Source organism: Nostoc sp. NMS2, from assembly GCF_017115105.1.
Lineage (GTDB): Bacteria > Cyanobacteriota > Cyanobacteriia > Cyanobacteriales > Nostocaceae > Nostoc.
Window position 1 is genome coordinate 1 of record NZ_JABXKH010000162.1, and the last position, 41,641, is coordinate 41,641.

Annotated in this window: 29 protein-coding genes and 1 CRISPR repeat array; of the genes, 13 read left to right on the plus strand and 16 right to left on the minus strand. The window is 42.9% G+C overall.

Annotated features, from left to right (window positions below; genetic code table 11):
• The first annotated feature begins 234 nt into the window (after positions 1–234).
• Together fabG and chrA are read left to right on the plus strand one after the other, a co-directional pair.
• The gene (gene fabG / locus HWQ36_RS29600) at positions 235–981 is read left to right on the plus strand and encodes a 3-oxoacyl-[acyl-carrier-protein] reductase (protein ID WP_292709499.1); all 747 of its coding nucleotides are present in this window, start codon (positions 235–237) and stop codon (positions 979–981) included.
• A 305-nt stretch (positions 982–1,286) separates the two neighbouring features.
• Positions 1,287–2,507, plus strand: a complete 1,221-nt coding sequence (gene chrA / locus HWQ36_RS29605; RefSeq protein WP_292709501.1) for a chromate efflux transporter — start codon at positions 1,287–1,289, stop codon at positions 2,505–2,507.
• 152 nt (positions 2,508–2,659) lie between these two features.
• On the opposite strand, the gene HWQ36_RS29610 is transcribed toward chrA, so the two are convergent.
• The 7 genes from HWQ36_RS29610 to gatB form a co-directional block, all read right to left on the minus strand.
• On the minus strand, positions 2,660–3,982 hold the full coding sequence (locus HWQ36_RS29610; RefSeq protein WP_292709503.1) for a DUF58 domain-containing protein: 1,323 nt from the start codon (positions 3,980–3,982) through the stop codon (positions 2,660–2,662).
• Between the two features lie 32 nt (positions 3,983–4,014).
• Positions 4,015–4,872 (minus strand): nitrate ABC transporter ATP-binding protein, encoded by an 858-nt coding sequence (locus HWQ36_RS29615; protein WP_292709505.1) that lies wholly within the window; start codon positions 4,870–4,872, stop codon positions 4,015–4,017.
• A gap of 353 nt (positions 4,873–5,225) precedes the next feature.
• Positions 5,226–7,226 (minus strand): nitrate ABC transporter ATP-binding protein, encoded by a 2,001-nt coding sequence (locus tag HWQ36_RS29620; RefSeq protein ID WP_292709507.1) that lies wholly within the window; start codon positions 7,224–7,226, stop codon positions 5,226–5,228.
• Positions 7,227–7,458: 232 nt separating this feature from the next.
• Entirely contained in the window at positions 7,459–8,298 is an 840-nt protein-coding gene (ntrB, locus tag HWQ36_RS29625; RefSeq protein ID WP_292709509.1) for a nitrate ABC transporter permease, read from the minus strand.
• 121 nt (positions 8,299–8,419) lie between these two features.
• Positions 8,420–9,802, minus strand: coding sequence for a CmpA/NrtA family ABC transporter substrate-binding protein (locus HWQ36_RS29630; protein ID WP_292709511.1), 1,383 nt, complete (start codon positions 9,800–9,802; stop codon positions 8,420–8,422).
• 887 nt (positions 9,803–10,689) lie between these two features.
• Positions 10,690–11,952 (minus strand): bifunctional ornithine acetyltransferase/N-acetylglutamate synthase, encoded by a 1,263-nt coding sequence (gene argJ, locus HWQ36_RS29635; protein WP_292709512.1) that lies wholly within the window; start codon positions 11,950–11,952, stop codon positions 10,690–10,692.
• A 768-nt stretch (positions 11,953–12,720) separates the two neighbouring features.
• Positions 12,721–14,220 carry an Asp-tRNA(Asn)/Glu-tRNA(Gln) amidotransferase subunit GatB gene (gene gatB, locus HWQ36_RS29640; protein WP_292709513.1) on the minus strand — a complete coding sequence of 500 codons (1,500 nt, stop codon included), beginning with the start codon at positions 14,218–14,220 and terminating at the stop codon, positions 12,721–12,723.
• A 201-nt stretch (positions 14,221–14,421) separates the two neighbouring features.
• Here gatB and HWQ36_RS29645 point away from each other — a divergent pair, with 201 nt between their 5' ends.
• The 3 genes from HWQ36_RS29645 to HWQ36_RS29655 all read left to right on the plus strand — a co-directional run bounded on the left by HWQ36_RS29645 (position 14,422) and on the right by HWQ36_RS29655 (position 15,764).
• On the plus strand, positions 14,422–14,652 hold the full coding sequence (locus HWQ36_RS29645) for a hypothetical protein (RefSeq protein ID WP_292709514.1): 231 nt from the start codon (positions 14,422–14,424) through the stop codon (positions 14,650–14,652).
• Entirely contained in the window at positions 14,619–14,885 is a 267-nt protein-coding gene (locus HWQ36_RS29650) for a hypothetical protein (RefSeq protein WP_292709515.1), read from the plus strand. The genes HWQ36_RS29645 and HWQ36_RS29650 overlap by 34 nt, the downstream gene beginning before the upstream one ends.
• A gap of 528 nt (positions 14,886–15,413) precedes the next feature.
• Entirely contained in the window at positions 15,414–15,764 is a 351-nt protein-coding gene (locus HWQ36_RS29655) for a hypothetical protein (RefSeq protein ID WP_292709516.1), read from the plus strand.
• Positions 15,765–15,819: 55 nt separating this feature from the next.
• On the opposite strand, the gene HWQ36_RS29660 is transcribed toward HWQ36_RS29655, so the two are convergent.
• On the minus strand, positions 15,820–16,830 hold the full coding sequence (locus tag HWQ36_RS29660; RefSeq protein WP_292709517.1) for a cyanophycin synthetase: 1,011 nt from the start codon (positions 16,828–16,830) through the stop codon (positions 15,820–15,822).
• Between the two features lie 384 nt (positions 16,831–17,214).
• Between HWQ36_RS29660 and HWQ36_RS29665 the strand changes: the two genes are divergently transcribed.
• The 3 genes from HWQ36_RS29665 to HWQ36_RS29675 all read left to right on the plus strand — a co-directional run bounded on the left by HWQ36_RS29665 (position 17,215) and on the right by HWQ36_RS29675 (position 23,061).
• Positions 17,215–17,451 (plus strand): hypothetical protein, encoded by a 237-nt coding sequence (locus tag HWQ36_RS29665; protein ID WP_292709518.1) that lies wholly within the window; start codon positions 17,215–17,217, stop codon positions 17,449–17,451.
• A 712-nt stretch (positions 17,452–18,163) separates the two neighbouring features.
• The gene (locus HWQ36_RS29670) at positions 18,164–22,096 is read left to right on the plus strand and encodes a PAS domain S-box protein (RefSeq protein WP_292709519.1); all 3,933 of its coding nucleotides are present in this window, start codon (positions 18,164–18,166) and stop codon (positions 22,094–22,096) included.
• Positions 22,093–23,061, plus strand: coding sequence for a PleD family two-component system response regulator (locus HWQ36_RS29675; RefSeq protein WP_292709520.1), 969 nt, complete (start codon positions 22,093–22,095; stop codon positions 23,059–23,061). Before HWQ36_RS29670 ends, HWQ36_RS29675 begins: the two co-directional genes overlap by 4 nt.
• Before the next feature lie 148 nt (positions 23,062–23,209).
• Here the strand turns inward: HWQ36_RS29675 and HWQ36_RS29680 are convergent, their stop codons facing one another.
• Positions 23,210–24,208 carry an alpha/beta hydrolase gene (locus HWQ36_RS29680; RefSeq protein WP_292709521.1) on the minus strand — a complete coding sequence of 333 codons (999 nt, stop codon included), beginning with the start codon at positions 24,206–24,208 and terminating at the stop codon, positions 23,210–23,212.
• Between the two features lie 852 nt (positions 24,209–25,060).
• Here HWQ36_RS29680 and HWQ36_RS29685 point away from each other — a divergent pair.
• A complete protein-coding gene (locus HWQ36_RS29685; RefSeq protein WP_292709522.1) occupies positions 25,061–25,306 on the plus strand; it encodes a hypothetical protein in 246 nt (81 codons plus the stop codon).
• Between the two features lie 105 nt (positions 25,307–25,411).
• Here the strand turns inward: HWQ36_RS29685 and HWQ36_RS29690 are convergent, their stop codons facing one another.
• Positions 25,412–25,624: a high light inducible protein gene (locus HWQ36_RS29690; RefSeq protein WP_292709523.1), complete on the minus strand. Its 213-nt coding sequence runs from the start codon at positions 25,622–25,624 to the stop codon at positions 25,412–25,414.
• A 42-nt stretch (positions 25,625–25,666) separates the two neighbouring features.
• Positions 25,667–25,879, minus strand: coding sequence for a high light inducible protein (locus tag HWQ36_RS29695; RefSeq protein ID WP_292709524.1), 213 nt, complete (start codon positions 25,877–25,879; stop codon positions 25,667–25,669).
• A gap of 626 nt (positions 25,880–26,505) precedes the next feature.
• On the opposite strand from HWQ36_RS29695, the gene HWQ36_RS29700 reads away from it, so the two are divergent.
• Positions 26,506–29,622: an MFS transporter gene (locus HWQ36_RS29700; protein ID WP_292709525.1), complete on the plus strand. Its 3,117-nt coding sequence runs from the start codon at positions 26,506–26,508 to the stop codon at positions 29,620–29,622.
• A gap of 226 nt (positions 29,623–29,848) precedes the next feature.
• On the opposite strand, the gene HWQ36_RS29705 is transcribed toward HWQ36_RS29700, so the two are convergent.
• On the minus strand, positions 29,849–30,682 hold the full coding sequence (locus HWQ36_RS29705; protein ID WP_292709531.1) for a dienelactone hydrolase family protein: 834 nt from the start codon (positions 30,680–30,682) through the stop codon (positions 29,849–29,851).
• 485 nt (positions 30,683–31,167) lie between these two features.
• A CRISPR array of direct repeats spans positions 31,168–32,211; the repeat unit is 37 nt; unit sequence ATTGCAATTCATCAAAATCCCTATTAGGGATTGAAAC.
• A 274-nt stretch (positions 32,212–32,485) separates the two neighbouring features.
• A complete protein-coding gene (gene aroA, locus HWQ36_RS29710; RefSeq protein ID WP_292709526.1) occupies positions 32,486–33,766 on the minus strand; it encodes a 3-phosphoshikimate 1-carboxyvinyltransferase in 1,281 nt (426 codons plus the stop codon).
• Between the two features lie 382 nt (positions 33,767–34,148).
• Between aroA and HWQ36_RS29715 the strand changes: the two genes are divergently transcribed.
• Together HWQ36_RS29715 and HWQ36_RS29720 are read left to right on the plus strand one after the other, a co-directional pair.
• Positions 34,149–34,568, plus strand: a complete 420-nt coding sequence (locus HWQ36_RS29715; protein WP_292709527.1) for a hypothetical protein — start codon at positions 34,149–34,151, stop codon at positions 34,566–34,568.
• Between the two features lie 271 nt (positions 34,569–34,839).
• Positions 34,840–35,145 (plus strand): hypothetical protein, encoded by a 306-nt coding sequence (locus HWQ36_RS29720; RefSeq protein ID WP_292709528.1) that lies wholly within the window; start codon positions 34,840–34,842, stop codon positions 35,143–35,145.
• Positions 35,146–35,606: 461 nt separating this feature from the next.
• On the opposite strand, the gene HWQ36_RS29725 is transcribed toward HWQ36_RS29720, so the two are convergent.
• The 3 genes from HWQ36_RS29725 to HWQ36_RS29735 form a co-directional block, all read right to left on the minus strand.
• A complete protein-coding gene (locus tag HWQ36_RS29725) occupies positions 35,607–35,882 on the minus strand; it encodes a cupin domain-containing protein (RefSeq protein WP_292709532.1) in 276 nt (91 codons plus the stop codon).
• Positions 35,883–36,138: 256 nt separating this feature from the next.
• On the minus strand, positions 36,139–39,054 hold the full coding sequence (locus tag HWQ36_RS29730) for a glycerol-3-phosphate acyltransferase (RefSeq protein ID WP_292709529.1): 2,916 nt from the start codon (positions 39,052–39,054) through the stop codon (positions 36,139–36,141).
• Between the two features lie 467 nt (positions 39,055–39,521).
• The gene (locus HWQ36_RS29735; RefSeq protein WP_159402606.1) at positions 39,522–39,698 is read right to left on the minus strand and encodes a hypothetical protein; all 177 of its coding nucleotides are present in this window, start codon (positions 39,696–39,698) and stop codon (positions 39,522–39,524) included.
• Positions 39,699–40,086: 388 nt separating this feature from the next.
• Between HWQ36_RS29735 and gatA the strand changes: the two genes are divergently transcribed.
• Entirely contained in the window at positions 40,087–41,547 is a 1,461-nt protein-coding gene (gatA, locus tag HWQ36_RS29740) for an Asp-tRNA(Asn)/Glu-tRNA(Gln) amidotransferase subunit GatA (protein WP_292709530.1), read from the plus strand.
• Positions 41,548–41,641: the final 94 nt, after the last annotated feature.

The following is a 41,641-nucleotide window of genomic DNA, read 5'->3' on the forward strand; positions in this document are numbered from 1 at the left end:
GAATTAAATCTTACCCTACCTCGGATGGTGTCACTTTGTTTCCAACAAAGATTGCTGATCAGGCAAGTCCTCTTGTCAATAGGCTTTGAGACGCGCTAACCCTGATCTAATTTGCAGGATGACAGCAAGATTGTCACCCTGAAAGAGTGAGATTTTATCTAGACAATATTTCAGATGTTCCCTAAATCACCATAAGATAATTAGCGCGGTATTTCTAAGATTGAGGAACATTAAATGACATTATTACAAGGTAAAGTCGCAATTGTCACAGGTGCATCACGAGGAATTGGCAAAGCGATCGCAGTTGAATTAGCTTCACAAGGAGCGATCGCAGTTGTCAATTATGCCAGTTCGAGTACTGCGGCTGAGGCTGTTGTTACAGAAATTACAGCAGTGGGAGGTGAAGCGATCGCTATCCAAGCAGACGTTTCTAAAGGCGATCAAGTAGATGCACTAGTTAACGCCGTCATGGAAAAGTTTAGCCGTGTGGATATCTTAGTCAATAACGCAGGGATTACGCGCGACACACTGCTTTTGCGTTTAAAGCCAGAAGATTGGCAAGCTGTGATAGACCTTAATCTAACTGGTGTTTTCTTATGTACACGGGCCGTCAGTAAAATCATGCTCAAACAGCGATCGGGGCGAATTATTAACATTACCTCCGTTGCTGGGCAGATGGGCAACCCAGGTCAGTCCAACTACAGCGCCGCCAAAGCAGGTGTAATCGGCTTCACCAAAAGCGTTGCCAAAGAACTGGCTACTCGCGGCATCACCGTTAACGCCGTCGCCCCTGGCTTCATCACCACCGATATGACTAGCAGTCTCAATAATCCTGAAGATATTCTCAAATACATCCCCCTTGGTCGCTTCGGTCAGCCCGAAGAAGTCGCCGGGATGGTGCGCTTCCTCGCCGCCGACCCCGCCGCCAACTACATCACCGGACAAGTTTTTAACGTCGATGGCGGAATGGTAATGGCTTAAATAATTCGTAATAGAGCCTCCGGCACGCTTCGCGAACGTAGTTCGTAATTCGTAATTACGTTTTGTGACGGGGATTTAGCTTAGGTGTTCAATTAGTTCTGCCTGTAGAGGCTATGCTACTTTTACCCCTAAACTTTGTTAAAGGAGGCAGGGAGCAGTTTTCCTCCTGCCTCCTGAAGTTGATTCACAACATAATTCTTTTGTCCAGTGCGTAAGCCCTAATCTTTTAAGATTAGTCTAGAACTGGGTAAAAAACCCGCCACTAAACTAAGTACAGTTATGGTGAGAGTCTACTGGAGGGTTAGATGACTAACTCAGCACCAAGTCGTTTGGGCGAACTCGCCAAACTGTTTTTTAAACTTGGCGTTATCGGCTTTGGGGGCCCGGTTGCCCATATTGCCATGATTGAAGATGAAGTGGTTAAGCGTCGTCAGTGGTTGACAAGGGAGCATTTTCTGGATTTGCTAGGCGCAACTAACCTAATTCCTGGGCCAAATTCCACAGAAATGGCTATTCATATAGGATACATCTATGCAGGTTGGTTGGGGCTGATTGTCTCAGGTGTTTGTTTTATCTTACCTGCGGTTCTAATTACTGGGGGGTTTGCTTGGGTTTATGTTGCCTACGGCACTTTACCTCAAGTAGCTCCCCTCCTTTATGGCATTAAACCGGCTGTTTTAGCAATCATTATTAATGCCCTCTGGGGCTTGGCAAAAAAGGCTGTGAAAACTCGCCAATTGTTGGTGATTGCTTTGGCTGTGGCGTTACTGACATTATTATTCAAATTAAATGAAGTAATTGCCCTATTAGTTGGGGGATTGCTGGGTATGGTTTGGTTACATTCTGGCGATAAAAACGACAAACCAGGAAATAAAGCCAACTTTCTAATTGCTAGTCTCACCACAGGTGCGACTTTAAAGGCATCAACGGTTGTTGCTGCATCGGTAGCTACCGCATCTACTGTAACCAACGTTTCTTTATGGCAGTTGGGTTGGTTTTTTCTCAAAGTCGGTAGTGTTTTGTTTGGTGGTGGATACCTTTTGGTGGCTTTTCTCCAAGGAGGATTAGTTCAAGAATACGGCTGGCTAACACAACAGCAGTTACTAGATGCGATCGCAATTGGTCAATTTACTCCTGGGCCAGTGCTTTCTACGGCTACCTTTATCGGTTATGTCATAGCTGGCATCCCTGGCGCAATTGTGGCCACAATCGGAATTTTTCTACCTTCTTTTGTTTTCGTTGCTGCCTTGAATCCCTTAATTCCCCGCTTACGGGCCTCTTCTTGGACTAGAGCATTTTTGGATGCTGTGAATGTTAGTGCTGTAGCGCTAATGGTTGTTACTGCTCTGCAACTGGGGAAAGCCACTTTAACATTACCACAAGCCCCATTTGTAGATTTTCTCGGCTTGGCGATCGCGATCGTCTCAGCCATTTTAGCTATTCACTTCCGCGTCAATGCTGCATGGCTAGTTTTTGGTAGCGCTTTTATTGGATGGGGCGCTTCACTCTTGGGCTACACTCGTTGAAATTGCATATTTTATCGAACAGAATTTGTCATTTGTCATTAGTAAGGGTTTTAAGCCTATTTACGTTTCGTAATATACTTGGGTTTTTCGCGCCAACTTACTTAGCGATGACGCATTAGTATAGGGGCACAAAGTGCAATTTCGCGTCTCTACTAAAGTTGATTCCGCGCTTTGAGTTGCAGATATCGCTCAACTACCTGATCGGCAATTTGATTTGCTGGTGCATCTAGTACTAATACACCTTTTTGTTTCAATTGAGCAAATGCTACCTGTCTTTGCATTAATAAATCAAGTGCTACGGCACGGGCATAAGCTTCTGTAACATCATCTGTAAAAGTGTGTGCTAAATGGTCAACTTGTGGATCTCGTAGAGTCACACAAAATGGCAGATAGCGAGGCGCTAACTTTGAGAGTGCAGCCAAGAGTTCCGTAGAGGCGGTGACATCAACTAAGTCTGTAATCACGACTACAAGCGCCCTGCGAGTTTGACGCTGCACAACATTTGTCACCGCGCCCAAATAATCAGATTCAAATAATACTGGTTGAATTGGAGTTAGGCGATCGATTAGCTGATTCAAATGATGTTGACCGCGTTCTGGGGGAATCCACGTATGCATCTGGCGGTCAAATACACCAACACCAACGCGATCGCCTCGATGTAACCCCGCCAATGCTAAGGATAAGGTTGCATTCAAACCCCAGTCAAATCGCTGCAAATTTTGCACCTTTGCGGTCATTAAGCGGCCGCGATCGAGCAAGATGAGTAATGTTTGTTCTTGTTCTGGTTCTAAAACCCTCACCAGTGGCGTGGCATTATTGTAAGCCCCAACTCGCCGGGCGGTAGCTTTCCAATCAATAAAGCGCAAATCGTCACCAGTGCGATAGTTCCGCAGTTCGGCAAACTCTGTACCAATACCAGTTTTACGTTGGCGGATTGATCCTGATGATTGCAATGTCAAACGAATTGTGAGCGATCGCAATCCCACCAAATCAGGATAAACTTTCACTGGCAAACTTTGGGGAATTTGCCAATCATCCCAAGCTAATCCCCAAATTCCTAATTGTCGGACTTGAATATTTCCCCAAGGAAACTCGCCGCGCTGTTTTGGGTTGACGGTATAGGTCAATTCTTGACTAGTATTACTGGGAATAATCGCCCGGTGTACGGGTGTTGATACACCAAATCCTGTTGGGTAGTAATCGCAGATTTCAATTAAGGCGTTGGTATTTGGCGATGTTACTTTTAGCATCACCGGATTATCCCGCCCAATGGATAATCGAGATGGTAATTCGCGGGTAATTTGCACGCGAGAACGCCGCACCTGCAAGCCATCTGCAACCATCAATCCAAGAATTATGGCATCAAATAGCACAATGATGGCGATGGTTGCTTTAATGCTGAGAAAAAGGTATAGGATCGGGGCGATGGCTATACCTAAAACCAGCAATAAATAGACTCGTTTGGAAGGAACCATTTTTGAGAGTGAGAAGTTAGGAAAAGATTAGCTTAACCTACATCATCATGGGCAAAGCGGTTAAAGAGGAAATCTAGGGCATAATTACGTAATTGGTAGTATTGTGGATCTTCCATAATACGGGCGCGATCGCGCGGACGAGAAAAAGGAATTTCCATGACTTCGCCTATTTTCGCGTGTGGGCCATTGGTCATCATGACCAATTTATCTGCTAAAAATAGTGCCTCGTCGATATCATGGGTAATCATCAGCACTGTACAACGGTTATCGCCCCAAATTTTCAGCAATTCTTCTTGTAATTCTTCTTTGGTGATAGCATCCAGCGCCCCAAAAGGTTCATCTAAAATTAAGACTTTCGGACGAATCGCTAAAGCACGGGCGATAGAAACCCGTTGTCTCATCCCACCCGACATTTGCATTGGTTTCTTTTCCATTGCATCAGCCAGTCCCACCATTGCTAAATGATCGCGGACGATCGCTCTTTTTTCGGCTTGTGGTTTGTTAGGATAAACGGCGTTAACAGCTAAGTAGATGTTTTCAAAAGCAGTCCGCCACGGTAGCAAGGCATAGCTTTGGAAGACAACCATCCTGTCTGGGCCTGGCTTGGTAATTGGTTCTCCTTCCAGCAACACTTCCCCGGAGGTGGGAAAGTTAAAACCGGATACCATATTTAGGAGTGTCGATTTGCCGCAGCCAGAGTGGCCGATGACGCAAAGAAATTCGCCCTGCTCGACGTTAAGGTTAACGCCGTCGAGTACAGTGAAGGGGCCTTTCTTTGTCGGATAAACTTTGGTAACGTCTTTAATTTCTAAGAAAGGTCTGCGACTGGTGGTTGCATTTGTGAATGGTTTTCCTAATGTGTTTGTAGCTGTTGAGTTGCGGTTTTGCATGGTATTTGGTATTTGGGGATTAAAAAGCTAAATGTACGCGATGTGCAAATGAATATTCTGACCTCTCTCCAAACCTCTCCCCTAAAAGGGGAGAGGCTTTGACTTTTTCCCCTTCCCTACAAGGGAAGGGGGTAGGGGGTTAGGTCTGTCTTTTGTTGGTGATATGAAAAGTCAAATTATTAATGGAGTTCAAAGCCTCATTAATGGAGTTCAAGAAATTTTTAACAACTAAAATTATTTAATCTTGTGGGGTGGGCATCTTGCCCGCCTTTGATTACGGGCACTCGTGTCGCCCACCCCACAAGAAGTAAGATGTCCTACTTCTTCCACTCCCTCTTTCTGTCACGATTTTTTTATGACGCAAGTTTTCTTCTTGGTGCATCAAGAACAACTTCCGCGATTGAAAAATCACATTTAATTTTCAAGCTGTTGAGATAGGCGATGGGATCGTCGGCGTTAAAGGGAGTACCATCAAACAGTTTGATCGGTTGGCGAATATAGCTAATATCTAAACCTAATTCTCGGGCGGCGGTGCTGAAAACACGCACTCGACAAACCCGTTCAACAACTTCTACCCAATTTCTGGGGAAGGGAGTGTCACCCCAACGCGCCAATTGACTCATAATCCAAATTTGTTCGGTGCGGCTGGGGCGGTTAATGGCAGATTCAGAATAAAACTGGTGATGGGCATAGTCGCGCAACGGATGATCTAAGCTACAGACATTATTATCTGGATCTTCGAGTTGAATGTATTCTAAATCGGTACTAACATAATCTCGCCCTGCTAAAATTTGCCGAATTTCTTGAGCATTGTCGGGATTTGCACAATACACGCAAGCTTCTAGCAAAGCTTTAGTCAAAGCAATGTGCGTATTTGGATAAGTTTCTGCCCAATCTTCCCGTACACCAAGAACTTTACCGGGGTGTCCAAACCAAACTTCTAAGTCAGTTGCGATGGTAAAGCCGACACCTTCCACAGCCGCACGGTAGTTCCAAGGTTCACCCACGCAGTAACCATCAATACTTCCGGCTTTTAAGTCGGCTACCATCTGCGCTGGGGGAATGGTCTTCATATCCACATCGCAATCCGGGTCAATTCCACCAGCCGCTAGCCAATAACGCAGCAGCAAGTTGTGCATAGATGCGGGATGCACTACCCCCATTGTGTGCCGTTGTTCGCGGGTGCGAAGCAGGTATCTTTTAAAATCTGATAGGTTTTGCACGCCTTGGTCGTAAAAGTGTTTTGCCAAGGTGATGGCATTACCGTTGCGAGTCATGGTAAGGGCAGTGACAACGGGCAGAGGTTGGTTATTATGTCCTCCCAAGGTTAACCACATTGGCATCCCGGAAGGCATTTGAGCCGCATCCAAATAACCGCCACTCATGCCATCGACGATACCCCGCCAGTTGCTCTCGCGCACGAGGTTAACTTCATCTAAACCATGCTTGGCAAAGAAGCCTTTTTCTTTTGCAACTGCTAAGGGGGCGCAAGCTGTTAGAGGTAAAAAGCCAATTTCTAGGTTAACTTTTTCTAATCCATGACGGGCAACGTCAGCAGTTTTTCTCGCCCGAATTTTCTTAATCCGTTTCTGCTGATTGAGGAAGTAAATCATCTCACTCCGCAAGCTGTAGTAGCTGGGATGTTCTACTACTTCCATCCGCTTGCGGGGTCTGGGAATATCTACTTCTAAGATGTCACCAATTTTAGATTCGGGGCCGTTGGTTAGCATCACGATTCTGTCAGATAACAGCACTGCTTCATCGACATCATGTGTCACCATCACGGCGGTAACTTCATTTGCTTCGCAGATTTGCATGAGTTGTTCTTGCAAATTGCCGCGTGTGAGTGCATCCAATGCACCAAAGGGTTCATCTAGCAAGAGTAATTTGGGACGAATCGCTAAGGCGCGGGCGATCGCAACTCGCTGTTTTTGTCCACCTGATAACATTCCCGGTTGTTTGTCAGCATGGGGACGCAAACCCACCATATCAATATGTTTTTCGATAATATCGTTGCGCTCGTCTGTGGGTAAACCCTTCATTACCGAGTCCACAGCGAGGGCAATATTTTCTCTTACCGTCCGCCAAGGTAATAGCGAATAATTTTGGAACACCACCATCCTGTCTGGCCCAGGTTTGGTAATTTTTTGTCCTTCTAAGGTGACAAGACCCTCAGTTGGCAAATCCAAACCTGCAATCATATTTAAGAGAGTAGATTTGCCGCAACCGGAGTGACCAATCAAAGAAACGAATTCCCCTTTTTTTATTTGGAGGTCGATTCCTTTAAGGGCGATATATTTGCCACCACCAGTTAATTCAAAAACTTTTTCAATTTGATCGACAGCTACAAACATCTTATTTATCCTTTGTCATTTGTCCTTTGTCTTTTGTCACTTGTCCTTGATACGTGGTCATTAGATCGTGTTTTCAAACCTCTCTTTAAACACCATAGTCTTTGAAAATCCCCCCAACCCCCCTTTTTAAGGGGGGCTTTTAGGATTTCTTTTCCCCCTTTTTTAAGGGGATCTTCGAGTTTGAAAACAATCCCTAGTCCTTAGTTTTTTACAAATGACTAATGACCAATGACTATTTTTGCTCTGCTGGTAAAATCTTGTTTTGAAGCCAACCCATCATTTTGTCTAGCACTAAGCCGACAACGCCGATATAAACTAGAGCTAAAATCACTTCGCTGACGTTGTTATTTTGATAGGCATCCCAGATAAAGAAGCCGATTCCGACAATACCGGACATGACAATTTCGGCGGCGATAATCGCTAACCAAGCTAAACCGATCGCAATTCTTAAGCCGGTAAAAATGTAGGGTAATGCCGCCGGAATCAAAATATTAAGGAAATATTCTTTGCGGCTAAGTTGCAGAACTTTGGCGACGTTGTTGTAATCTTGGGGAATTTGGGTAACGCCGACAGCAGTGTTAATTAAGATGGGCCAAATGGCGGTGATGAAAATTACGAATAAGGCGGCTGGTTCGTTTTGTCGTAAAGCTGCTAAAGAAATTGGTACCCAAGCTAGAGGTGGTACAGTCCGCAGTAGTTGAAAGATGGGGTCTAAAGCTTTAGACATGGTTCTATTGACACCAATCAAAACCCCTAAGCCAATACCAACGATCGCAGCTAGGGTATAACTGATAGCAACCCGTTTCAGACTGGCGAGAATCTGCCAAAATAGACCTTTATCAAGACCACCTCGGTCATAAAAGGGCCAGAAAATGAGAACCCAAGTGTCTTGGATAACCTGTATTGGGCCTGGTAATGTGGCTCCTGGAGTCCAAGAGAAGAGTTGCCAAATAGTCAGAAAGATTGCGATCGCGATCGCTGGAGGTATAAGGTCAGGAAATTGCTTTTTCAGACCGGATATAAAGCTATTATTCAATCTAGGACTTACAGGGCGTTTTTGGGCGACTGTCATGATGCTGTGTTCTCCTCAAATTTTACTTCTTTGTCATTTGTCATTTGTCTTTTGTCCTTTGCAAATAACTAATGACCCTTGTACAGACGCGATTAATCGCGTCTGTACTCTTGACCAATGACTAAATATTGACTTTCTTGATTTTGAGACTCTTCAAATATTCTTCTGGCTTTTCGGGGTCAAATTTGATGCCATCAAAAAACTCTTCTACACCACGGGATGTATTTGTGGGAATATCAGCAGCCGCAATCCCAGCTTCTTTGGCAGCTTCTTTCCAAATATCTTCGCGGTTGACTTTGTTGATCAGTTCCTTAGCCTTGGCAGCATTATTATCTAAGTAATCTTTAGGCAAGAATCCCCAACGAACGTTTTCAGTGATGAACCACAAATCATGACTCTTATAGGGGTAGGAAACACTACCTCTTTCATCTTTCCAGTAATAAGCTGCCATTGATTTATCATCAATTTTGCGACCATCACCCATGTCATACTTACCTTGGTATGGATCGGCTAAGATTTCCGGTGAAGAAAGATTAAAATAATTTCGTCCCGCGAGAAGTTGAGCAGCTTCTTTGCGGTTGTCAAAATTATCTAACCATTGCTGTGCTTCCATAATTCCTTTTAAAATTGCTTTGGTAGCCTTGGGATTTTTATCAACCCAGTCGCCTCTGATGGCAAGATATTCTTCAGGATGATTTTTCCAAATTTCTGCGGTTAATGCTGCTACGTAGCCAATCTTGTCTTGCACCAGACGATAAGGCCAGGGGTCGCCTGTACTAAAGGCATCCATTGTTCCTGTTTTCATGTTGGCCACAGTTTGCGCGGCTGGTACTGTGAGCAATTTGACATCTGCATCTGGATCTAAACCGCCTGCTGCTAACCAATAGCGAATCCACAAATCTTGGTTGACGTGGGGAAAGGTGAATGCAGCAGTGAAGGGTGTTGAGGATTTTAATTCCTTGAATAACGACTTAGCGCCAGCGAGTTGTAAACTAATACCTTTGCCTTGATGCTTGTTTGCGATCGCAATTCCATTTCCATGCGTAATCAATTGACATAAGATATACATGGGAATTTTTTGATTCCCCTTGGTGATTAAACCTTCTGTAATTAAATGTGGCATTGGCATCTGCCATTGACCGCCATCTATACCACCACCCGCCGAACCAATTTCCACGTTGTCTCTGGCTGCACCCCAAGAAGCTTGTTTGGAAAGACTAACATCAGTCATGCCATACTTGGCAAAAAATCCTTTTTCTTTAGCAATAATTAAAGGAGCCGCTTCTACAATGGGTATATATCCTAGCTTGACTGTAGTGGTTTCTGGTGTCTGTTCAGGACTAATATTAGCGACCGACTGAGCAGTTGGTTGTGCTTGAGTACTTCCACCAGTGAGGTTGTCAGGGGGATTGCCCAAACAGCCTTTTAGTAATACAGCACTCGCAGATACTCCAGCTGTAAATATAAATTTGCGACGGGAAATTTGATTAAAAAATTCTGTCATAATATCTCCTTTGAAGGTAAATTTTATTTTTTATAGCTATGACAATTTAGGCAAGAAAACAACGTCTTTCTTGCATTGTCTAATGATTAATCAAGCTATATTGGATAATGTAAACGCAGTCATTTCATCAATGACGCGGCTACTTATATAAAAACTCGGCTAATTTATTGGCTCTGCTCTAATGTGATGCAGAGGCATCATTCACCTTGTTGAAATCAGTTTACAGCCTTTGAAGCCAAATTAGTTAACTCGGAGTCTCGAATTATTAAACAAATATTAGATTAGATGTATAAGGAAAAATTTATCTATTTTCCTGAACTATAGTAATAACTTTTAATATATAAACTCTTACTTATGGAGACTATTATATTTACACTATGATTTACTGTTTTCGTTTATTTTGTAACTTACTTCTAGTCGTAATTGGTCATATATAAGTTTTTATTTATGGAGACTATTATATTTAAATTATGATTGATATAGCAATCCTATTTGATTTGCTCTCGACTAAAAAGTTCAGATCCCCGACTTCTTCAAGAAGTCGGGGATCTTTTTGTTCGTAACAACTGCATGGATTGCTATATGATGTCCAAATAATTAGTTATCAAAAAAGAATTCAGGAGTCAGGAGCCAGAATAATGCCTCTGGCATCCGCGAACAGAATTGAATTCTGTGCGAGTGGCAGATGAATAAATCGGTTTAAGACCCCCCTAAATCGTTCGGCATCTCTGAAAGAGAAGATTTAGTGGTCAACTTTCGTAGTGGCGGGTCTGAAGCCCCCACTAATTGATTCTGAATTCTGTTAGCGGTAGCGGGGCGTTTAGCCCATTCAGACTTCTGAATTCTTCTTTGAGCTCGTCTCAACCTAGCAAATAGACGTGAGCAGTTCACGTAGTATATTCGGCGTTAATTCTCACGTAGTCGTAACTCAAATCACAACCCCAAGCTTTACCCACACCATAACCATTGCCAACATTAACGGAGATTAACACCGTATCTTGTTGGAGATAAGCACCCGTCGCTGCTTTTTTCAAATAAGCACTCGCTGCTGCACGATCAAAAGTTAAGGGTTGCCCATTTTCCAACATTAAGAAATCCCCTAACTTAATTTGCAGGTTTTCTTGCTCAAAGGGCACACCTGCACGTCCGGCGGCGGCAGCAATGCGTCCCCAGTTGGGATCTCGTCCAAAGATTGCAGATTTAACTAAAGATGAACCAGCGATGGTTTTGGCTATTTGTCGGGCTGAGAGTTCATCATGGGCCCCTGTTACTTCCACTTCTATTAGACAGGTTGCGCCTTCACCATCACGAGCGATCGCTTTAGCTAAATGTTGACAAACTGCTGTTAACATGCCCTCTAATTTCTCTGCTTCTGCACCCCATTCTGTAATTGCGGGGGTGCGAGATTGACCATTTGCCAAGGCGATTAAGCTGTCGTTGGTACTAGTATCACCATCCACAGTAATAGAATTAAAGCTTCTATCAGCCGCCCTTGCTAACATTTGTTGCCAAAGGGCTGGTGAAACTACAGCATCACAAGTAACAAATGCCAACATAGTTGCCATGTTGGGATGTATCATACCGGAGCCTTTGGCAATGCCGCCAATTCTTACTGGGCGTTGGCGCAGCCCGCCGGAGGCATCGCCTACAGTTGTCTCTAGGGCAATAGATTTTGTTACCAAGTCTGTAGTGATAATCGCCCCGGCTGCGGCATCTGAGCCTGTTTCTGATAGTGCTGCTACTACTTTAGGAATTCCGCTTCGCAAAGCATCCATCTTAATTCTTTGACCGATTACGCCAGTGGAAGCCAATAAGACAGATTCAGACGAGATGTTTAGGGCTTGAGCTATTGCCAGAGCAGACTCTAGAGTATCAAGGTAGCCTTGATTACCTGTTGCGGCATTTGCTTGTCCAGCGTTGCAAAGGATGGCACGAGCGCTATGTTTAACTTGCAAGCGTTGGCGACAATATTCTACACAGGCAGCTTTAACTTGACTGGTGGTGAATACACCAGCTGCGATCGCTTCTACCTCTGAGAATATCAAAGCTAAATCCGGCAACCCCGAAGGTTTCAACCCTGCGGTAATTCCCGCCGCCTGATACCCCCTTGGTGCTGTAACACCACCTGTGATTTTTTGCCAATCTGCCATTATTATTCCTTACAACTATCAGGTTGGATAGGTCAATTTATGCTTTAAAAAAGTACGGAGTGTTGAGTTAAGAGAGACGCGATCGCATCTGTACAGTTAGGAGAGACGCGATCGCGTCTGTACAGTTAGGAGTAGAGACACGATTAATCGCGTCTGTTATTTATTTTCCCTCTGATTCCACTGCTCAGTCTCCAGTTCCTTTGATTGTGAGTTTATTTGCTGATGGCAATAATAATGCACCAGTTGGCGATTAGCATAATTGTTTTTACCTTTCTTATGACGAAAGACAGATACGAAAAAGGAGGGCCACTCAAGTGACTCTCCAGATCATTACGGTGCATCCTTTAATTTCACACCATATCATTTGTTGTCTAAGGGTTAATACTTATCTATTAAGATTCTTTCTAAAATTTTAATGAAGCTGCTCCGTAAATACCACAAACATAAAATAAAAGAGAGCTACTTAGGCAGCTCTCCAGATCATCAGGGTGCATCTACTTACCACACTATATCATTTTAGGTATGCGGGTAGTCACCAGCTTTTATATGAAGATTCTATAAAGAAACACCGAGAAAATACTTACTTGAGGCATGGGGCATTGGCCAAACAGGGCATGATGAAGAGACAAGGGAGACAAGGAAGAGGGGGAAGACAAGGAAGAGACTATTCAATAATTCCCCCTTGTCCCCCTTGTCCCCCTTGTCCCCCTTGTCTCCCTGCTCCCCCATCCCCCTCATCTCACCCACTCTCCCTGCCTTGAAAGACCACTAGACGTTCAGTTTCTTTTCTACCAATTCGTTAATCAGCTTAGGATCAGCACGTTTGGCTGTCTTTTTCAGAACTTGTCCGACAAAGAAACCTTTAAGGTTGGTGTTACCGTTGCGATACTTTTCTAGTTCTTTGGGATTGGCGGCTATGATTTCATCAACGATGGGTTCTAGTACACTAGGATCGGTGATTAACTCAAGACCTGCAAAAGCTTTTTCAGGAGAAATCCCACTGAGCAAATCTGGCAACTTTTCTTTAGCTTGAGCATTGCTAATTTTGCCCGTTTCAATGCGAGTAATGATATCAGCTAAATTGGTAGGAGTCAGCCCGATTTGAGTGATACTGAGTTTTTGCTTATTAAGGTAGGCTGCGATATCTTGAGTAATCCAGTTTGCAGCAGCTTTGGCATTTGCTCCAGATGCAATCGCAGTTTCAAAATATTCGGCTATTGAACGATCTTCTGTCAACACTCGCGCATCATAAGCCGAAAGCCCCAACTCACTTTCATAATGATGGCGTTTTTGGGCTGGTAATTCTGGTAATTCGTTATGCCATTTCTCTAATTCTGCATCTGTTACCTCAATTGGTGCTAAATCTGGTTCAGGGAAGTAACGATAATCGCTAGAACCTTCCTTAATCCGCATACTACTTGTGCGTTGAGCGCCTTCTTCCCACAGCCGAGTTTCTTGAATAATGCTCTCGCCTGCTTCAATGGCGGCGATTTGGCGCTCAATTTCGTAGTCAATCGCTCGTTGAATGGCGCTGAAGGAGTTCATGTTTTTGATTTCTACCTTGGTGCCAAATTCCTTTCGTCCCACCGGACGCACAGAAATGTTGACATCGCAGCGCAGAGATCCTTCTTGCATATTGCCGTCACTCACACCGAGATACCGCACAATCCGGCGTAACTCTTCGGCATATTCAGCAGCTTCTAATCCAGAACGCAAATCCGGTTCAGAGACAATTTCCACTAACGGTATACCTGCGCGATTGTAGTCTACCAGAGAATAGGAAGAACCGGAAAGGCGAGTCTCGTTCCGAGAGGCTTCGCCAACGCTGCCGGCGTGTACCAATTTTCCCGCATCTTCTTCCATGTGCAGACGTGTAATCCCAATGCGTTTACGAGTGGGATTCCCCTCAGCATCTACTAATTCTATTTCTAACCAACCATGTTCTGCGATCGGTAGGTCGTATTGAGAAATTTGGTAATTTTTGGGTAAGTCAGGATAAAAATACTGTTTCCGGTCAAACTTACTATATCTAGCAATTTGACAATTCAGTGCCAAACCAGTTTTGACAGCGTATTCTAATACTTTTTCATTGAGTACAGGTAAGACCCCAGGTAAACCCATACAAACCGGGTCAATGTTAGTATTTGGGTCAGCACCAAATGCCGTAGAGCTATTAGAGAAAATTTTGGTCTTAGTACTCAACTGACAATGGGTTTCTAGACCAATAATCGCTTCATACTCAGTTTTTACAGTTGTAGCAGTCGTCATAATATCACTAATTTCGGCATAATCCTTGTAGTGGTACTATTGTAGCGGCGTATTGAGTTGCCCTGAAGACGGTTATTTGGGTGAGTAATGCTTACTCCGATGAGCTTGAAAAGGAAGGTGTGAACCCCAATGCTTTGTTGGATAGTTCAACAATGGCATTCTCGTGAATGCCAACTAGCCAAGGGATAGGATGCTACCACCTTGGGCAGTCGATTTACAGTCTTGGCAATTAGCGTGTTGATTCGTGGATGTGCCGTACCAGTGGCGTGGAAAGTGGTGAAAGCCAATGAACCAGGAGCTTGGAAACCATACTGGTTAGAACTGTTTGACCACTTAAAAGATTTTATTCCCAAACACATGACAGTGATTGTCACTGCCGACCGAGGATTATATGCTGATTGGTTGTATGCCAAAATTGTCACATTTGGTTAGTCAGTGTTGGTGGTGAGGCTGATGCTAGCAACACTGGTAGTAGTTATGATGAGCTACCAGCAAATCATCTGGCACATAATTTACCGCCTGCTCTCCAACCCACACGCCTTTTGAGTTGTTTGCGTCGTGGTTTCATCAAAGTTATCGTTGCTTTGTTATTGGGTCAGCCTCTCCCTTTTGGTCACTTTTTCCCTCAACCTTGGACTACTAATCTTAACTTCTCTTCTGCCTAAAAAATAAAAACCTGCCCTTGAAAGCATCCCCCAACCCCTTCTCCCATATTTGGGATTCGGGGAGCTAGAATTTCAAAGTCCCTCTCCCATATCTGGGAGAGGGATTTAGGGTGAGGGCGAAAACTACGGTTCTCAACTTAGATGAGGTTTAGATGAATGCTACGTAAAAAGTTTAGATGCTGTTAATACTGATAAATTTGTCAAATTTGGGCTTACTGACAGTGGAATCCTGACTTTATCTGTTAGGGAGGATAAAGCCTTTACAAGTCGTAAGGGAATTAATTAAATAATTATTAAAAATATATACACACCTTGATTAATGCCTGAAACTCTTTAATAATAAATCAAACTATTAAACAAAGATTAGCACTCAAGGCTTGTTGGTGCTAATTTTAAACTGAGGTTTAATACTTATGATACAGATCGAAACTATACTTTTTCTAGATGCTTAAGTTACTTATAAAGTATTATTCTAAACGAATGAACTAAACCTTTCCTGCAAGCAATTTTACAACTGGGAGTACTAGCATGAAATACACTTTTGATATTGTAGGGGTATCTCCACTTTTGCAGTTTTTTAATCACCAACAGCAAAGTGAGCAAAAACCACATCACCAAGGTGTGGAATACTTGGGAATACATACGTGTACACTAGATACGTTTCTAGAATCGGTAGAATCAGTTCCAGCCAAGTGGGGTTGGAATCTAGATCAAGTGGTAGATACCGTGATTCAGTTTTGGTTGAACAACTCAGACAGTATTAGTTATTGGAAAGTACGTTTAAGTAATGCTGGTGAAGATAATTTACTAGTCACAAGATTGGCGGATATAATCGCTTTACAAGCTGAATTTGAATCCCTACTAGATCAGAAATGGTGAAGAGAGAGATAGCTATAGCTAGATAAGGGTAGAATTGCTCCGCCTGAAACCAAAATCAATGCTTTTCTCTGTTAATCTCGTTTTCAAGTATTTTGAGAATTTTGAGATATAAATTTTCTACTCTCTGCGTCTGAACTTCACCAAATGACGCATAATGAGTTAAGCTAGGAGCGCCATTCACTTCAAGGATTGTATAATCTACTATTGGTGAGGTTATATCACTAGCAAGAATATCCACACCTGCTAATCTCAGTTCCATATCTTTTGTAATACTTACTGCTAGTTTTTGAAAATCAGGATGAATGCTTTCTGTAAAGTCTACTGCCTCGCCTCCAGTCGATAAATTTGCATTATCTAAAAGATATACAATATTATTCTTAGGGATCACACTACTAAAATTTAGCTTCCGTCTTCGCAAGTTTTTTTTAATTCTGTAATCTTCAAAATCTATAATTTCTTTTCTACCATTTTTTATAAAACTTTCCTGCTTCTGTTGCATAAGTTCTAAAACATTAGATTGACCATCCCCGGTTACAAATAGGGGAATTCTTTGATATGCCGAAACTACTTCATCATCAAGTACTACAATTCTATAATCATTGCCACTATAAAATCGCTCAACAATGAAACCTGAGACTTTTTGCAAGATTTTCTTGGCTACTTGATAGTATTCTTGCTTATTATGAACCTTGGTAACAAACATTCCTTGACTGAGATTAATCGGCTTGACAATTACAGGAAATCCCAACTCTTTAGCATAATAGAATCCTTCGTCGATATTCCTGATATTAGCTATTTCTTCATATAGTTCTTCACTAAAAAATGTTTTCCCTTCGGTAACTTTGTAACCAAAATTATTCAAAAAAAAGCTGGAAACACTTTTATCTTTCGCTATTGCTGTTGAGCCAGAAGAATTAATACTAAATCTGGTATTCCTAAAAAAAGTTTTATTGCCATTTTTAAAGGTAATCAGTCCCACAAAGGTGCATTCTGGATCTACTAAAACTGCTGCTCCTATTTCCTCTGCTACTTTTTGAATGATTGATGTTACAAATGGTGTTTCCATTATGATAACTATAATTTTACCGGGGGAACGTTAATATTCATTCTCAAATGAATGATTTGATAGTCTCTTTTAAGACATTAGCCTTAATTTTACCACTGATGGTGTTTTTACTTCTGCATATGCAAACAAATCATGCAAACTCAATATTTGGCAAACTTTCTGCTTGAAGATTGTTTTGTGCTGAAAACAGTTGCAAATTAAGGCTTTGAGATTCATAGCTACCTAAAAATTACAACTTAGTTGGTCTAAAATTTAGCGCTAAGTGTTGACAACTTATTAATAATCGAATAACAAGGTGGCAGCAGCATTAAAAAAAGCGTTAGTGCATTCCTACCTAGAAACTAATTAACGCCTTTCATTAAACTTCATACGGATAACATCATTATGCCAGAAAATACGGATAACCAAGCTTCTAAATCAGACAATCAGCCTATTGCTTATAAAGAACGTCTCAATTCTTGGGCAATCGCTCGTCAGCTTCCTAATACACAACGAGAAATTGTTGCTCGCTTCCGCAGCCGTTCTGATGCTGATGGCTATATGCGACACCTCCCCCAGGAAGTACCAAATGCTTCCTATCTGGTTGTTTTTGATTGTCAACGCGAAGCATCTGTGATTTAAAGTACAAATTAGACAATAGACCTATCTTGAAAATAGGGAACAGAGAAAGAAATTTTCGTTCTAGATTGTGTTTGCGTAGGGGGTGCTTTGTCCTTACTCTGTTCATTAATATCTTTTTGGCATTCTTGTGGTGAAAAGGGAAGGGTTAAGGGGAAAATTCAATCCCTTTAACCCTTGCTCTTAATCTATTTATTTTGTTTGCAAAAAAATTAAAAATCTGTAGGTGTAGTCCGTCGAAAGCGAACAGCGTTCGGTATAAACTAACTTCAATAAACTAATTTCAATACAGCAGTTTTCTTTTGCATGAAGTACAAAGCTACGGGTTTAGAGGCATGAGGCAGAGTCCTCCATTTTGTACCTCACTTACTTGCAATTCGGTGTATTTATTACATTATTTAGCTTCTTTTGATTTATTCTCGCCTACTTATTTAATTAGAATTAGAAGCAATACCTTCGCCATTTTTTTTAGGTTGGGTTGAGCGAAGCAAAACCCAACGTATTTGTTGGGTTTCTTGCCTCAACCCAACCTACGAATCGAGACTTATTTAATTAGAACTAGAAGTTATTAAATTTTTATACTGATATTATATTATATACAAATATATTACTTCAAAAAAATCCGTAATTGCCCCGTTGCTATTGATATTTTAAATTACTTAAAAGTAGAGATTAGTGTAATAAGCCCTGAAAGAAAGTGCTTGAGGGTTAATAAGTGGTCAAACAGCGCCGATATCACTGGTTAAAACCTGTGATATTTTTCTGCAAACGAAAATTACTAGCTTTGTTGCTGGGGATTTTCTTCTCAATCTCTGTAGTTTTACTCTGGGGGAGACTTTTAACTCAGACTCCAGGGTTATTAACACAAGTTGTATTGATTACAGGGTTATTGGTTGTTGTCACGCTGACATTATCAATCTGTTTTGCCCTGGCGATAAAAGCAAGTAACCACCAGATAACAGCAATAAATCAGAAGTTAACTCACAAGATTTTTGAACAGAAACAAATAGAAATTGCCCTCCGTCGCAGCGAGAATCACGAATTGGAATACCGGATGTTAGCAGCCGATGGGCGAGTTGTTTGGCTGCGAGACGTTGTTAGGGTAGTTGAAGAAGCAGAAACTCCTACTACGCTGAAGGGATTTATGTTTGACATTACTGATTTAAAGCAGCTTGAAGAAACCTTGAGACTGAAGGAGAGGGTACTTGCTGCTACCAGTAATGGAATTATCATTGCCGATGCCAGACTTCCCTATAATCCGGTAATTTACGTCAACTGCGCCTTTGAACAAATAACAGGCTACAGCGCTACTGATGTGATTGGGCAAAACTATCGATTTTTGCAAAGCGCAGATATACAGCAATCAGCACTCAATGAACTGCGCTCATCTATTCAAGCTGGAACAAGTTGTAAAGTTATTCTCCGCAACTATAGCAAAGATGGTATCTTGTTCTGGAATCAATTGAGTATTTCTCCTATTCATGACGAAAATGGCAATTTCAGCCACTTTATTGGAATTCAAACAGATATTAGCCACCGCAAGCAAGCTGAAGCTAGCCTGCATCGGCAAGCCCTTACTTTTGAAAACATGCATGATGGCGTAATTATCACAGATTTAACCGGAAATATTATTGACTGGAATCCTGCTGCCCAAAGCATGTTTGGCTATACCAAAGCCGAGATTTTGGCTAAACATATCAGTATTTTGCATCAGCCGGAAGTAGCCGTAACATTAAGCACCAAAATTCTCGAAACAGTCAACCAGCAAGGACGTTGGTCGGGGGAAATACACTTTCTTCGTAAAGATGGCAGTGAGAGAATTTGCGAAACAACTGTAGTCTCTTTACAGGATGAACAGGGAGAAACTGTTGCCACTGTTGGCATAAATCAAGATATTACCGAAAACAAACGAGATAAAGAAGCGTTACAACGGCAATTGCATCGCACCCTACTACTTGAACAAATTACTCAAGAAATTCGTCAAAGTCTTGATACCAGGAAAATCTTTGAGACAGCCGCTACCCAAATTGGACAGGCGTTTAAAGTTGATCGCTGTCTGATCCATTCTTATATTAACGACCCCATCCCCAAAATTCCCTTAGTAGCACAGTATAATATACTCCCCAATTCCTGCTCTGCATGGGGATTGGAAGTTCCCATAACTAACAATCCTCATGCAGAGCAGATGATGGCACAAGAAAATGCGATCGCCTCTCCAGATGTGTATACCGATCCTTTACTCCAGGCGGCTGAACCTATCTGCCGAAAAATTCAACTGAAGTCTATGCTGTCAATCCGCACTTCCTATCAAGGAGAACCCAATGGTGCGATCGGATTACATCAGTGCAGCTATTTTCGCCAATGGACACCAGACGAAATCGAATTACTAGAAGCAGTGGCGGCTCAACTGGGTATTGCTCTAGCACAGGCTTACTTACTCGAACAAGAAACCCGCCGACGAGAAGAACTTACCTTGAAAAACTTTGCCTTAGAGCAGGCAAAACGTCAGGCTGAAGCCGCAAATCGGGCAAAAAGTGAGTTTTTGGCAATGATGAGCCACGAAATTCGGACTCCAATGAATGCTGTTATTGGCATGACCGATCTATTGCTGGATACTGACCTTACCCCCCAACAGCAAGACTTTGTAGAAACAGTTCGCAGTAGCGGAGATGCTTTGCTCTCCATCATCAACGACATTCTAGATTTCTCTAAAATTGAGTCGGGAAAGCTGGAATTAGAAGAACAGCCTTTTGATTTGAGAGCTTGTGTGGAACAGGCTATTTCTCTATTAGCCCCTAAAGTTGCCCAAAAAGATATCGAACTAGTTTACCTAATCCAACCACAAGTTCCCACTCAGATCGTTGGCGATATGACACGTCTGCGCCAAGTCTTAATGAATCTCCTCAACAACGCGATTAAGTTTACTGAACACGGAGAAGTATTACTCTATGTTGAACTGGGGAATATGGGGAGGAGAGCAGGGGGGCAGGGGGACAATTCCTCTCCTCTGTACCCTTCCCCCCGCCCCTCTGCCTCTTTCGAGTCCCTAATCCAAATTCAATTTGCCATCAAAGATACAGGTATTGGCATCACACCAGAGAAGATCGAGCGGTTATTTCATCCCTTCACTCAGGCTGATGTCTCTATGACTCGACGATATGGCGGCACAGGATTAGGATTAGTCATTAGCAAGCGGCTTAGTAAGATGATGGGGGGCACTCTTTGGGTGGAAAGCCAAGGGTTTGTTGGTGGCAATCCTAGCCCTAGATGGAAAAGTAGAAAATTATTATCATCTCCTTATTCTTCTCAAGGTTCAACATTCTATTTCACCATTACTGCCCAAGTGTCTGCTGTACCAGAAACTGAATTTAGTAATTCACCGATGCCACTTGAGGGAAAGCGTCTGTTGATTGTGGACGACAATCTGACTAACTGCCAAATTATCAGCTTGCAAGCAGAGTCTTGGAAAATGGAAACTTATGCTGCCAATTCTGCTCAAGAAGCCTTAGCTCAACTTGCTCAGGGAACACAGTTTGATATTGCCATTTTAGATATGCAAATGCCGGCAATGGATGGCATAACCCTAGCTCGTCAAATCCGCAGGCAATCTGGTTGTCAAAATCTACCTTTAGTGATTCTCACCTCTTTAGGTAAAGGCGAAACATCCTCTGACTTTGGTGATGTCGATGCTGCTTCTTTGAGCAAACCCATCAAACAATCTCAACTCTACGATGTTATGACCCGTGTTTTAGGAAATCAGCCAAGCCAAGCTAGTATTTCTGATTTTCCCTTGGTTGATCGGCATTTGACCCATCCACTGCCACTACGGATTCTTTTGGCAGAGGATACGGTTGTCAATCAGAAAGTTGTTTTACTGATGCTACAGAAAATGGGTTATTCAGCTGATGTCGTAATTAATGGGGTAGAAGTACTCAAGGCTTTGCAAAAACAGCCTTATGACCTAGTGTTGATGGATGTCCACATGCCCGAAATGGATGGGTTAGAAACAGTTCGGAGAATCTGTCAAGAATGGGAAGTCGGTTTTCGTCCCCATATCATTGCGATAACGGCCAATGCGATGCGAGGCGATCGCGAAGTCTGTCTTGCTGCTGGTATGGATGACTACATTAGCAAACCGATTCAGTTACAAAAGTTAGCTCAGGCACTCAGCAAATGCCCTCGCCAAAGAAGTCTTGAAGTCACTTCCATATTCAAACAAGATAAAATTATGTATTTAGAATTGCAACCTTCGCAAAATATCATCCAAGAAGGGCAAAACCAGACATTAAAAAGTGCCAAAATTGATGCCAAAATGCTCCAATCCTTGCGGGATATAGTCAGAGGAGATCGGGTTGTATTTGCTGAACTAATTAAGTGTTATCTTACAGAAACACCGAGACTGGTGCAAGATATTAGCACAGCGATCGCAACCCGGGATGCCCAAACTATATGGAAGGCAGCCCATCAACTTAAGTCTAGCAGTGCCTCTATTGGAGCGATCGCATTAGCGCAGCTTTGCAAGGTTTTAGAAGCACAGGGACGGAGCAGTGAATTAGAAAACACCAGAGAATTACTCTCGCAGTTATACCAGGAATATGAACAAGTTAAAACTGCCTTAGAAAAAGAACTTGCGAAGGAAACACCATGACAGCTACTGCTCAAGAAAGCCAATCTTTAGTTCTAATTGTTGATGATGAGCCTTTTATCCGCATGATACTTCGGCAGTTCTTGGAGCGGGAAGGCTATAAAATAGCGGAAGCTCAAAATGGCAGAGAAGCTTTAACTGCTTTTAACCAAATGCACCCAGACATAATACTCCTTGATGCCATCATGCCGGATATGGATGGGTTCGAGTGTTGCACTCACTTAGAACTTCTTGATTGCAGCAAACACACTCCAGTTTTAATGATTACGGGACTTGAGGATCAAGAGTCAGTTGATCGAGCATTTGCAGTGGGAGCAATGGACTATATTACCAAACCGATTCACTGGCCAGTTTTGCGACAACGGGTAAAACGCTTGATTCAGCAATCTCAGTTACAACAAAAACTGGAAACCGTTAATTTGGAATTGCAGCGATTAGCTACTATTGATGGATTAACTCAAATAGCTAACCGCCGACGGTTTGAAGAGTATTTTAACCAAGAGTGGCAGCGCCTAAAACGAGATAAACGGCCTCTTTCCCTGATTCTTTGCGATGTTGATTTCTTCAAATTATATAACGATACATACGGGCATCGAGTAGGCGATCGCTGTCTTCAAGAAATTGCTAAGGCTATCAAAGATATTATTAAACGTCCCGGAGATTTAGTTGCCCGTTATGGTGGAGAAGAATTTGCTGTGATTTTACCTAATACAGACACCGAAGGGGCGACTCATGTTGCCAAGAAAATTTGCCATACTGTCCGAACATTGGCAATACCTCATGAAAATTCCCAAGTTAGTCCTCATGTAACAATTAGTCTTGGGTTCACGACAGAAATTCCTCAGCCAGATTCTGACTTGGAAGAAATAATTGCCGCAGCAGATCGGGCATTGTATCAAGCAAAGGCAGCAGGACGCGATCGCTTTGTGCAAAATATTCTACTACCCAAAAATAAAAATTCCCGCTAGTGCGATGGCAGGTTGATTCAGTAGAAAAGCGATCGCGGTTCCGTATGAGCGATCGCTATGATTAATCCCTAACCACAGGGATTGATTATGACAATTATATTTGTTGCAGTCCTTTAACGATTGCAGTGCTAGCCCCCTCATCCCGATCTTAAAAGTTGAAGAAGAATTCAGCTATTCTGACCGGAGGCGGAGCTTCTCCGGCTCCGCTCCTGAATTCTGTTAGCGGATAGCTAGGGTTTAGCCCGTTCTGAATTCTGTTAGCAGTAGCGGGGCGTTTAGCCCCTTCTGAATTCTTCTCCATTTGTCTCAAAATTGCCGTACACAGTGGACTGTCAGTGTCTAAAAAACCATTCACGATCGTAAAGTGGTTTTCATTAGGCTGTGGTAAGTATTCACCAGGCAATTCTTTTTCTTTCCATGCAGCCAGAAAATCTAGAGATTGCCGTTGAAACTCTGAAGTCTCTTCGCCGCCATAAGTTACAAGTAGAGAACCAGCTTTTTCAGGAAGATGATGGATAGGACTATTGCGAAGAACTTCAGCCCAAGTAAATTGTAGTTTGGGTTGTAGCCAGGTGTAGGGAAATGGCATCAAATCAAACAAACCGCTAATAGCACAACCACCTTTGATGATGTCATCTGGTAGCCCATAGTCGTTTTTCCAATCTGTAGCCATGAGCATCGCAGTTAAGTGACCACCGGCTGAGTGACCAGCTACATGGATGCGATTAGGGTCTGCACCAAAGCTTTCCGCATGATGATAAATCCAGGCGATCGCTGAACGATTTTGGCGGACAATCTCATCAATGGTTACTTTGGGACACAAGGCATAGTTGACCACCACCACTGTAACATCGGCAGCTACAAGACCTTGAGCGACAAAGCTAAAATCTTTACTGTTAGACATTATCCAGTAGCCACCGTGGATAAATACCAAAATTGGTGCTTGTGGTTGCGTTGCAGGAAAAATATCTAGATGTTCGACTAGGGTAGAGCCAAAAACAACACTTAAATGACAACGTAGTTTTTCACGCACCTTAGCACTATTTGTGGCATACATATTCATGTATCCAGGTATATCAAGACCTAGTTCACTGGGATTGTATTGGTAATCTAGCTCGGCTTGAGTTTGAAAATTGCGGTACAGCATTGAGTTTTTTGGTTTAGCACAAGTGATTTTAATCAAAACAGAATTCATTCTGAATTCTGAATTTTTATTCAACTAAATTTTTGAGTTAATTAATTCCTTATAAAGTCTTACATTGCTTTAAATTAGTCAGTGGGATCGCTAAACAATTACATTATATGTGGTGTAAAAAATAGCATATAGTATTACTAAAGTATTCATCATTTACTGATTAGAGTAAGTGATAGCATATAACTCAAAACCCTGCCACCACTAAATTCTATAGGATATTTACAAGGGATTTAAAACATTTATTCACACAAATAAATCAGATATAGAATGCAAATGATTCAGTACAATTTCGGACTCCATCTTTTAACCAATGTACTGTTTCTATGTTCTTTTACGCAAGTTTAAAATTTATTCTTGAATAAAATTTCACTATTCTCTGATCTTTGTAAAGTTAACATCAAATTATTGGAATAATTGATTTACTCCTTGTGACAATTGCGCTGGGAACCTCTACCTGAGCAATGTTTAGCTGGAGCAAAACAAATTATACAAATTAAATGCGGAACAGCTTATTGGCGAAATCACTGCTACTGTACTTCATGAACCTGCAATCTGCTGTAAAACTGTGCGTTAGACTAAAGCCATAACACATCCTACTTAAATAGTCTCTAAGGGATTTTTAAGGTTAAATAATTACATTACAGGCGACAGGGAGCGATCGCCATTAGGGACTGACAAGAAATAAATTATCCAATCTTGTGGGGTGGGCCGAAAAGCCATTGGTGTCAAGTTAAGAAAAATAGAATCTTGTCAAGTGGTTAAAGCTCAATAGTTAAACTCAACACAAGGATGTTGATTTGAGCTATGCTCAATGATTTGTGTGCGGATGTCGCTGTCCCTTTGCAGCAGCCCTTAGAACGTATTTCGGTGGAAATGGTCTTTCGCAGTTTGTATTTTTTCCATCGCGCACTCTTGCACAATTCACAACTACAACTTATTCCTTGGTTGGTTGAGCATCAGCGTTCTATGGGGCTTGTCAAAGCTGTTCGCCCGCGACATCGACGCAACGCTGCAAGGTCGCTTGACATCTGGGCTGAAGCTTTAACTTGACACCTATGGCATCTTGCCCGTTCCTTGTATTTCTGGGCGGGCAGGATGCCCACCCCACAAGAATCATCCCTTAATTCATCGGAACCCTATATATGGCTGTGGCTACTAATAGCTAATTAAGTGCAATACGTCGCGTAAGACACTATAGCCAGCTAAATCCCAAAGCAAATAGGCAAGAAAACCAATTGCTGCCAACCGACCATTCCAGATTTCAGCTTGAGGAGTGAAACCAAACAAAAAAGCATTGCGATCTACACCGTTATAAGCTTTAGGAACAGTTGGTAAATCGGTAGAAGGACGATTTTCTCTAGATTCCATGATCTTTTCTCCAATATCCGGTAAATTTCAAAGATTCAATCTTTAGTAGCCAATTAAGTGAAGTACGTCGCGCAGGACGCTATAACCAGCTAAATCCCAAAGCAAATACGCGAGAAAACCAATTGCTGCCAAACGACCATTCCAAATTTCGGCTTGAGGAGTAAAGCCAAACAGAAAAGCATTGCGATCTACACCGTTGTATTCTGGTGCAACAGCTGGTAAATCAGTAGAAGACCGAGTTTCTTGAGTTGCCATTTGTTTCTCCAAAATTCCTTAGCTTTTTAGATGTTTAATTTCTAGTAGCCAATCAGATGTAAAACATCGCGCTGGACACTATAACAGAGTAAATTCCAAATCAAATTATTTTGTTGCAGCTATTGGCAAATCTCTAGAATAAAGAGTTGCCATCTTAGTGTCTTCAACAATTCATTTGTTAACTTTAATGTAGCTATTTATAACTAGATTGCTTTCTGCCTATAGGCACAACCTACAGGCAGTTCTTGTGAAAGATAATCACAACATATTGATGCACACAAATCCACCCTGAGAGGGTGATAATCATCTAATTATAAATAAATGTAAATTTCTAGTAATGAAACTATAACTTTAGCAAAATCAATCATTGTGATTAAGTGGTTAAAATTAAGAACTTAACAGCTAATAGTTAACCAAAATTTTAACTATTTTTACCGTTAGATAATAAAAGTTATATCTTTCGCTGGATAGAGTTTTCAGCCTTTGGAGAGATGCTTTAAAGAGTCAAATTCTACGATTCTGAACTAAAGAGTTAGGTATTGCCATAGATACAGACAAAAATACTAAGAGTTGCTTCTCAAGAAAATCTTAATTCCCCAATTTTAAACTTAGTAGAAGGAAATACAATGTTCCAAAGTACGGAAATCATGCTGGGACTCTACAAACCACTATTGTGGTTAGCACAAGCTCAAGTAGATCCCTCAAACATCACGCCAGCGCAGGCATCGGTTCTCACTTCTGGGCCACGCTTTTTTGTGGCTTTAATATCCGGCGTGATCCTAGCTTTTGCTTTCCAATTAGTTCTAACTAATCTCTCCCTTGCAGCCGGTATTTCCTATCTGGGGCACTCATCTGACTCGGATTCAGATTCTGGGGAAGTGGGAAGTTTGGGCGGCAGCATTCGCAAAATCGGCACAGCAGTCGGGATTTGGACGTTAGTCACTGTGACGATCGCTTTGTTAATTGCCTGTTTCCTGGCAGTAAAATTGAGCCTTGTAATCTTAGATCCCGGATTGGGAGCAATTCTCGGTTTGGTAATTTGGGGTGCTTACTTTTTACTCCTTGTTTGGGTCAGTTCCACTACTGTGGGTTCCTTAATTGGCTCAGTGGTCAATACAGCAACTTCGGGTTTTCAGGCGATTATGGGCACAGCGACAGCCGCACTAGGCGCGAAAGCTGTCAATAATCAAGTTATAGCCACAGCTGAAGCCGCCGCCGCCGCCGTCCGTCGGGAACTAGGAAGCGGCATCGACCCTGGAAGTATTCGAGAGAACATAGAAGATTATTTAGAGAAGCTACGTCCCCCAGAGTTGGATGTGTCGAAAATTCGGAGTGATTTTGAAAATTTACTCAACGATCCCCAATTAAAAGCGATCGCCGGGACTCCAGATATTCGCAACATTGATCGCCAAAAATTTATTGAGTTAGTCAGCAGCCGCACCGATCTTTCCAAAAAAGACGTTAGCCGCATTGCTGATACTTTATATAAAGTTTGGCAACAAGTAGTAAGTCAGCATTCACCCACCGAAGACCGGATGGGTGAATTAATGGATTATCTGAAATCACTTCCAGCAGGACAAGGTAAGACAGATGAACTCAACGCCAAGCTGGATCGATTATTAGCAGAAAAAGGTGGTTCCAAAGAATCTGAGCAAAAGGCAGCTTCTGGGCCAATTCAAAGTACAATCCAGCAAGGACTATCCGCCTTAACTGCTGTTGTGTTGGGACGGGCAGATTTATCTGATTTGGATGTGGAAAAAATCTTGGGTAGCCTTACCACTGCCAAAGATAAAGTCACCCAACAAGCAGATAAGCTAGGTTTGCCAACACCATCACAACCCTATAGCCCAATTCGATCTGATGTCGAAAACTATCTGCACAACACTTATGCTTGGCAACTAAGCCAGGAAAAAATCGCTCAAGAATTTCGTGATGTCATTTATGACCCAGCAGCTGACCCTGGAATAGTCCGCAGGGAACTAGAAAAATTATCACGTAACGATTTCGTCAAAATTCTCCAACAACGGGGACTGCTTACCCAAGCCCAAATTCAGCGCATTGCAAATCAGCTAGAAATTGTCCGCAAAGATGTGCTGGTGACAGTTACGGGTGTCGAAGAAAGAGAGATAGTCCAAGACTTGCAACGCGCAGTAGAAAGTTATCTGCTAGTTACCCCGAAAACAGATTTGACACCTGAAGGCATTGAGCAGAATTTTAAACCCCTGTTGCAAGACCCAGATGCAGATTATGAAACTCTGACATTGCGACTGGCGCACATTGAACGTCAAGAAATCCGGGAGATATTGCTGGAACGGAATGATGTGCAGCTATATGAAGTAGACGGTATTTTGGATGAATTGGAAAAACAACGCGATCGCGTCTTGGTAGAATCCAAAGGATTAGCTGAACAGGCACAATATCAAGCAGAAACCCTGTGGTTGAATGTAGAATCATATCTGCGTAACACCGGGAAATCAGAACTGAATCCTGATGCCATCCGCGCGGAGTTCAAAAAGCTATTAGAAGATCCTCAAGCTGGAATTACCTCAATTCGGGCGCGGTTGTCTCGCTTTGACCGCGATACCTTAGTGCAATTGTTGAGTCAGCGCCAAGATTTAAGTGAAGATCAAGTCAATCAAACCATCAATGCGGCTGAGGAGTCGTGGCATAGTATTCGCCACACACCCCAAGCTGTAGTGGATAAAGCCAAAGAGCAATACGACTCTGTTACTACCACGATCGCAGATTATCTGCGGAATACTGGGAAACAAGAACTGAATCCTGAGGGGATTCAGCGAGATTTAACCAAATTGTTTGAAAATCCCAAAGAGGGAGCCGTTGCACTACGTCGGCGGTTGTCGCAGCTAGACCGAGATACGCTGGTGAAATTGCTCAGTCAACGCCAAGATTTGAGCGAACAACAAGTCAATGAAATCATTGATTCCACACAAACTTCGATTCGTAACTTTGTCCGTGCGCCTCGTCGTTTAGCTACCCGCACACAGCAAAGAGCAGAAACATTCAAAGCTTATCTAGAAGAGTATCTGCGCCAAACTGGTAAAGAAGAACTCAATCCTGAAGGGATCAAACGCGACCTGCAACTACTATTGCACGATCCGCGAGTTGGGGTAGAAAGTTTTAGCGATCGCCTTTCCCATTTTGACCGTTCTACCATCATCGCCCTGCTGAAAATTCGGGAAGATATGTCTGATGAAGAAGCAGCGCGGATTGCCGATAACATTGTATCCGTCAGGGATCAATTTGTAGAACAAGTGCGGAATATCCAACGAGGCATTCAAGATGCAATTGATGGAGTTTTTGCCCGCATCCGCAACTATCTTAACTCCCTGGATCGCCCGGAACTCAATTACGATAGTATCAAACACGATGTCCGCACATTTTTTGACGATCCTCAAGCGGGATTTGATGCCCTGCGCGATCGCCTATCTTCTTTTGATCGTGATACCTTAGTGGCAATTATGAGTTCTCGTGAGGACATCTCTGAGGAAGATGCCAACCGGATCATCGACCAAATTGAACGGGCCCGCAACACAGTATTGCAACGTGCAGAACGCATACAACAAGAAGCCCAACGCCGTCTAGAACAGGTGAAGCATCAAGCACAGCGACAAGCTGAAGAAACCCGCAAAGCCGCAGCTACAGCAGCGTGGTGGCTGTTTGCCACCGCATCCGTCTCAGCCGTTTTCTCTGCATTAGGAGGAGCGCTGGCTGCAAGGCCGTAGTTTCACAAGTTTTCTCCGCTCACTTTTAAGCCTTCCGATATGGGAGGCTTTTCTATTTGTCATTTGTCCTTCAATACAGTTCAGTTAAGGCTGAAACTCTTTGCCAAAGTCAATTTTTTTAACGAACCGCCAAGGACGCCAAGGACGCAAAGAGAAGAAAGAAATGTTTAACTCAAGTGTATTGCTTCATCCTTTGTTAAAAACCAATGACCAATGACATAACAGCTTATGAAACGCCATACTTCTTAAACCAAGCCAAAAGACGTTTCCAACCTTCTTTAGCTTCTTTTTCGCGGTAGGAAGGGCGATAATCGGCAAAAAAAGCGTGGGGTGCATCGGGGTAGACGATGATTTCAGATTTGCTGCTGCTAGACTTTAAGCGATCGCGCATTTTTTCTACTGTATCAAGAGGAATACCCGTATCTTTGCCACCGTAGAGTCCGAGAACCGGGACTGTCAACGCCGACGCAATATCAATTGGATACTTGGGCTGAAGTTCGGTAGCATCGCCCACGAGTCGCCCATACCATGCTACACCTGCCTTTACCTTGGGATTGTGTGCCGCATACAACCAGGCAATGCGGCCACCCCAGCAGAAACCTGTAATGGCCAATTTATCGGCATTGCCTTTAGCTGATTTCACCGCCCATTTTACCGTCGCATCGAGATCGGATAACACTTGAGAATCTGGTACTTTGGCAACAATTGGGCGAATTTCGTCTATACTACTTAACTTAGTGACATCGCCTTGACGGATAAATAATTCCGGTGCGATCGCCAAGTATCCCAACTGAGCAAAGCGACGAGTAACATCTTGAATATGCTCGTGTACACCAAAGATTTCTTGGATTACCAAGACAATTGGGAAATTTTCACCAGTGGCGGGTGCTGCTCTGTAGGCAGGAATTTCGCCATCTTTGACAGGAATTTTCACCGCACCAGCTACCAACCCCTTAGCATTGGTAGTGGTAACTTGAGCAGAAATGGGTTGCACTGCCAAGGCAAAACCCGTCGCCAAGGTGCTTGTTGCGATAAATTTGCGGCGTGTTATTTCTTTCATCATCTCTACCTTAAATTGGCGGAAACTTTATTGTTGGTTATCAATAGAGTAGTACGACAACAAATATTACAATTTATCGATCAGTTTACCGTAATATTAGATTCGTTTGCTGTCCAAATGTTCTTTCGGCGTGGCTTTTGTCAGAGAAAAGCCGCCTGTATTGGCAAAGAAAGCCACTGGACTAAACATTTTTCTGTACTGAGTTCCCTTCTGGCTAGGTTCCCATATCTCAAATGCGCGGAAGGGTAGGTGTACAAATCCTACAATCCCAAAAAAGTGCTTCTATTCAAAGTACAGTAAGGCTTTCAACCCATTGATCGCGTAATCCTAATCCGCGCAATCTCTGAAATGCTTATCAAAACACGATTTCAGGCTTTAAATTTTCTGGCACTCTTTTCAAACGAATTCTGTAATGCTATGATTGCTCTTGAATCGCGCAACTGTACCTTGAAAACTAAATACAGCTTGGGTTTCAGGCTCCCGCTATTGCAATTCATCAAAATCCCTATTAGGGATTGAAACAAAAAATCTCTTTACCATAGCGTCCCAATTTTATTGCAATTCATCAAAATCCCTATTAGGGATTGAAACAGGGATGTCTGCGTTTGCTTGCAGACATCTTTAGATTGCAATTCATCAAAATCCCTATTAGGGATTGAAACTATCGCGCTGCTGATGGCGACCGTGAGTATTTTAAATTGCAATTCATCAAAATCCCTATTAGGGATTGAAACGGGATCTTAAAATTGAACCAAGAGTGAGTAGCAGAATATTGCAATTCATCAAAATCCCTATTAGGGATTGAAACCCTTTTAGTGCTCCTCCTGCTCCCTTGAGTAACAATTGCAATTCATCAAAATCCCTATTAGGGATTGAAACGCAGCTTCTCTTCTTCCTGGAGCAGAATATAATTACAATTGCAATTCATCAAAATCCCTATTAGGGATTGAAACTAATTAGTATTGTAGAAGACTTAGAGGAAACTGAAATTGCAATTCATCAAAATCCCTATTAGGGATTGAAACAAAACTGAAGAAGTGCTTAAATCCTCACCACCAGATTGCAATTCATCAAAATCCCTATTAGGGATTGAAACCTTTCTTTGTATCTCATGGAGAGATCAATAGCAAAGATTGCAATTCATCAAAATCCCTATTAGGGATTGAAACATTGAAGAAGTTAAAGTAGAGCCAAAAGTTGAAATTGCAATTCATCAAAATCCCTATTAGGGATTGAAACTCGGCATCGCACCCCACCGGGAATTCCCGCCGAAGATTGCAATTCATCAAAATCCCTATTAGGGATTGAAACTTAGAATCTTATCAAGCTGGAATATTCGAGCAATTGATTGCAATTCATCAAAATCCCTATTAGGGATTGAAACCAATCATCAGCATTTGCCATTGCATCCATTCCCCAATTGCAATTCATCAAAATCCCTATTAGGGATTGAAACATCCCAATCTTGCTTTGATAGCCCACAAGCAGGGAAATTGCAATTCATCAAAATCTTGCAGTTTATAGTGGGGACTTCAGTTCTGGCTACAAACTGCTTATTATAAGCGATTTGGCGGATATCAAATAATGCCTTCACCCACTACTATAGCGGTTCTCAGTTGAGTGCAATACAGACCTAACCCCCAGCCTCTTCCCTACAAGGGAAGGGGAGTAAGATTCAAAGCCTCTCTCCTCTTAGGAGAGAGGTTTGGAGAGAGGTCAAACTGTATTGCATCCAAACGAAAACCACTACTAATATCAAACATGAAGGTGAAAACAGTTGCTATGAGAATACTACTCAATGTCTTACTGTTCTAACATTTGAAAGAATCTGGTAAAGTAATCTGGAAAAGTTTTTGCTGTACAACCAGGATCATTAATTACAATTCCTGGAACCTTCAAGCCAGTGACAGCAAAAGCCATCGCCATTCGATGATCGTGATAGGTTTCAATTGCTGCTGGGGTAATGGGGCCAGGCTCAATCTTAAGTCTATCTGGAAATTCTTCAACCTTAACTCCTAGCCGACGCAACTCTGTGACAACAGCTTGAATCCGGTCGGTTTCCTTATATCGAATATGTTCCACGTTACGAATGGTAATCGGTGAACTGGCAAAGGGCGCGATCGCAGCTAATGTTTGCACCAAATCTGATATATCATTCATATCAATGTCGATGCCTTGCAATTGCTTCGGCCCCGTCACTTCGGTGTAATCATCTGCATCCTTAATTTGGCAACCCATCTGTTCTAAAACATTCAGCCACAGAATATCACCCTGACACGATTGTTTGGTCAAATGTTTGACGCGCACCCGTCCCCCCGTGACGGCGGCGGCAGCAAAAAAGTAAGAAGCATTTGACGCATCTGGTTCTACTGTATAATGTCGAGCTTGGTAACGTTGACCCGCTTTAATTTGAAATTGATTATCGCCGATTTGATTCACCTCAACGCCAAAATCTGCCATCAAACGACAGGTCATTTTGACGTAAGATTGAGAAACTAATGTCCCCTCAACCTCAATACTCGTATCTTGTTGAGCATAAGGCGCAATCATCAGCAATGCCGAAAGTTGCTGACTTGTTTGGTTAGCTTTTAAACGAAAATTTCCGCCAGCGAATCCTTGGCTATAGATGGTGTACGGCATAAAGCCGGAGTTTCCCTCAAAGTTAACGGTTGCTCCACCCGTTTGCAGCACCGTCAGCATATCACCCATCGGTCGTTCTCGCATTCGGGGAACGCCATCTAGACGATATTCACCGTTACCCAGTGCCACCAACGCCGAGATAAACCGTGCTGCTGTACCTGCCAAACCCACAAATAAATCTGCCTGTTTAGCTGGAATATCACCTCCTCTTCCTGCCACTTGGATTAGTGCCTGATGAGGATTCAAAGTAATGGGAATACCTAATTGCTCAACGCATTTGACAAAATACTCGCTGTCTTCACTAAATAAGGCATTTTCTAAAATGGAGTCACCTTGTGCCAAAGCAGCGACAAGCAACGCCCGATTGGTAAGACTTTTAGAACCGGGAATTTCTACCGTGGCATCCACTGGCCGACTTAGAGCAGGAATTGCAATGGTATCCACGTTAAACCTCTACGTAGGCGGTTAGCTACAACTTTATATATTCTCATATTGTGACCAAAAGGGGGAGTGAGGGGGATGTGGTTCGACTTCGCTCACCAACCGGGAGATGAGGGAGAGGCAGAGGGGCAGGGGGAAGGGTGCAGAGGAGAAAGATGTAATTTTGTATTCTCTCCCTTGCCCCCTGCTCCCCTGCTTCTTCTCCATGCCCAATTCCCAATTCCCAATAGTTCGTAGTTGAGTGAAAAATTTGATCTTGCTTTTGGGAATACTTATACAGTGGGAGGACAGATTTTAATTTCTGAAAATACCTGTTAAAGATGCCAATATTGACCTCCCAATTGCTGGACAACTACAAATAGAACTCAAAGGGATGAGACACCCTGTGACAATTTGTGAAATTCGTGGCATTGGCGGTAAATATAATTTATTCTTGCCTCAAGATGATGAAGAAATAATCATTCTCAATCAAGAAGTACCTGTGAAATACACCATTTCACAGGGAAAATATGCAGTGGGCAAAGTATTTCTGGGAGCATTGATTAGCCTCTCGCAAAAAGGGGCGCAATTGCGATCGTTAGATTCTTTAGAAATATTGAGTAATCTCAAACTCAAGCTATTGATTGAAGCAGAACTGGCTACAGAAGAAGAACATATCTATGCCAAGGTGATCCAACAGTCTAATGTTGACGAGCATCTTTTTCTGCTTCGGTTTACAGCCGTTCCGCCAAGAGCGATGTCTGACGACAAGCCGCTAGGTGTCTACGCAATTCTCAATGCACTCCGTCAACCTGAGTCAGGTTAGGGCATCAATATTGAAATGGTAATGAAGGGAGGTGTATGTAAATAAAGCCAACTAAAAAAGTAGGTAGTTCAGATTTTTTTAAAACAGTAACAATTGTTGCTGATGCAACCAAGCGATCGCGGTAAGATTTTGGACTTAAGCCCGATCCAACTCCAATAACTCCTTAATAATTCGTAATTTTTAATTTATGCTATGGAGCAACTAAGTTGAGTTATGGAGACAAAAATATGATTTTTTCTAAAACTGAAATTCAATTACATCCAAAGGACAAATGACGAACATAAACAACTTTCAAAGACTTGTAGAACTTGCAAATGAATATGGGATTATTTGCCAGCCAACACCAGAAGAATGCTTAATTGCATCCTTGCCTGGAGATGAAGATTTTCTATTAGCTTTTACTTGGTCTGGTACAGTTGAGGGAGAGCCGCCAGAGCATGAATTAATCGCAATTAGTGTACAGGATATAGTTAAAGAAGTTACTGTTGCAGCTTGGCAGATTCCTATTTATTTATTCGGAAACGTTTTAAGACAAGCTCAGATGCTAGTCGCTGCTCACAAAGATTTTTTTAGCTAGCAGACAAGCCCCAATACATTAAGAGACTATTTATAAAGTAAATCTTAAGTAGTGTCGTGGCAAGTCTAAAATAGTGCATTAGACGTAGGTTGGGTGGAGCGGAGCGCAACCCAACATATATCAGAATGTTGATCCCACAGGCGTTTTACCCCACACGCCAGATGCTCCACTACAGCGCAACTCTTGGAGACGCTTTGCGTTAAGCGAAGCTATGCCGTTCGCGCAGCGTCTCTAAGAGTTGGCTTTACGCGCATCCTGCGGCGGGGAAGACCCCTGTTCCCGCACTGGCTCCCCTTAATCCCCTCCCCGTGAACGGGGAGGGGAGATTTTGTCGCTAGACAAAAGCGGGGTGGGGTTCCGACGACTTAATTGGTAATTGAGTAGGCTTAATATAACGTCATTGCGAGGGTTTCACGTTAAGTTGACACCAATGGCAACATGAGCGCCCGTAGCCCAAGTAATTACGCTGATTTTTCTACTCGCAAACCAAAGTAGGTTAAAACAAGCTCAGTTGAGCCACTATTGACAACTTTATGTACTTCCCCCACTTCTATCGCTACGCAATTTCCCGGAAGCAAAGGGTATTCTGTACCATCAATATGAATTACTCCTGAACCAGCTTCCACAAAGAATACTTCGCACATATCTTGATGCGCGTGTGCTGGTGCGGTTTGTCCAGGAGCAAAACGTGCTTGAGAAAAGTTAGTTAGGTGAGGTAAATCGCCGAAGCGTAGCATCACCGAAGAAGCAGAGGGGAAGGGAGCAGGGAGCGGGGGGAGCAAGCCCAACACTCTGCGCGGAATGAAGGGGGGAGCATGGGTACGAAGCCCAGCCCTTCCAGGGCGCTTTGACGCAAGCCGCGAGTCCAAGCTCCGTCTCAGTCTCTCAAGAACAGCCCCCTGCCCCCTGCTCCCCTGCCTCTTTTGACCTTTTTCTTGATTTCGGGATTGTGAGAGACAGATTCTTCTGGTAAGTCTTTCAGAGAATTGGTAATCATTCAGGTCTTAAATCGTTAGATAATTCCACAATACCCCTAGAGCCATCAATCCTTACCCGTTGACCATCTTGCAAAAGCCATGTAGCACCCCGAACATCCATTACAGCAGGAATACCATATTCCCGAGCCACGATCGCACCGTGAGAAAGCCGTCCACCAACTTCGGCAATTAATCCTCCAGCCCTTAATAACAAAGGGGCCCAGCCGGAATCTGTGTAAGGCACTACCAGAATCGTATCTCGGTCAATCTCTGGCACGTCTTGTAAATTTCGCAACACCTTTACCCTGCCTTCAGCTTGTCCGTGACTAGCTCCAATCCCTTGTAAAGTTTGGTCAGAGTAGAGTGCTGAGGGAGCTAAAGGGTGGGGAGGTGTATTGCCGTAAACTAAAAGTGACACTTGAATGATCTCACTATCTTGGACGAATTGCGATCGCTTCGATTCCACTAACTTATCTAACTTCTCAATTAACCTAAAATCTTCACCCACAACTAAACGCCGCACTTCATCAAAGTTGAGAAAAAAGATATCTCCTGCGTTCTGGAGTAAGCCTGACTTTAACCAAATCTTCTCTAAAGCGACAAAACTCCAACGCAATTCAGCTAACAACCGGGAATAAACTTCGGTAACTCGCCCTTTAATATCCACACGCCGTTGGACAAAAGAACGTTTGCGCTTTCCAGCAAAGATACTATTAATCGCGTCTTTAGCGCCCGATCGTGGTTCGTTCCCCTGCATTAACTGCACAAACATCTGCTTAATCATCTGGGGATTCTCCCGCCAAGTGGAAACGGAGATATCAGTTCCCACTTCACTTAAATAGCCGTAATCCTGAAGCAATTCATCAAATTGTTGGAGGATTTTTTCTCCCTCTGGGGTTTGCTTTAACTGCTCAAATACCTGCTGTGGCTCAAACTCAAGCAATATTTGCTTGGCATCTGTAGCTATTGCACTGAGCGATCGCAATGCCGCCACCTCTGGAGTCACGCTATTATCAATTTGGCCATCCTTTACCCGAAAAATCGCCTGCCGCAGGGCAGCACTTAAGGGAGCTAAAATGCTGTAATATGTCCCGTGGCGCAGCAACTCCAGAATAAAGTCAATTCTGATTAGCAACTTGGCTGGTTCTAAATTATCTACATTTTCTTGCGCCAATTGCGACAACCCAGGAATAAACCGTTGGTGATAATCCTGTTTGAAGTCTTTTTCTAAACTTAATTCCCGCTTCAGCAACCTCCCTAGCCCTGGCAAATTCTCCCAGGTTGATTGCAAGGACGGTTTACTTAATTTCGCTCCTCTGGTTAAAAATTCCAGACTTTCCGGCGGCAATCCCATGCGGATAAAGATATTTCCTAAGAGGGATGCGTTAAAATATGCTCTGGAATAGTGTAAAGTTGCCGTTTCATTAAAATCTAATCCCAAAGCGCGTTCGCCCAAAACTAGAGTAAAAAATTCTCCCCAAACTCCACAAGTTAAGGGACGATTAATTGACCATGTTAAGGGGTGAATGACTCCAGGAATCACTTCAGCAGCGATTTTGCGTGTCCAAATTGGTAGTAGAGTGGTGATTGGTCGAGATTGTAATACCCAAAGCGTTTGACCGTCGTAACTCCATTCAATATCTTGAGGAGTGCCATGATAGCGTTTTTCGAGTCGGTAAGCTAAATATGCAACTTGTTTGATTAATGCTTGCGGGACTCGTCCTTCACCCTCTAATTGCACAGAGGAAGATTTTTTTGTTTCAACGACAAAAGCGCGATATTGTTCTGGTGTGACTTTTCCCGAAACGATTTGCGTCGGGCTGCCGGGAAGGGCTTCAATGATGATTGCATCACCTTGCTGAGTTATGGGATCGCGGCTGAAAGCAACGCCAGAATAGACACTTTGGACTTGTTGTTGAATTAACACAGCCATTGCTGTATCATTTGAGCCGCGATCGCGCCGATATTGGACAGCAGATGGATGATTGTAAGAAGCTTGAACTTGAGCGATCGCTTGCTGTAATGCTTCTGGGCTAGTAACATTTAAAACTGTTTCATACTGCCCAGCCGCAGAAGCCTGTTCTGAGTCTTCGCCAATGGCAGAGGAACGCACCACCAAGGGAGATAATTCTGATGGTTGGAGAAATTCTGTCAACACTTTCGGATCGTCGATTGGGGCTAGTACCCATCCTTTCGGGACTGGATAGCCCCAGCGTTTAATTTGGGATAATGTAGCCGCCTTTTCTCCGACAATGGCAGCATCCAATTCTTCATCTAAAGAAATCATCGCGCGTTGGCGTAGCCCGTCGTAGACATCGCCCCGTAAAAATTCCAACATCGCTTGCGATTCTGTTTGCGCCTCTTGAACTGGTAGGTTCATATCATCAGGAATTTTTGTATAGATCCATCCCATTAAACCAGCTAAAACTACAGCAGCAAGCATTCTGGGGATATCGCTAATATGCAAAATTGCCACAAACAGAGGGAAGAGAAGCAAAACCCCAAACTTGACAACCTTTTTTGATTGCAGAATTGTAAAGCTAATACCTGCAAAGAAAGATACAAATATTGCCACAAATGGATCGTGTACGACAAATCCCCAGACGACATTTGTCGTACCTGCTCCTCTGCCTATCCAGTATCTACCAATTACCAGAGCGATAAGGGCTATCAATTCCCAAAACGATCCTTCTGGGAAGAAAACGCGGCTAAGGAAAACTGCTGCAACTCCTTTAAAAGCTTCTGACAAGACTGCCAGAATTCCGACAAACTTACCGCCGTGATAAAAGGCAGCTGATACACTAACGTTTCGTGTGCCAACTTGTGATAATTTCTTACCCGTAAGCGCGTAAGCGATCCATGCAATCAGGGGTAATCCGCCCAATAGGGGGCAGATAATTAAAAGAACTAAGACACCCCAAGGTTCAAACATTCTGGATTTTGGATTTTAGATTTAAATTTTCCATCTAAAACCTCAAATCTAAAATCTAAAGTTTTTCTGAAATTTTTGATGGTAATTAGGGCGCTTTTAATAGAAAGAATTCAGGAGTCAGGAGTCAGAATTCAGAATGGATTCGAGTATGGCTAGTACCGCAGGGCGTAATTCGTAATTCGTAATTCGTAATTCGTAATTCGTAATTACTGTACCGTAAGGGTTTCATTGATTTGGAATGGGTGGTTTATTTACGCCGCGCTGTACTAGGGGTTTAAAACATCAAAATCATAGATTTTAGAGGTCTACGATTAGGTAGTGGTTTGAATCCCCAAAAGAAAAGCATTCTGGATTCTGGATTCTGGATTCTGGATTCTGGATTCTTCTTCAATGACTACTTACAGAATGGACACTTGGCTACGACGGAACCCGTTTAAGACAAGTGTCCTTTTAGACTACTAATGGTTTTAGTTTAGCGCATAGGCAGCTTGCAGCGCCCAGATGATGAGAGCAGCGATCGATCCCAGAAGCAACACGGTAGAGATAGTGACTACTTTTGGGGAATCTGCACCCTCAAATTTCATAATTCCTCGATTTAAGTCGGACATAGCTTTGTAATCCTCTCTTGTTGGAGCATGAAACATTTGTCCGTTTTGATTGTAGTCCCTCTATTTACGGATGATGTTAAATTCCTAATATTATTTTGTTTAAGCCTCGCAATTTTTCCAACCCCACAATTACTTATTTCTTGAGAGGTATCAGTCTTATTTATCAATGGTGGGGAGTGGGGAGATGTGGTTCGACTTCGCTCACCAACCGGGGGATGTGGTTCGACTTCGCTCACCAACCGGGGGATGAGGGAGAGGCAGAGGGGCAGGGGGCAGAGGAGAAAGATGTAATTTTGTATTCTCTCCCTTGCCCCCTGCTTCCCTGCTCCCCTGCTTCTTCTCCATGCCCAATGCCCAATTCCCAATTCCCAATATCGCCCAATATGTACTAAAATCAATGACTTGAGTCACAAAGAGAGCAATCATGGCATCCATCCGCGAGTTGCACCAACAGCTGGTTAACAAAGAACGTTCTGCCGTCGAAATTACCCAAGAAGCTTTAGAGCGCATTCAAGCGTTAGAGCCGAAATTGCACAGCTTTTTATGTGTTACCGCAGAACGGGCATTAGAGCAGGCCAGTACTGTGGATGCCAAAATTGCTGCCGGAGAAGAAATCGGGCTACTAGCAGGCATTCCTGTTGGGATTAAGGACAATTTATGTACTAAGGGAATTCCTACCACTTGCGCCTCCCGAATTCTAGAGAATTTTGTGCCACCTTATGAATCAACGGCGACGCAAAAACTGGCAGATGCTGGGGCGGTAATGGTAGGCAAAACCAACTTAGATGAGTTTGCAATGGGTAGTTCCACAGAAAACTCTGCCTACCAAGTCACGGCTAATCCTTGGGATTTGTCACGAGTTCCAGGTGGTTCTTCGGGGGGTTCTGCGGCGGCGGTGTCGTCCCAAGAATGTGTAGTTGCTCTCGGTTCTGATACTGGTGGCTCAATTCGGCAACCTGCATCTTTCTGCGGTGTGGTGGGGATGAAACCAACTTATGGTTTGGTTTCCCGTTATGGTTTAGTGGCTTACGCTTCGTCTTTGGATCAAATTGGGCCATTTGCAAACACAGTGGAAGATGCGGCAATATTATTAAGTGCGATCGCAGGTCACGATCCCAAAGACTCTACCAGCCTCAAAGTTGCCATTCCTAACTACGCCGCTAGCTTAAAACCAGACTTCAAACCCAGAGGTCAGCTAAGAATTGGAATCATTAAAGAAACTTTTGGTGAAGGTTTAGACTCTGTAGTGGAACAAGCTGTTACCAAAGCAGTAGATGTATTACAAAGTTTGGGAGCAGAGATTCATGTAATTTCCTGTCCCCGCTTTCGTTATGGCTTACCCACCTACTACATTATCGCCCCATCCGAAGCGTCAGCAAACTTGGCTCGTTACGATGGCGTTAAATATGGCTACCGCGCTCCTGATGCCGATAATCTACTATCGATGTACACTCGCACCCGTGCCACTGGTTTTGGTACAGAAGTCAAACGCCGAATTATGATCGGCACTTACGCACTTTCGGCTGGCTATTACGATGCTTATTACCTGAAAGCGCAAAAAGTCCGTACCCTAATTAAGGAAGACTTTGAAAAGGCTTTTCGCGTGGTTGATGTCTTAGTTTGTCCCACATCTCCGACTACAGCATTTAAAGCAGGGGAAAAAACTACTGACCCCTTGAGTATGTATTTAACTGACTTGATGACTATTCCTGTAAATCTTGCTGGTTTACCTAGTTTAAGTTTGCCATGCGGTTTTGACGAGGGGGGTTTACCAATAGGATTACAGCTAATTGGCAATGTACTGCGAGAAGACCAATTGTTTCAGGTAGCCCACGCTTATGAACAATCTACTACTTGGCATCTGCGTAAACCGCAAATATCTTGAATTTGTCATTTGTCATTTGTCATTGGGAATTGGGCATGAAGAAGAAGCAGGGGAGCAGGGGAGCAGGGGGCAAGGGAGAGAATACAAAATTACA

Bases quoted from the DNA above. Each gene is read 5' to 3' on its own strand.
- HWQ36_RS29615 (WP_292709505.1), bottom strand. From the start codon at position 4,872: ATGCAAAACCGCAACTCAACAGCTACAAACACATTAGGAAAACCATTC.
- fabG (WP_292709499.1), top strand. From the start codon at position 235: ATGACATTATTACAAGGTAAAGTCGCAATTGTCACAGGTGCATCACGA.
- HWQ36_RS29675 (WP_292709520.1), top strand. From the start codon at position 22,093: ATGACAGCTACTGCTCAAGAAAGCCAATCTTTAGTTCTAATTGTTGAT.
- gatB (WP_292709513.1), bottom strand. From the start codon at position 14,220: ATGACGACTGCTACAACTGTAAAAACTGAGTATGAAGCGATTATTGGT.
- chrA (WP_292709501.1), top strand. From the start codon at position 1,287: ATGACTAACTCAGCACCAAGTCGTTTGGGCGAACTCGCCAAACTGTTT.
- HWQ36_RS29735 (WP_159402606.1), bottom strand. From the start codon at position 39,698: ATGTTTCATGCTCCAACAAGAGAGGATTACAAAGCTATGTCCGACTTA.
- HWQ36_RS29730 (WP_292709529.1), bottom strand. From the start codon at position 39,054: ATGTTTGAACCTTGGGGTGTCTTAGTTCTTTTAATTATCTGCCCCCTA.
- ntrB (WP_292709509.1), bottom strand. From the start codon at position 8,298: ATGACAGTCGCCCAAAAACGCCCTGTAAGTCCTAGATTGAATAATAGC.
- HWQ36_RS29695 (WP_292709524.1), bottom strand. From the start codon at position 25,879: ATGGCAACTCAAGAAACTCGGTCTTCTACTGATTTACCAGCTGTTGCA.
- HWQ36_RS29630 (WP_292709511.1), bottom strand. From the start codon at position 9,802: ATGACAGAATTTTTTAATCAAATTTCCCGTCGCAAATTTATATTTACA.
- HWQ36_RS29610 (WP_292709503.1), bottom strand. From the start codon at position 3,982: ATGGTTCCTTCCAAACGAGTCTATTTATTGCTGGTTTTAGGTATAGCC.
- argJ (WP_292709512.1), bottom strand. From the start codon at position 11,952: ATGGCAGATTGGCAAAAAATCACAGGTGGTGTTACAGCACCAAGGGGG.
- HWQ36_RS29620 (WP_292709507.1), bottom strand. From the start codon at position 7,226: ATGTTTGTAGCTGTCGATCAAATTGAAAAAGTTTTTGAATTAACTGGT.
- HWQ36_RS29700 (WP_292709525.1), top strand. From the start codon at position 26,506: ATGTTCCAAAGTACGGAAATCATGCTGGGACTCTACAAACCACTATTG.
- HWQ36_RS29725 (WP_292709532.1), bottom strand. From the start codon at position 35,882: ATGCTACGCTTCGGCGATTTACCTCACCTAACTAACTTTTCTCAAGCA.
- HWQ36_RS29655 (WP_292709516.1), top strand. From the start codon at position 15,414: ATGAAATACACTTTTGATATTGTAGGGGTATCTCCACTTTTGCAGTTT.
- HWQ36_RS29660 (WP_292709517.1), bottom strand. From the start codon at position 16,830: ATGGAAACACCATTTGTAACATCAATCATTCAAAAAGTAGCAGAGGAA.
- HWQ36_RS29680 (WP_292709521.1), bottom strand. From the start codon at position 24,208: ATGCTGTACCGCAATTTTCAAACTCAAGCCGAGCTAGATTACCAATAC.
- HWQ36_RS29685 (WP_292709522.1), top strand. From the start codon at position 25,061: ATGCTCAATGATTTGTGTGCGGATGTCGCTGTCCCTTTGCAGCAGCCC.
- HWQ36_RS29665 (WP_292709518.1), top strand. From the start codon at position 17,215: ATGCCAGAAAATACGGATAACCAAGCTTCTAAATCAGACAATCAGCCT.
- gatA (WP_292709530.1), top strand. From the start codon at position 40,087: ATGGCATCCATCCGCGAGTTGCACCAACAGCTGGTTAACAAAGAACGT.
- HWQ36_RS29690 (WP_292709523.1), bottom strand. From the start codon at position 25,624: ATGGAATCTAGAGAAAATCGTCCTTCTACCGATTTACCAACTGTTCCT.
- HWQ36_RS29705 (WP_292709531.1), bottom strand. From the start codon at position 30,682: ATGAAAGAAATAACACGCCGCAAATTTATCGCAACAAGCACCTTGGCG.
- HWQ36_RS29720 (WP_292709528.1), top strand. From the start codon at position 34,840: ATGACGAACATAAACAACTTTCAAAGACTTGTAGAACTTGCAAATGAA.